The following is a 50,283-nucleotide window of genomic DNA, read 5'->3' on the forward strand; positions in this document are numbered from 1 at the left end:
CTTTCCCGTCAAGATACTCTTGAACGATTTTTACCTTGAGTTCAAAACTATATTTAGCCATAAAAATACCGACCTCCAGAAGTTAGATTTTTGGTCTAACTTTTGGGGGTCGGTACACTAATTTGCGAGAGTGGATTTTTTATTACATCCAGCGATCTTTTCTGTGAACGCGGACTGGTTGAGGTTTAGGTTTGATCGCAAATAGGATCATACCAATAAAGAAAACTGCAATTGACAAAGGAATTTCTAATGATGCAAGCGGCAACGCAAAAATTATTCCAACGATCAGTAAACAACTACCCATAATCTTGATATATCTTTGATCCATAGCAAACCTCTCCTTTTTAAATTAAAGAACTAATTTTCACATAGTATACACTACCCGAGTTTCTAAAGCTCTGATATTGCTCAACTACAGCGCCTGCAAAATTCAGCCCTCTTATATTTCAAGTATATCCAATTGATTTTTAGCCGACACCTTCTTTTGATCTATAAACGAAACAATCAAGTGCTTGGCTTCTTTCTCCAAGGAAAACGTAAGCGAATCATTTTTACGACTCACCTGATGAATCGTCATATCCTTCAATGCCGACTTCAATTCTTCCAAAGGAAAATCCAAGAAGGCCTTTTTAGGAATAAACAGTTGTAAAACAGCCGTATAATCCTTATAGCGCATATCCTGAATCTCAAACTCGATCGAATCCCGAATATAATATTCAAAAGCGGCCAAGCCCTTATCCAAAGTCAGTTCTGGATACAAAATATGGTAATTCATCATCCGTTCACTCCCATCATCGATCCAGGGAAAATAAGCTAATGCATTCAATCCGCCCTTCATCCGATTGACCCGATATTGATTCGTTAAAAAATTATAGGTACGAGTCACAAAGTAAGAAGCTTCACTCTTTTCAGTTGGTTGAAATTGTTCATTTTGATATTGAACTGTTTGAATCACTGTATCCTCAAAAGCAAATTCAATATACGGCTGCTTCAGCAATCCCACACCATTCGTATAAGATAACTGAGATATTCCTAATTGATCACGAAACAGCTGTTGAAATCGCAGATTCGCCTCTTCCTTCCACTGAAAAGGGTCCTTATATAACTCAAAAAAAACACCCGCACCCAGCTCAGCAACCTCTTCTACTTGTTGAACCTCTAGCAACAACTGCTTAGCAAAAAGCTTTTTGTAAGGAGCTCCCAAGAATAACCACCAGCAAGCAGTCAAACAAACTCCTTTATAAAAAACATCATAGCCAGGAAAAGCATTGCAATCGACAACGACATCACCATTAAGCCCTTTCATTTTCGGTAAAGCATTGGTTTCCTCTGCTGTTTCGAAGATTCTTCGCTTAGCTGATTCGCTGGTATTATGATACAAATATTCCTCGTAAGAACGAATGTACGCAAAAAAACCATGTTCAATCAACCGAGCCTTCAAATAATCCAAATAGACGTTTTCCCAATAATAGAAATTTTTCTCTTTTAGAATAGCTTTTTCGAACAGCGTTTCTCCTAATATATGAATCGTCATTTCCTCTTCTTGATTCTTCAACTGAAGCCAACAATCTTCCTTCGTACCAAACTCATCAATCACCTGTTGTAAGTGACCAGGATCAAAAGACTGCTCTTTCCCATTAATCAACATTTCCTCTGGTTCCAGCAATAGACGACTCATGACTAACCAATCTCTGGTCTTCATTTGGATATCGGCTTGCTTTAAATCGTAAAGCTGGCTGACACTGTAAATCTTCTGATTATTTCCCATTGCCTTCCCCTTTCTCATTGCTCTATTATAATTATATCTTAAAGATTTAAAAAACCCTATGAAATTGACTACTAAGTTTGAAAAAATTGTATACTATAATAAATTGTGTTAAAACTAAAAATGGAGGTGTTCAAATGGGCTTGAAATTTGAAAAAACCGATGATTTAGATAAATTATTCGAATCATTCGTCGTAGATCCAGACAAAAAGGTACAAAAAGACGAAGACATCCAGAAGTTCTTAAAACCAAAAACTGAACAAAATGATAAAAAAAAGGATCGGGCTTAAGCCTGATCCTTTTCGATTGCCGCTTCAATTGCCTGCCATGCTTCTTCTTTTCCTTTTTTTGTCTGAGAAGAGAAAAGAATGAAGGTGTCATTCGGATCGAAATCCAATTTCTTTTTGATAGCACTCGTATGCTTATTCCATTTTCCGCGAGGAATCTTATCTGCCTTAGTGGCAACAACAATCACAGGAATACCATAATACTTTAAAAATTCATACATTTGAATATCTTCTTTACTTGGATCATGACGTGCATCGACTAACGATACGACCGCACGCAATTGTTTGCGAGACGTAATGTAGGTTTCGATCATCTCTCCCCATTTCGCCCGTTCTGTTTTAGAAACCTTCGCATATCCATAGCCTGGCACATCAACAAAATGCAAGGCTTTTTCGATCAAATAGAAATTCAAGGTTTGTGTCTTGCCGGGTTTCCCTGAGGTTCGAGCTAAATTTTTCCGGTCAATCAATGTATTGATAAAAGAAGACTTACCAACATTCGAACGTCCAGCTAGAGCAATCTCAGGCAAATCCGTTTCAGGATATTGTTTCGGTGAGACCGCACTAATTACGATCTCTGCATTATGCACTTTCATTCTTTCACGCCTTTCAAAAAGGGTTCACAAATTACTTTGTGAACCCTCACTTGCTAACCTGCTTTTTTCTTATTGTTATGGTACTCAATGATTGGTTTTCCAGATCCTTCAACAGAATCTTTTGTCACGATTACCTTTTCGATTGATTCGTCAGAAGGAATGTCGAACATGACATCCATCATAACATCTTCAATAATTGAACGTAATCCGCGAGCCCCTGTATTGCGAGCAATCGCTTTGTCGGCAATCGCATTCAAGGCATCGGCATCAAATGCTAAATCAGTATCATCATAAGAAAGTAATTTTTGATATTGCTTCACTAACGCATTTTTTGGTTCAGTCAAAATCCGTACCAAATCTTCCGTAGTCAACTTCTCTAATGCAGTCGTTACTGGTAAACGCCCAATAAATTCAGGAATCAAACCAAATTTCAATAAATCCTCTGGGATGATCTGCTGCATAATACTTACATCTTCATCGATTTTTTTATTGTTTTTACCAAAACCAATCGTTTTTTCGCCTAAACGATTTTTAACGATTGTTTCAATTCCATCGAATGCTCCACCGACAATAAATAGAATATTCGTTGTGTCGATCTGGATGAATTCTTGATGCGGATGCTTGCGTCCTCCTTGAGGTGGAACACTAGCAACCGTTCCTTCAAGAATTTTAAGCAATGCTTGCTGGACACCTTCACCTGAAACATCACGGGTGATCGAAACATTTTCACTCTTACGGGTGATTTTGTCTATTTCATCGATATAGATAATGCCTTTTTCCGCGCGTTCAACATTGTAATCGGCAGATTGTAAAAGCTTCAATAGAATATTTTCAACATCTTCCCCGACATAACCGGCCTCAGTTAGACTCGTCGCATCAGCGATGGCAAACGGCACATTCAGTGTTCTTGCCAATGTTTGAGCTAAGAATGTTTTACCGGAACCTGTTGGTCCAATCAAACAAATATTGCTTTTTTGCAACTCAACATCGTCAAGCCCATCATTTTCAGTATTCACTCGTTTATAGTGATTATACACTGCAACCGATAACGCTCTTTTCGCCCGATCTTGTCCAATAACATATTGATCTAAAACATCCAATAGTTCTTTGGGTTTTGGCACATCAATAAATTCACGAATAGCTTCTTCATGGAATTCTTCATCTATAATCTCTTTACAAAGGTCGATACACTCATTACAAATGTAAACTCCTGGACCCGCAACAACTTTTTTTACTTCTTCTTGGGTCTTTCCGCAAAATGAACAGCGGACTGTTTCACCTGCGCCTGTGCTTTCATACATGGCTGTCACCTCTTGCTTCTTTCTCTACAAGTGTTTCCACGATTGCAGTCTTTATCTATAATAACATAAAGCATAAAAAAGACAAAGAAACCGAGGCCAAATAAAAAGGAAATCTAAAGAAAAAAGTTCTCGAAAAATCGAGAACTTTTTGTCTATTTAGCATACCAAGCTAGGCCTTCGTATTTCCAGCCATGCTTCACTAAATTATTTTTTTCATTGGTATTTAATGTATAGTGATGGGAACCTGCTTTTGCATTCGGATTATATAATCGATGCAAAGCATTTGAACCGCCAGAATACCAAGAAATTCCTTCGTAACGCCAGCCCTTTTTGATCAGATTATCCTTCTCATAAGCGTGCAGCGTGTAATGATGATCTCCGGCATTTGGATTATATAGCCGATAAACTGGATTACCTGATGTCGGTCCATTCCAGCCGATTCCTTCATATCTCCAACCCTTAGAAACTAAATTATTTTTTTCAGCAACATTTTGTGTATAGAAATGTTCCCCGCTATTTGGATTGTACAATCGATACATTTGAATACTATTTGCTGGAGGTGTTGTTGCTGGATTACTAAAAGTAGACGTATAATCCGCATTGATATCAAAGTTTCCACTAATTCCAGGAAATGAGAATTGCGAAGACCATTGCCAAGCACCATATTGAGTATAGAAATTCGTCGTTGAAAGATTATATGGATATGCAGCCACCCAGATATTTTTATTACCGATAGTTGCAGCATTTATCCGACCAGTAGTCAGCCAGTTCAATCCAATATAATGGCGTACATTTCCGTAACCCAAGGCCTTCAAGCGGTTTTCAAAAGCTCTGGAGTTATTCGTATGGTTCCCTTTACCAAGAATTTGAGGTTCCTCGATATCGTTTACCATAACTGCACCGCTGCTCAAACCGAATTTCTTAGCCGCCGCAGCAAAATAATTTGCTTCTGCAACAGCCTGAGCATCACTTGTAAACCAGCTATAGTGGTATGCAGAAACCTTCATCCCTGCTGCCATGGCATTGTTGATCTGTGATTGAGCATAAGGATTTATATAGCTCGTTGCTTCTGTTAACTTGACAACTACACCTGTAACGCCGTAACTTTTCATTTTTTGGAAGTTCGCAACAGAGATATTTCCGTTATGAGAAGAAATATCAATAAAACTCTTGCTTGGTGTATTAGCATTCGTCGCAGATACGGAAGGTAATGATGCGAACAATTGAATCGTTGGATACAGATCTGAACGTCCTCTAGGTAAAGACATCGTGCCTTCAGCCGTTTCGATCTGTGTCTCTGGTACAATTGCTTCGTCTGCATCCGTACTCTCTGTTGTTTGTTCAACTGCGCTACTTTCAGTTGATTCTATTGCTGGTTGTGAAGCGACTTCAGTTGAATCAACTGTCGAAGAACTTTCAACCGTTTGTTCATTAGTTACTACTTGACTCTCTTCAGCAAAAGCTGGTGATACAAAGCTCAAGCATAAAACTGATAAAAAACATAAACCTAAAATTTTTTTCTTCATTTTCTCCTCCTTAGTGAATTTAAGCACAAATTACTTTTTATAATTTAAAACGAGAAATAACCTCATTTCATTAATAATTCAATATTACCAAATTTAAGAGCTATTTTGAAGGTATTCGTTATAAACATCTATAAAAAAAGTGAAAACTAATTTTTTAAACTTTTTTAATCGTGGTCATTTCTAAATCACTCAAAGGTTAAAAGTAAAAAAATGTGGCGTAAAATTACGCCACATCCCTAAATAAAGCAATTTGTTCATTTAATTTTTAGTAATAGAATTATTTTTCTACAGCTGTTCCAGTTACTAGTTCAACTGCTTTTTTCATTTTGATGTCATGTTCTAACATATCTTCTGTTAGTACGCGACGGATTTGGTCTTCTGGCATTTGATACATTTCAGCCAAATCTTTGATTTCTTTAGCGATATCTTCTTCAGAAGCTTCAATTTTTTCTGCTTCAACGATAGCTTCCATCACTAAGTTTGTTTTAACTCGGCCTTCTGCTTCACCTTCAAATTGTGTATGAAGATCTTCTTCAGTAGAGCCAGTTAATTGATAGTACATTTCTGGAGAGATTCCTTGACGTTGCATGTTGTTTAAGAACTCATCCATTGAACGATGAACTTCATCGTGTACCATTACGTGTGGAAGTTCAACGATTTCAGCATTTTCAACGGCTTGCTTGATTGCAGCTTCGTCTTTTGCTTCTTTCGCAGCTTCTTCTTTTTGTTTAGTTAGTTCATCACGATATTTTGCTTTTAATTCATCTAAAGATTCTACTTCTTCATCAACGTCTTTAGCAAAATCATCATCTAATTCAGGCAATTCTTTCGCTTTCACTTCATGAATTGTTACTTTGAAGATTGCTTCTTTACCAGCTAAATCTTCAGCTTGATAATCTTCTGGGAAAGTAACCGTTACATCTAAGTTTTCTCCTGCTTTGTGACCAACTAATTGTTCTTCAAAGCCAGGGATGAATGAACCAGAACCTAATTCAAGAGAATAGTTTTCGCCTTTTCCGCCTTCAAACGCTTCATCTCCAACGAAACCTTCAAAATCGATTACTGTAGTATCTCCATTTTCAGCAGCTTCATCTTCTTTGATTACTAATTCTGCTTGAGATTCTTGTTCTGATTTCAAACGTGCATTTACATCTTCGTCTGAAACTTCAACATCTTGTTTTGGAACTTCTAATTCTTTGTAATCCCCTAATTTAACTTCAGGTTTCACAGTAACTTCGGCTTTGATAACCCAAGCTTCGCCTTTTTCCATGCTGTCTACGTCAATTTTTGGTTGAGAGACTGGATCAATGCCTGCTTCTTTTACAGCAGCTTCATAAGCTGTTGGTAATACATCATTCAATGCATCTTCGTACAAAGCTTCTTCACCGTACATCCGGTTAAATACTTGGCGAGATACTTTTCCCTTACGGAAGCCAGGTACATTAAGATTTTTTTTCACTTTGTTGAATGCATTTGTTAATCCTTTTTGGATCTCAGTTTGTTCAATTGAGAATGTTAACACACCATCATTGGTGCCTGTTTTTTCAAAATTTGCAGTCACGTTTGTTCCCTCCGAATACTAATATACTTGCATTTTGCATACCATTAAATATTACACTACTGATTGTGAATTGTAAATATAAAGCTTTTACTCTCGGCATTTTTTAATGATAATCGAACAGCAGTTGTTTTATTTTTCCACGGATTGCTTCAATGCCTCCATCAAGCGGTTCGCTCCACTCCGAATACTCGGACAAATAACTAGCAACCCAAGCCTCAGGGTTCATGAAAGAACTCTGCAGTGGATACAAAAATGCCATTTCTATCTTCATCTGTTCCAGTAAGCTTGATAATAAAACTGGATTATCATCGCCCAAATATTCATCTAATCGAGCTTCGATACTATTTTGTAAGGAATCATCAAATCCAGAATCCGCTGGAGACAGCTCTGCGATTTCATCTTGAATAGTTAAATAGCGAACCTTTTCGGTAACTCCTACACGCGCCAAGCTTTCAAATAAATAGCTGCGAACTAATGGCGCTATCTGAGGGTCCAGCATAAATTTTTCAGCTAACGCTTGTAACTGTTCTTCCGGCAGCCGTTTAATTTTTCGAACCATCACTAGCTGCTCCATCGCTTTCATTGAGGGCAGCTGCTTTAATTCGGCCTCAATCTGTTTGATTACCGCCTGCTGTTGCCGTTGATAAAAGGCCTCTTGATCGTCGATACGCATTGACCAAAAATTTTTTTGCTCTTCTGTTAAGTATTTAACCTTTTGTGCCCGCCACAGAAATTCACGAGCGGCGAAAAACTTCTGAGAATACAGTTGAATCTGCAGAAATAAATCGATTGTTTCCGGCGTTTCAAGGTAGCTCTCTGATTCTTCTTCCGCGTATTCTAAAGCAGCAGAAAACTCCCCTTGCTCTAGAGCTAAACTGGTAATTAAACGGTTTAGTTTAGGCGAAGGATTTTCCTGATAAGCTTGTTTATAATTCTCTAATGCCTGCGAATAATTTCCTGCAGAAAAAGCTTCTTCCGCAAGTGTTAAATAATAGTGATCATTGTTTGGAAATTCAATTGGATTCATTCTTGCATAAAACCCTCTCTAGCTGCTAATAAGTTTAACGTCACAACACTTGTTTCTGAAAAATAATCTCCGATGTGTTGTTTATTTGGTGTAAAAATAGTTACAAGATAGCCTAACATAAAAAGCGATCCTCGTAGAATAAAACGACAAGCACCTTCACGAATCAAAACCGTTTGCCAGCTTAATTCTTCTTCAGTAAAACAAACGACCCTGATTCCAAAAACCATCTTGCCAATTGTTTGACCGTGGTTCATTTTTGTCAGCAAAATAAAATATGCTAAATAAATCAAAAGTGTTAAAAATCCATAAAGACTGAATAATTCTGAACTCTTTTCTACATTCAATAAATTTGCTGGTAATCCTAGAACGATTCTCGTAATTGCCGAGATACAGAACAAATCTAACAGGTAAGCAAAAAGACGAATCCAGAAGCCTGCATAGAAAAAATCTGGATAATGATGAAATTGACGCTGCCGTTGTTTCTTCTCTAGTAATTGAGTTACAGGTCCTACTGCAGGTCTTTGACTACTTTCAACTGACATGGCTACTCACCTCCGTAGAGATACATTGCTTTAGGAGCTTGAGGAGTACCGACACTCTCAACGATATTTCTAATCAATTCTTCTTGGGATGGCTTGATCCCTTGAAGTTCAGCCAAACTGTTCCCCAACCATGTATTCATAAAATTAGTAGAACCGTTTGTATAAGATACAACTTTTGCTCCGCTCAAATTCTGATCTTTTTTCAAAGCCTGCAACGCTTGGTCAGGATAGCCGATATCATCTATTAAGCCGTTGTCAAGAGCCTGCGCTCCATCGTAAATTCTCCCATCAGCTAATTTACGCACTTGTGCTTCATCCATATCCCGTCCTTCAGCTACAGTCTTAACGAAGCGTCCGTACATGCTATCTACAAAAGCTTGCAGGACTTCTTTGTCTTCTTTCGTTTGAGGTCGAGAGGATGAACCGATATCCTTTAAAGCCCCGCTTTTAATTGTTGCATCAGTGATACCTAGTTTCTCCATCAAGCCAGAATAATTCATACTAGACATTATTACGCCAATAGATCCCGTCATAGTATCCTCTGTAGCAAAAATCCGGTCCGAGTTCGCAGCAATATAGTACCCGCCGCTAGCCGCTTGGCTTTCCATCGAAGCGTAGATTGGAATGTTCTTGTCTTTTTGAATCTCCTTTAAAGCTCTCGTAATTTCTGCCGTCTCATATACCGAACCGCCAGGCGAGTTGATTTCCAACAAAACACCTTTGACAGTTGAATCTTGTTTGATTTTATCTAACTGTTTCATAAACGAGCTATGATTATACCCGCCGGTAGAAAACAAACCGCTGGTACCATCATTGATGATCGTCCCCTCTACTACTAACTTAGCAATTTTTTCTGTACTCGATCCATCTTCTTCTACTTGTTCTTTAGGTTCATCATTTCCATATAGTATTTCATTGACTTGGCTAAGTTCCTTTTTACTATCGTTGCTACGACTGATCGTGGATGAGATCACTGAAAAGATTAACAGCACTACTGCAATACCTACTGCCACCCAACGTCTTTTATTCATTTTTTTCCTCCTAATATAAGTTACGTATAATCAAGACTTTTTCTACTGGTCCCTCAGCCTTCATTTTTTCCGCTTTTTCCGTTAAAGAGTAGCCGCCGAAAAATTCATGAGTCAAAGGATCCTCAATTTCAAAAGTTTGCGCGTCCTCAATACTCAAAGCATCAGGGATGATTTCTTGGATACTATCCCAGCCAGTATCTAGGAAAATTTTTGTTTCATCACTGATTTCAGGATTGTCAGCAAGCTGCTCTAAAAATTTGCGTAATTCACCAATTGTTAAATTTTCTGGTCGATTCATATTGTTTTCCCCTCTCGTTTGATTTTTGTGAAAAATGATTTTCACAAAAAAATCGTCTATCGTAAGTAAGCAAGTTTTCCAAACTTCAAAATGCACTCATGGAAACCGCTCCTTAAATGATACTTCTCTATTTTACCTTATTCTTCTAACAGATGAAACGAAGAAGCAACTTTGTTTTTCAGATCCTCATTTTCACAAATTTCATATATACCAATTATCTAAAAATAAAAAAAAGTTTGACTATGCGGAAAGTATGTATTATATTAGTCATTGTTTCCGATGTTAAAACAAAAAAATCTTAGATGTACCAATAAGATAGCGCCAGACCTTTTTTAAGGTGACGAGGAAGAAGCTAATCGAAATTTTCGGCGGGTGGCTTCAGGGTTGCTGTGCTCTACAGACTATTACAAAAACTTTATAAAAGAACAAAAAAGTAGTCAGACAGCTCGGAAACATATAATGACAGGAAAGTAGGAAGACATTATGTGTGGAATCGTAGGAATTGTAGGAAATGAGCAAGCAACAAGTATTTTGGTGAATGGATTAGAAAAATTGGAGTATCGTGGTTATGACTCTGCTGGTATTTTCGTAGCAGATCAAAATGAGGACTTTTTGATCAAATCTCAAGGACGCATCAAAGAATTAGCAGAAAAAATTGGTTCTGATGTTCATGGTTCAATCGGGATTGGTCATACGCGTTGGGCAACTCACGGCGAACCAAGTGAAGAAAATGCTCATCCCCATACTTCACAAAGCAAACGATTTGTTTTGGTCCATAACGGTGTGATCGAAAATTACGATGAATTGAAGGAAAAGTATTTAGCAGATGATACGTTTTATGGCGAAACAGATACTGAAATTGCTGTTCATTTAGTTGAATACTTTGCAGAACAAGGCCTTTCAACAAAAGACGCCTTTCGTAAAGCGTTAAAAGAGATTCGCGGTTCTTATGCTTTTGGTTTAATCGACAAGAACGACCGTGAAACAATCTATGTTGGAAAAAACAAGAGTCCCTTATTAATCGGATTAGGCGACGGATTTAATGTCGTCTGCAGCGATGCCATGGCAATGTTGGAACAAACCAATCAATTTGTCGAAATCAATGACGGCGAAATGGTTATCGTGACAAAAGAACGGATTGAAATCGAAGACGAAGCCGGCAATGAAATTCAACGTGCCCCATATGAAGCTAAAATCGATCTTTCTGATATGGAAAAAGGAACCTATCCTTACTACATGCTGAAAGAAATCGATGAACAGCCTGCTACGATGCGTCGGATCATCAGTGAATATACCGATGAAACAGGAACCGTCGTAATCGAAGACGAATTATTGCAAAGTTTATTAGACAGCGACCGGATTTATATCGTTGCCTGCGGTACAAGTAATAATGCTGGTTGGGCAAGCAAACAGATTATTGAAGGCCTAGCGAATATTCCAGTTGAGATTCATTTATCTAGTGAGTTTGGTTATAATATGCCTTTGCTTTCAGAAAAGCCATTCTTTATCTATTTGACTCAAAGCGGAGAAACTGCAGATAGTCGTCAGGTGTTAGTTAAGACCAATAAATTAGGTCACCCTTCTCTTACTGTAACAAATGTTGCTGGTTCGACTTTATCTCGTGAGGCAAGCTATACTATGCTCTTGCATGCTGGTCCAGAGATCGCTGTAGCTTCTACCAAGGCCTACACAGCTCAAATCGCGGCTTTAACTGTTTTAGCTAAAGCTGTCGGCGAAGCGAAAGGTGTAGCAGCAGCAAAAGAATTCGATTTGACAAAAGAATTAGGGATCGCTGCTAATGCAATGGATGTAATGATCGCAGAAAAAGCCATGATTGAAGAAATTGCTGAAGAGTATCTAGCTACGACTCGCAATGCTTTTTATATCGGTCGTTCTGAAGATTATTATGTTTCTATGGAAGTTGCTTTAAAACTAAAAGAAATTTCTTATATCCAAGCTGAAGGCTTTGCTGCCGGCGAATTAAAACATGGAACGATCGCTTTAGTTGAAGAAGGTACGCCAGTTATCGGCATCATTACTGAAGCCGTAACTGCTCCTCATACTCGCGGCAACCTGCGGGAAGTAGAAAGCCGCGGGGCTCACACATTAGTGATTGTCTCTGAGGAGTTAAGTAAAGATGGAGATCAGATCATCTTGCCAATCGTTCATCAATTCTTGCGTCCGCTTGTCTCTGTAATTCCAGGTCAGCTGATCGCATATTATGCTACATTGTTACGTGGTTACGACGTTGACAAACCTCGTAACTTAGCAAAATCAGTGACAGTTGAATAATCAAAAAAGGTTGAGAAATTCTCAACCTTTTTTTACGCAGAAAAACGCCCGATCATTTAAGATCGGGCGTCTCTTATTAATCTAAGCCAATTTCCTCACGAACAACTGCTGCGATTTTGTCTACATAGTAATCAACTTTTTCATCCGTTGGTGCTTCGGCCATAACACGCAATAACGGCTCTGTTCCTGAAGGGCGAACCAAGATGCGACCATCACCATTCATCTCTGTTTCTGCTTCTTCAATGGCCTGTTTGATTGCCGGTACGTCCATCGCACCATATTTATCGCTAACACGAATGTTCACTAATTTTTGCGGATAAATTGTCACTTCGCCAGCTAGCTCAGAAAGCTTTTTACCTGTTTGTTTCATGATGTTCAATAACTGTACTCCGGTTAACATTCCGTCACCAGTTGTATTGTAATCCAAGAACAATACATGGCCAGACTGTTCACCACCAAGGTTATAGTCATTTTTACGCATTTCTTCAACCACATAACGGTCTCCAACTTGGGTAATCACATCTTCCAAACCGATTTCCTCAATCGCTTTATGGAAACCTAAATTGCTCATTACTGTAGTCACTACAGTATTTTTTTTCAAGCGTTTGCGTTCTGCCAAATATTTTGCACAGATAAACATGATACGATCACCATCGATAATATTTCCCAGCTCATCGACTGCAATCACCCGATCGCCATCGCCATCAAAAGCTAAACCAGCATCCGCACCTTTTTCAACGACCATTTTAGCTAATTCTTCCGGATGCGTTGAACCAACCCCAGCATTGATGTTCAAACCGTTTGGTGAAGTTCCCATCGTGTAAAAGTCTGTTTCTAAATCTGCAAATAAACGGTTGACGCTAGTAGATGTTGCTCCATTAGCTGCATCAACACAGACAGTTAGACCTGATAGATCTCCTGAAATTGTTTGTACAAGAAATTGTGAATATTTCAAAAGGCCTTCATGGAATTCATCTAGAGTTCCTAAACCTTCCGCTGACGGACGAGGCAGCGTGTCTTCTTCTGCATCAATCAATGCTTCGATCTCAGCTTCTTGCTCATCCACTAATTTGAAACCATCTCCACCGAAAAATTTGATTCCATTATCTTCTGCAGGGTTATGAGAGGCAGAGATCATTACACCAGCAGATGCTTTTTGTAATCTTGTTAAATAAGCTACTCCAGGTGTTGAGATTACGCCAAGCTGAAAAACTTCGATTCCTACAGATAACAATCCAGAGATCAAAGCTGTTTCTAATAATTCTCCTGATATTCGAGTATCGCGTCCAACTAATACTCGCGGACGATCTTCAGTTTCATGATGCTGGCTTAAAACATAACCGCCGCAACGACCTAATTTAAACGCTAGTTCAGGTGTTAACTCCTTATTCGCGATTCCGCGTACTCCGTCTGTTCCAAAATATTTCCCCATTAAATTATATTTCCCTTCTTCATCTAGTTAGTAGATTGATTTGTCGGCTCTTCTTCGCTGTTGGCTACTTTAGTAGAACTTGTTTCAGAAGTTTTCGAGGCTCCGCCCGAACTTTCTGCAGCTTCAGTTGTCGACGAACTAGAATGATTTGTACTGCTAGTTTCTGATTCCTGGGACTTCTTAAATACCGGTGTCACTTGTGCGCTCACCGTTTTAGGATTCACTTGATAATCTCCTGATACTGGTACGTCAATGAATTTTTTAACCGTCCCTTGAATTTGACTTACATCGACTGGAATGCCGATACTGTCTATTTGATCAATTACTGACTGCACGCCGGTAATTGTTGCCTTCGTTCGATTCAAATCAATTTTGACACTTTCCACTGTTGAAGGCAGGTCACCTTCTTGAATCGGGTAAAGTGAAACTTCCTTACTGGGTGTCTGAATCTCAAAGTTTACCGTCACATTTTGTGGGTCAGATTGAATCGGCAACGCTTCTCCGCTAGCATTCAATGCTTGAACAGGTGCTTGAATACTCTCTTGATCCGTTGTCAATTTACTGCTGTCCACTGAAGCAACGACGCGATCAATCTCTTTCATCGTATTTTCGCCGGTAGTGATTTCGACTTTTTCTGGCTGAGTAGACATCTCGCCGATTTTCAATCCATTACTGCTAGTTGTACTGCTTAAAATCGGTGATACATCAAATTTCTTTTTAACTTTCTTTTCGATTGTCACGGAAATCCGCTCAGGTTCAATCGTTGCAAAAAGTGAACTTGATAAGTTCTTGGTTTTCAAACGAACTTCGTGTGTCCCAGAGGATAAATTCGTCAAATCTGCAACAACACTAAAATCCCGAGTATCCGGATCAATCTCCTTATTCAATTGAATCCGATTGGCTCCGCTTAACTTGACCGAAACATTTGATGAAAAACCATGAACAAAATATTGATCCGAATCATAAAGAACATTGATTGGTACGTTTTGAATGGATTCCTCATAACTGGTTTCGGAAGAAATCAAACGGCTAAAATTTTGACTATTAACATTAAAAAATAAAATCAAACTAAATACTAACGAAATCAGCATATAAGGTGCATTGCTTTTTTTGAATTTGATTCTCATTTTTGTCCTCCTTTAGTCAAACCTTCCAAAAAGGTTTGCAGAAGACTCTTTTTGCCAGCATTTTTTTCATCCGGCAGTAATTCTCTGCGCATCACAGCCAAATATTCTTCTTGTGACAGGTCATGCAGAAAATCGTTGTTTAAGGTAATACTGACTCCGCCTGTTTCCTCAGAAACAATGAAGGTTAAGGCATCGCTGACTTCACTAATTCCTACTGCTGCACGATGCCGCGTACCAAATTCCTTTGGTATCAGCATACTATCAGAAAGCGGCAAGTAAGCTGAAGCAACTGCGAGTTTTCCATTTTTGACAATAACAGCACCATCATGTAACGGTGTATTAGGTATAAAAATGTTTATTAACAACTCTCCGGTAATATCCGCATCCAAATCAATCCCAGTTTCGATATACTCCTCTAATCCTGTAAAACGTTGAATCGTTACTAGTGCACCGATTTTTCTTTTTGACATATACTGAATCGCTTTGTCAAAAGCTAGGATCATCCGCTCATCATCACGTTCTTCTTTCTTCGATGTTTTAAAGAAAGAACTGCGACCTAAATGCTCCAGACCGCGTCGAACTTCTGGTTGAAAAATAACGATCGCTGCAATCACACCGTAAGTGATAATTTGGTTCATTAACCACGATAACGTGTGCAGACCGATCAGCTCAGCCACAATTCGAATCCCAATAAAAACCGCCACACCTTTGATCAATTGAACGGCTTTTGTTCCGCGAACAAGTTCAAACAAACGATAAATCAAAAACCAGACAACAAATATATCTAAAAGGTTGACGATGATATCCCAGGTTGAAAGGTTCTCAGAAAAAAAGCTAAGCCAGTATTCCGGTTTGAATAATTCAATTAAACGATTAGGCATAGATAACCTCTCTTTCTATCCAAAATTCTCTACAATTATACCACAGTGGTACAGGTCTAGCATAAAATTTAAGAAGGAAAGGAGCCTTAATAAACTAAGACTCCTTGCTCTTAATACTAATTTCAATTTCTCGAGATAATAAACATAATGTTTTAGCTTTCTAGCATTTCCTGTTCTTACTAAAACTTGTTTGTAACAGGTGCGACCTGTTTAAAGTTATTTGTTGCGTTTTTCAGCACGAGCAGCTCTGCGGGCGGCACGTCTTGCTTCCGCTTCCGGGTCAGGTTTGCGTTCCCTTTTTGGTTTTGCTCCAGCAGTTGCTTCGGCTGATTCTGCTTTAGTCCCTTCAAGTTTGGCCCGAATTTTTTCTTCTTGACCTGCTAAGCGAGCATAGTTATAAAAACGTGTCTGCGCATCATTCACTGTTTTTTGGTATAGTCGCTGCGCATCATCTGGCTGGATTCTTTCAAGTGCCGAAAAACGTGTTTGTTGTTTCATAAATCCAATCATATCATCAAAGTTCGGCTTTTTGTAATCTAATGTCATTGGATTTTTACCTTTTTCACGTTGAAGCGGATTGTATCGATACAGTGACCAGTATCCTGAGTTTACAGCATCCTTTGCTTCTTGGAGTGTTTTACTCATACCGCCGCGTAAACCATGGTTAATGCATGGTGTATATGCGATAACTAGTGATGGACCAGGGAATTTTTCAGCTTCGTCTAACGCTTTGATTGTTTGCATCTGGTTGGCACCTGAAGCGATTTGTGCCACATAAACATTGCCGTAGGTCATCGCCATCATTCCCAGGTCTTTCTTAGATTGATATTTACCGCCTGCTGAGAATTTTGCAATCGCTGAAGCAGGAGTAGCTTTGGACGTTTGACCGCCAGTATTTGAGTATACTTCATTGTCCATAACTAAGATATTTACATCTGCACCGCTGGCTAAAATATGATCAATTCCGCCGAAGCCGATATCGTAAGCCCAGCCGTCACCGCCGAACATCCATTGACTTGTTTTAACAAAGAGATCACGATTATCATAAATTTCTGCCAAGCTTGGATCTGTTAATCCTTCTGCTTCAAGAGCCGCTGTTAATTTAGTCGCCCGTTGCTGTGTGCCATCTGATTCAAACATATGGTCCATCCAGTCTTCCATCAGCTCCCGCAAGTCATCAGAAACAGTTCCTAAAACATCATTGATTTTATCGGCTAACTCTTTGCGCCGTGTTTGATTGGCTAAGAACATCCCATAACCGTATTCTGCATTGTCTTCAAATAACGAATTCGACCAAGCAGGACCCTGCCCTTTATCATTCGTCGTATAAGGACTAACCGGTGCTGCTGCTCCCCATATGGAAGAACAGCCAGTCGCATTTGCAATCATCATACGGTCACCAAACATTTGAGTCATTAATTTCACATATGGTGTCTCGCCACAGCCAGCACAGGCTCCCGAAAATTCTAATAAAGGTTGATTGAATTGCGAGCCTAAAACTGAATTTATTTTTGCTGGATTTGCTTTTTGCTTCAAGGTCATTGAGAATGCCCAATTAATCGCCTGTTCTTTTTCTTCTTCATAAGGCTTCATAACTAAAGCCTTACCTTTAGCAGGGCAAGCCTCAACGCACAAACCACAGCCAGTACAATCTTCAACTGAAACTTGAATGCGATATTTCAAGCCATCAGCTCCGCGCATTTCGCGAACAATATATCCTTCTGGTGCTTCTTCCAGTTCTTCTTCATCTGCCAAGAACGGACGAATCGCCGCATGAGGACAAACAAATGAACATTCATTACACATCGTACATCGATCACTGATCCAATGAGGGACTTCTAATGCGATACCACGTTTTTCAAACTTCGCCGTGCCTGTCGGAATCGTTCCGTCGGTCATTCCATTTGCCACAAGATCGTTAACAGTCAAATCATTCCCACGTTGTGAATTGATTGGTTCAACAATCTGCTCCACGTATTGAGAAACTGGGGACTTACGAACCAGTAATGGAACTTCGACGGTTCGCCAAGCTTCTGGAACCTGAACTTGATGTAATAATTCAACCGTCTGATCAATCGCAGCGATATTTTTCTCAACAATTTCCAAGGATTTACGCCGATAACTTCTATCGGCTTCTTCCTTCAATATCTCTAATACTTCATCAAACGGAATAATACCTGTCAGGCTAAAGAACGCCGTTTGCATAACTGTATTGATCCGCGAACCTAGTCCCACTTCCATCGCTAATTTTACAGCATTGATTGTATAAAATTTTATATCGTTTTCAGCAATGTAGCGCTTCATTTTGGCAGGTAATAATTTATCGATCTGCGCATCATTCCACATCGTATTCATTAAAAAGATTCCGCCTGGTTTCAAACCCTTCAATAAATCATAGGTATGAATATAGGCTGGCGTGTGGCAGGCGATAAAATCGGCACTTTCAACAAGATAAGTCGAACGAATCGGCGTATCACCAAAACGCAGGTGAGAAACCGTTAATCCGCCAGATTTTTTAGAGTCATAGCTAAAGTAGCCTTGAGCAAATTTATCGGTATGATCACCAATGATCTTGATTGCTGATTTATTTGCACCGACTGTTCCGTCAGAACCAAAACCCCAGAATTTTGCTTGAAAGGTATTGGGGTTGGTCAGGTCAAGTGTCCCCTTTGTTTCCAGCGACAGATTGGTTACATCGTCAGTAATCCCGATCGTAAAGCGCTTCTTAGCTAGCTTTTTATCTTTTATAAGTTCATCGTATACAGCAATAATTTGATCAGGAGTTACATCTTTTGAGCCCAAACCAAAACGGCCACCGATGATTTTAGGGCGAACATCTGCTTCGTACATCACGCCTTGGATATCTAGTAAAAGCGGTTCGCCATCTGCCCCCGGTTCCTTCGAACGATCTAAGACAGCGATTGACTTGACTGTATTAGGCAGTTTTTCTAGAAAGGTTTCAGTTGGAAATGGACGATATAAATGAATGTTTAAAAAGCCGACTTTGCGACCATTTGCATTTAAATAATCGACTGTTTGTTCGATCGTTTGCGCAACAGACCCCATTGCTACAATGACCTCTTCAGCATCATCCGCACCATAATAAGTAACTAAATCGTAATTAGTTCCACGCAGTTTGTTGATCTCGAACATATATTTTTGCACGATTGCCGGCAGTTCATCGTAATAGCAATTAACTGTTTCTCGTTGTTGGAAATGGACATCCGGATTTTGATTCGTCCCGCTGATTGTTGGATGATTTGGATTCATACTGCGTTTGCGAAACTCTCTTAACTTTTCTTGATCAATCAATGGAGCTAATTCTTCGTAATCTAATACTTCCACTTTTTGAATTTCATGACTCGTACGGAAACCATCGAAAAAGTTCATGAAAGGAAGACTGCCCTCGATAGCCGCTAAATGCGCTACCGCCGATAAATCCATTACTTCCTGAACACTGCTTTCTTGCAGCATCGCAAATCCTGTTTGACGAGCAGCCATTACGTCACCATGATCACCAAAAATATTTAAGGCATTTGTTGTAACCGCTCGACTGGCAACATGAAATACGCCTGGCAACAACTCTCCTGCGATTTTATACATGTTCGGAATCATCAATAATAAGCCTTGCGAAGCGGTATAGGTGGTCGTTAACGCGCCCGTTTTCAATGCGCCATGAACCACACCAGCGGCTCCAGCCTCCGATTGCATTTCTGTGATTGAGACAGGTTGTCCAAATATATTTTTCTTCCCTTGCGAAGCCCATTGATCCACAAGTTCAGCCATAGTTGAGCTAGGAGTGATTGGATAAATTGCAGCTAACTCTGTGAATCCATATGAAATATAGGCTGCTGCTGTATTTCCGTCCATCGTTTTTGTCTTACGCATGTTTTCCTCCTTAATATTTAGTAGCTTTTTCCTATAGAAAAAAATTACTATTCTAACGTGTAATACCATTTATTTTTATGTGATCCTTTTCAGAATAAAAAACTTAAGATATTTATAACAACGGACTTATTATAAACGAACCTCCCTTAATTTCAAACACGAGTTTCAGTATTTTTAACTTATTTAAATGAAAAGAGTTTGTTTTCTTAAAATTTTTTTGTACACTAGTAAGAGAAAGGACGTGTTTTCTCATGGATATTTCTGTTATAAAAGCAAGTTTGGTCAATGACTTTAATGGCATCAAAATCGGTTCAGATACAGCACCAAAGCGGCTGATTGAGTTTATCAATCTTCGGTGTCCTTACTGCAAGCAATGGTTTGAAGAATCTTATGACACTTTAGATCAGGCAGTCGCAGAAGGAAAAATCCAGCGCATTATCAAATTATTAGATAAAGATAAGATTAGTTTGCAACGCGGTAACGTCATGCACGAGTACATTGATGCTGATCCTAAAAAAGCCCTGATTCAAATTCAGCAGGCTTTCGAAACACAAGAAATTTGGCAAGGTTTTGAACTAGAAGCGGTCGCTAACTACGCAGAAAAAACATTGCATTTCTCCCAACAAGCAAATCAAACCCTACAGGGAGAAATTCGCAACGAAGCTGAACAGGCCAATATCAAGTTCGTTCCAACCGTTATATTAGGCGACCATATTTTTGATGAGTCAATTGATGAAGCTACATTAAAAACTTATATCTCAGAATAAATAAAAAACCGTTTGAGACTCAAACGGTTTTTTTGCGCAAATTATCTGCAAAATCATTGATTTTTCGTATTCGATGGTTGATCCCCGATTTAGAAATCGCTCCAGATGGGATCATCTCTCCCAATTCTTTTAAGCTGATTTCCGGATTTTGAATCCGCAATTCTGCAATTTCTTGCAACTTCTCAGGCAATGATTGTAATCCGACAGTTGCTTCAATAAAATGAATATTCTCAATCTGTTTAGAAGCTGCATCAATCGTTTTATTCATATTGGCTGTCTCGCAATTGACTAGTCGATTAACCGAATTACGCATGTCTCGGACAATTCGAACGTCTTCAAACTTCAACATTGAATTCGTTGCGCCGATCAATGTCAAAAAGTCAGCAATTTTTTCCGCACCTTTTAAATAGGTGATGTACCCGTTGCGTCGTTCCAGCGTTCGCGCATTGAGATCGAACAGATTCAGCAAATCGCAGATATCTTGATTATGTTCCTCGTAAATCGAAGAAATCTCTAAGTGATAACGACTTGTTTCAGGATTATTAACCGAGCCAGAAGCTAAAAAAGCCCCCCGCAAATATGCCCGTGTTTTTTCATCAGATTGCTTGACTTCATTCGATATGTGGGATTGAAACATCATTCCATCCATAATATCCAAATCTAATAATATCTTCTGTGTTTCTTGTTTCAATCGAACAATGTAAACATTATTTTTCTTTAATTTCATTTTTCGGCGTACCAATAACTCGCTGCGCACTCCATAATGTTCCTTCAACAAAGTAAAAATCCGACGAGCAATCGCTGCATTTTCAGTTTGGACATTTAAAACAAATTGATGATTACTCAAGCTTAGTGAACCATTCATACGTATCAATGCGGCCAGCTCAGCTTGTGCGAGATTCTTTTGGACTGCCAGACCCGTTAGCTCTTTTTTTACTTCTGCTGCAAAAGACATGACGAGCCCTCCTTTTTCATAATAAAGACTTAATTTTTCTAGAGAAAAATTAGGTCTATTTTCAAGTCGTATACCATTCCACTAGTTATCTCGCATGACTATCTATCAGTTCTGCGTGAAAATATTATTCGTTGTTTGAATAAAAAAGTGAAACTGGCATCCTTTTTCATAATAAAGAACTAATTTTCTTTGACAAAAATTAGTTCTAATTAAGACTACATAACTATATTTTTCTTCCGTCAATCAGATAAACTGAAGATTTTTTAAATTTTTGCGCCGAATACGATTCGGAACAACTCATCTACAACCTTATCGCCATCATGAAAAACACCGCCATCACGCAATTTCAAAAAATCAGTTGAAACAACACGACAGCCCTCATCTCTCAGACCATTAAAATCATGGGTAACCTGTACCAAGTACTCGTCATAGATTTCAGGATCCATATAACCTTCAGGAACTTTTTCTGTATTGACCAAAACGGTGTCGATAAATTTGCTTTCAAGGTGCTTGTGCAGAACTCGAATATGATCTGCATCGCTAAAATGCTCTGTCTCACCTTTTTGAGTCATAATATTGCAAATGTAGACCACTTCTGCCTTAGTCGTACGGACTGCATCACCTAATTCCTCAATCACTAAATTAGGCAGGATACTAGTAAACAATGACCCCGGACCTAGTACGACCATATCTGCTTCGTGGATGGCATTAACAACTTTACGCGCTGCATGAACAGCTTGTTCACCATTTTTCTCTGTAACATAAACTTTTTCAATTGTTTTGCGATCAATAGCAATTTTTGACTCGCCTACCGCACTAGTTCCATCATCGAAATCTGCATGCAAAACTAACGGCGTTTCCGAAGAAGGATAAATGTGTCCATCGACATGCATCATCATCGAAAGCAATTGAATGGCCTCGTAGGTACTGTTGCGCATTTCTGATAAAGCCGCAATCAGGAGATTTCCAATCGTATGATTCGCTAAAAATTTGTCATCCTCATGAAAACGATATTGAAATAAATCTTCATATAGTTTTGGCATGTCTGATAAAGCAGCCAATACATTTCTCAAGTCTCCTGGCGGTGCCATATCGATCGAATCACGCAACTCACCGCTACTGCCGCCATCATCTGCGACAGTCACGACTGCTGTAATATCTGCGCTTTGGTTCCGCAGGCTTTTCAAAATAACCGGCAGTCCAGTTCCCCCGCCAATCACCACGATTTTAGGTTTGCGGATACGGTATGTTTTCATTTTCATGAACGATTCACCGTCTCTTTCCGCTTATCTTTATCACGATGGGTGATGTTCACTTTATAATCAGCTTCTTTAATAGCTTTACCCACACGCTCAGTCAGGGCAACTGAACGGTGCTGTCCACCAGTACAACCAATAGCGATGGTTAATGAACTTTTCCCTTCTTTGATATAACCTGGCAAGATATCCATTATTAGCCGTACAAAATTTGTATAAAAACTTTCCGTTTCAGGAAATGACATCACATAATCATAAACAGGCTTATCTAGCCCTGTTTGCGGACGCAGCTCTGGAATATAATGCGGGTTTGGTAAGAAGCGTACATCCATGACGATATCAGCATCAATCGGCAGCCCATATTTAAATCCAAAGGAAACAACTTCCACGTGGAAACCTACATCATCTTTTTGCTTAAATGATTGATTGATTTTTTCCCGCAGCTGACGCGGTGTCAAATCGGTTGTATCAATCATTAACGTTGCGCGATTTTTTAGATCCTCCAAAATCGCACGTTCTTTTCGTATTCCCTCTGTAATCATACCGTCCATTGCAAGCGGATGAGAACGACGCGTCTCTTTATAACGAGAAACCAGCTCTTCATCAGAACAATCTAAAAACAGGATACTTGTATCGATAAATCCGGTATTTTCGATCTCTATCAACATTTTTTGAATGTCTTCGAAAAATGAACGGGACCGTAGATCAACAACTAAGGCAATTTTTGTTACCTTTCCAGACTCACGAATTAATTCCCAAAATTTTGGAATTAAACCTGGGGGCATATTATCTACACAAAAATACCCCATATCTTCAAAACTTTGAATCGCAACGGTTTTCCCCGCGCCACTCATGCCAGTAATGACAACTAAATGTAAACTCTCTGTCATTTTGTGTCACTCCTCTCTCAATTAAAAAATCATTTTGAAAATGATCTCTATTTTAATACTAATCTACTATTTAAAAGCAGTCTTTTCCAAATATCCTATAATCAGAAAGTAAATTTCTTAAACCAAATAAAAAGATGCCAAAGAAACTGAACGTTAGCCTCCTTCGCTATCTTTTAAAATTATAACATTCCAGGCGTGTCTTTGCTACTTATTTGTAATTCTTTAATCTTTCCTAATACAACGAACGGATTCAAAAGACTTATTGGTTAAAAGATATTTACAAAAAAACAGATCCTCCTACTTGGAAGATCTGTTTTTCAATGCTAATTCAATGGTGCGATCAGCTAAAATCGATTGTGCATCAATTACTGGATAGGGTACTTCTTCCGTCAATTCTTGAACTAAAGATAGTTCTGTACAACCTAAAATAGCATTTTGACACCCATATTTTTCAAAGACGTCTGAAAGAATTTCTAAATATAACTCACTATTGATGTAGTCGTTTTCCTTCACATCATGATAAATCAGATAATTGATTTTTTCTTGAAGTTCTTGTTCAGGAGCCATAACTTCAAATCCTTTTGCCTCTAGTTCGCTTTGATACACTTTAGCAGTCATCGTTCCCGCAGTAGCCAACACGGCAATTTTCTCTCCCGGTTGATGGTGCTTCGTCGCCTCATTAACCGCTTCACGCGGCATGTGCAATAATGGAATTTTCGTTGCACCTTGAAGCTGTTCAAAAAAGTAATGAGCAGTATTGCAAGTCAGCACTATAAAATCAGGCTGTAATAAATTTTGTTTCTCAATATCATCTAATAGAAACGGCAATGGACTAGGAGCCTCATTATCCAAGATGTAAGCCGTCCGGTCAGGGACAGTCGCATGATTGAACATCACATAATTCAAGTACTCTTGATCATTATGAGCTTGGGTTCGTTGGTTCAGTATTCGAATAAAACTTTCTGTTGCCATTGTTCCCATACCGCCAAGAATACTAAAAAAATTTTCCATATTTATCCTTCTTTCTCTTTAAAGAATAAATCAAATCGTCCTTTATATTTGCTGAACATGTATTTCATTAATACCCAACGCATCAGAGACATATCTTTCTTATAAAAGACTGTAGTGCCCCATTGTTTATTTTTAATCATCTCTAGCGCTTTCTCTTTGTCGGCATTGTTGCGAGCGAATTTTTCAAAAACACCCTTCGGCACGCCCATCCACAACATTGAAGTTGCAGCTTCTGCCTTTCCATAGATCGTTTCGCTAAAAGGCTTTTCAAACACACGATCTTCCGTCACGTACTGCGCTAAATTAAAGCCATTGAGAGTAACGAAGAAACTGCTGCGTCCTTGGCGTAAATTGATTTCAAATAGTTTGTATTCTCCATCGCGCGGGTCATACTTCATGTCAAAATTCGCAAAGCCAGTGTAATTGATCTTTTCTAGAAACCCTTTAATCGTTTGATAAATTTTTTCATTATATTCAGGTATAATCGCTACATAGTTTCCAATTGCTTCTGGAGAAGGATCTTCTAATAGCGGATGACCCAAACACATCATACGCACTTGATGATTTTGATCAACATAGGCATTTAAAACACGCATATTACTGTCATCACCAGGAATAAAATCTTGCGCAATCATTTCACTAGTATAGCCAGCTTCGTAAATACGTTCGATAATTGTGTCGAACTCATCACGTGTATCCAAAATAAAGGCCTTCTTGCGCCCTTCAAAATCAATAGACAGCCATTCTACACTATTTGCAGGTTTTAAAGCCACTGGGAAATCAAACGGTAAGTCTTGCTTTAATTTTCCAGCCTCCAACATATCTTCTGTAATGATAAAAGTGTTTGGATAAGGCAAATCGTATTTTTCGCAAATTTCATAGAAGCTGACTTTACTGATTAAGCTTTGTAATAAATCAAAATCAATATAAGGGCAAATAAACCATTCAGAAAGCTCTTCTTTGTGTTGCGAAACTAACTCAGCATATCCATCACCGCATGCGATCAGTAGATATTTCGTATCAGGATTATTGTAAGTGTTTTTCCCTAAATCGCGCATTTGTTCAATAAATACAGGGTCCTTATCGAATCCCGGAACAACATGTACATTCACAATCTTACTATATTTTGTTGGTGCCAATTGCAACCCAGCATAAGCCTCTGAAACGATTCCATAGGCTTCGTGAAAAGAACGGGACATACCATAGACATTAATATCGCTCCCTAATAAAATCGGGACAAATTTTTGTTTTTCATTCATATTTTCTTACACCTTCTCATTCTAAATCCTTGATAATCATACCATAAAGAAAAATGCAAGCAAAGGAGAATCCTTCACTTGCATCGAGCTTTATCAGTTATTTATTTTTTTAGGACACGCTTCAAATAATGACCAGTATAACTCTCGGGAACTTCAGCGATTTCCTCTGGTGTACCTGTAGCCAAAATTGTACCGCCCCCGTCGCCGCCTTCTGGTCCAAGGTCAATCACATAGTCGGCTGATTTGATCACATCTAAATTATGTTCAATGACCAAAACAGTATTTCCAGCATCAACAAAGCGTTCAAGCACCTTCAATAAGCGAGCGATATCGTCCGTGTGCAATCCCGTTGTCGGCTCATCTAGAATATAGAAATTTTTGCCGTTAGAGTTCTTATGAAGCTCACTGGCAAGTTTCATACGCTGCGCTTCCCCGCCAGAAAGTGTTGTTGCTGGTTGCCCCATTGTGACATATCCCAAGCCAACATCTACGATCGTTTGCAGTTTGCGATGAATTTTAGGAATATGTTTAAAGAACTCAACAGCATCTTCAACAGTCATTTCTAAAATATCAGCAATATTCTTTCCTTTATAATGAACCTCTAACGTTTCTGAGTTATACCGCTTCCCATGACACACTTCACACGGTACATAAACATCCGGTAAGAAATGCATCTCGATCTTGATAATTCCGTCACCACGACAAGCCTCACAGCGTCCACCTTTAACATTGAAACTAAAGCGGCCTTTTTTATATCCGCGAATTTTGGCTTCATTCGTTTGTGCAAATAAATCTCGAATATCATCAAAAACACTTGTATAAGTAGCAGGGTTGCTTCGTGGTGTGCGACCAATTGGGCTTTGATCAATATCAACTAATTTTTCAATATTATTATACCCAGTAATTTTCTTGAACTTCCCAGGTTTATTTGAGTTCCGATTCAATTTCTGAGCTAAAGCCTTTTTCAAAATCTGATTTACTAATGTTGATTTTCCTGATCCGGAAACACCCGTTACTGCGACAAATTTTCCTAATGGGAACTCTGCTTCAATATTTTTCAAATTATTCTCAGCAGCACCAGTAACCTTGATTTTCTTACCGCTTCCTTTACGACGTTCTTTGGGTATGGCAATTTCTCGTTTTCCTGATAGATACTGACCAGTCAAAGATTTCGGATTCTTCTCAACCTGCTTCGGCGTTCCCGCAGCAACGATCTCTCCACCTTGATCACCGGCACCCGGGCCAACATCAATCAAATAATCAGCTGCACGCATCGTATCTTCATCATGCTCTACAACGATCAGGGTATTTCCCAAATCACGCATTTTCTTCAAGGATTCAATCAAACGATCATTGTCCCGTTGATGCAACCCAATCGAAGGTTCATCCAAAATATAAAGAACTCCAGATAAGTTTGAACCAATTTGAGTCGCTAAACGAATCCGTTGTGCTTCGCCACCAGATAAAGTTCCTGATGCTCGACTTAAAGTTAGATAATCCAACCCAACGTTTCGCAAGAAGCTCAAACGATCCTTGATTTCCTTTAGAATTGGTTTAGCAATGACTTTTTCCTGCTCACTTAAAGCAACTGTTTCAAAAAAATCCAATGCACTATTAATCGAATCTTCACTCACTTGCCCAATATTCACGTCATTAATCTGAACGGATAATGCTTGCGGGTTCAAACGATAACCATGACAAGTTTGACAAGTTAATTCGGTCATATACAAACGCATTTGATCACGTGTGAAATCACTATTTGTTTCCGCATAACGACGGTTGATGTTGTTAATAATACCTTCGAAAGGAACTTCTACATCACGAACTCCACCGAAATCATTTTCATAGTGGAAGTGGAAATTTTCACCGTTCGATCCATTCAAAATAATATCTTGATGCTCTTTCGGCAGCTCTTCGAAAGGTGTATCCATGTCAATCCCGAAACTTAAGCAGGCCTGTTCCAACATTTGCGGATAATATTGCGAGCTGATTGGATTCCAAGGAATCAATGCACCTTCGCGTAATGTTTTCCCTTGATCGGGTATCACTAAATCCATATCGACTTCTAACTTAATCCCTAAACCATCACAATCTGGACATGCGCCAAAAGGAGCATTGAATGAAAATAATCGTGGTTCAAGTTCACCTACTGTAAAACCGCAATACGGACATGCATAGTGTTCGCTGAAAAGCATTTCTTTTTCACCAATCACATCAACAATCGCGTAACCCTCTGCTAAACGCAGAGCCGCTTCAAAAGAATCAAATAAACGTGAACGAATTCCTTCCTTAACAACAATCCGATCGACGATGATCTCAATGTCATGCTTTTTATTTTTGGTTAATTCGGGGGCTTCTGTCACATCATATAATTCTCCATCAACACGCATGCGGACATAGCCTTCCCGTTGAATCATTTCAAAAACTTTTTTATGCTGTCCTTTTTTCTTAGTAATTACTGGTGCTAAGATTTGGATTTTTGTTCGTTCCGGCAGTTCCAAAACCTTATCGACCATTTGCTCAACAGACTGAGAAGTAATCTCAATATGATCGTTGGGACAAATCGGATGCCCCACTCGTGCATAAAGCAACCGCAAATAATCATTAATCTCAGTTACCGTTCCTACTGTCGACCGAGGATTTTTGCTGGTCGTTTTTTGATCAATTGAAATTGCCGGACTCAAACCATCGATGCTATCTACATCTGGTTTGTCCATCTGACCGAGAAATTGGCGTGCATACGCCGATAAACTTTCCACATAACGGCGTTGACCTTCCGCATAAAGCGTATCGAAGGCCAACGAGCTTTTCCCAGAACCAGACAAACCAGTAACAACCACCATTTTGTCACGAGGAATCGTCACATCAACATTTTTCAAATTATGAGCTCGCGCTCCATGAATTACTATCTTATCATTCGCCATTTATATCTCCTTGTTCATTAACTATATTCATTTTTTAGTGGAACTGATACCTTTAGCTCAGTCTATTCCGCTGCTTTTAATTCTAAAATCGTATCACGTAAAGTTGCCGCAGTCTCAAAGTCAAGCGTTTTTGCAGCTTCGCGCATCTCATCTTCAAGCTTGGCAATAAGTTCCTTACGTTCTGATTTCGATAATTCTTCATAAGATGTTGCATCAAATGATTCAATATCTTCTGCTACCTTACTGATTGAGATCAAGTCACGAATTTCTTTGATGATCGTCTTAGGTTCAATCCCGTGATCTTCATTATATTGCTGCTGAATATTACGCCGGCGTGTGGTTTCATCCATTGCTCGCTGCATAGAGTCGGTAATTTTATCAGCATACATAATTACTCTACCTTCTGAATTACGGGCAGCACGACCAATTGTTTGAACAAGAGATCGTTCACTTCGTAAGAATCCTTCTTTGTCCGCATCCAAAATAGCTACTAATGAGACTTCCGGCACGTCAAGTCCTTCTCGCAACAGATTGATCCCGACAAGTACATCAAATTTTCCTAAACGCAAATCACGAATGATTTCTGTCCGCTCCAGCGTTTTGATATCACTGTGCAGATATTTGACTTTGATTCCTAATTCTTTGAAGTAGTCCGTTAAGTCTTCTGACATTTTTTTCGTTAAGGTCGTGACAAAGACTCTTTCATTTCGCTCAGAGCGTTCATTGATTTCTCCAACTAAATCATCGATTTGTCCCATGATCGGACGCACTTCAATGACCGGATCTAATAAGCCAGTCGGACGAATAATCTGTTCTACTACTGTATCTGTCTCTTCGTGCTCATAAGGACCAGGCGTCGCTGAAACATATACGATCTGATTCACGCGTTCTTCAAATTCCTCTAATCGTAAAGGTCGATTGTCTAACGCTGAAGGCAAACGGAAACCATAATCGACCAACATTTGTTTACGTGCTCGGTCACCATTATACATGCCGCGTACCTGAGGCATCGTTACGTGAGACTCATCAACGACGAGTAAAAAGTCATCAGGAAAGAAATCAATCAGCGTATAAGGCGGTTCGCCTTCTTTACGACCATCCATATGTCGTGAGTAGTTTTCAATACCTGATGTATAGCCCATTTCTCTCAACATCTCAATGTCATAGTTTGTGCGTTGTTCTAATCGCTGAGCTTCTAATAATTTGTTGTCATTACGCAGCACTTCTAAACGATCTTCAAGTTCTGTTTTGATATTACTGATCGCAACTTCCATGTGGTCTTCATTCGTTAAGAAGTGAGTGGCTGGGAAGATAGCTACGTGTTCAGTCTCGCCAGTGATTTCACCAGTCAATGCATCTACTTCACGAATTCGTTCGATCTCATCTCCGAAAAACTCCACACGTAAAGCACGTTCATCTCGTGATGCAGGGAATATTTCCACAACATCACCACGAACGCGAAAGCGGCCACGTTGAAAGTCAATATCGTTTCGTTCAAACTGAATATCGATCAAATTTCGCAACAGCTTATTCCGATCCATTTCCATTCCGACACGTAAAGACAGCACTTGCTCCATATACTCTTTTGGTGATCCCAAACCAAAAATACAAGAAACTGAAGCCACCACGATCACATCATTACGTTCTAGTAACGAGCTGGTCGCCGAGTGACGTAGTTTATCAATCTCGTCATTGATACTGGAATCCTTTTCGATATACGTATCACTAGAAGGCACATATGCCTCGGGTTGATAATAATCATAGTAGCTGACAAAATACTCCACCGCGTTGTTAGGAAAGAATTCCTTAAACTCGCCATATAATTGGCCCGCTAATGTTTTATTGTGGGCAATGATCAGAGTCGGCTTATTGACTTTCTTGATAACATTGGAGATCGTATACGTTTTACCAGTACCGGTGGCTCCTAAAAGTATTTGTGCTTTTTTTCCATCAACGATCCCTTCGGCAAGTTGTTTAATGGCCTCGGGCTGATCGCCTGCAGGCTGATATTTTGAATGAAGGTCGAACGTGTTGTCCGTTACTCTTTCAATCATACAAAAATCCCCCTTTTTATATTAAATGTACAAAGATTTTCCATTTCAAAATTATAGCATACCGAACATATTTTCGCCATTTTTTATTCCTGCCGTAAGAACTTCTTAAAAACAACTATGTCACATTTCCTTACATGCCATGTTATAAAAATTTTGCTTTTTTTCTCTCCCACAATGAAGCCTCTTGTATTTTATCCTTAAACTAACATATAATAAACAAACGATAAGTAATTAGGAGGATTATTATGAGAAAAAACAAATTAATTCCATTCGTTGTTTTCTTGGTGGCAAGTATATTCACACTGGGCTTTGCCAGCAAGTCCGACGCCGCGGAAAAAACATATAAAATCGGAACGGACCTGACTTTTGCTCCTTTCGAATTTCAAAACTCTGATGGCGAATACATAGGAATTGACGTGGATTTACTTAACCAGATTGCAAAGGATCAAAACTTCAAAGTGGATTTACGCCCGCTAGGATTTGACAGCTCGATCCAAGGTGTACAATCAGATCAGCTAGACGGTATGATCGCTGGGATGAGCATCACAGACGAACGGAAAAAAACCTTTGACTTTTCTGAACCTTACTTTGACAGTGGAATTCAAATGGCTGTTAAAAATGATAATAAAGACATTAAGGATTACAAAGATCTAAAAGGCAAAACGGTTGCTGCGAAAATCGGTACGGAAAGTGCAACCTTCTTAGATAAGAACAAAGACAAATATGGTTACGAAATCAAACAATACGAAGCTGCAGATGCGATGTATAATGCCCTGACAAATGGGAATGTCGAAGCGATTTTTGATGACTACCCTGTTCTTGGTTATGCTGTAACAAATGGTCAACCCTTCAAATTGGTCGGCGATCCAGAAAAAGGCAGCTCTTACGGTTTCGCTGTTAAAAAAGGTGAAAACAAGGAATTACTTGAGAAATTCAATCAAGGTTTGAAAGATTTAAAGAAAAACGGGAGCTACGATAAAATCGTCAGCGAGTACATTTCTACTGGTTCTGGCGATCAAGCCGCTTCTGGTGAAATGAAGAAAATCGAACCTAAAAAAGATGTATATGTTGTTGCCAGTGATTCTGCTTTTGCCCCCTTTGAATATAAAGACAGCGATGGTGAATATAAAGGGATCGACGTTGATTTGCTGAAACGGGCGGCTGAGCTGCAAGGTTTTAAATTAGATATGAAGTTCATCGGCTTCTCCTCTGCGATGCAGGCTTTAGAATCTGGTCAAGCTGATGGTATGATCGCTGGGATGACGATTACTGATGAACGAAAAGCCAACTATGACTTCTCTGATCCGTATTTCCAAAGCGGGATTCAACTCGCTGTTGCCAAAGATAATAAAGACATCAAATCGTATGAAGATTTAAAAGGGAAAACAGTTGGTGCCAAAGTTGGTACTGAAAGTGCAGATTTCTTAGAATCACATAAAAAGGAATATGGTTATACGATTAAGAGCTTTGATGCAGCCGATCAATTATATGATGCACTAAAGGTCGATTCAATCGATGCAATGATGGATGACTACCCTGTTATCGGTTACGCAGTGAATCAAGGTCAGGCTCTAAAAACTCCGATCAAGCGTGAAGTCGGCGGAGAATATGGTTTCGCAGTGAAGAAAGGCCAAAACGCTGAGCTTCGTGAAATGTTTACTGAAGCCTTGAAAGAAATGAAACGTACTGGTGAATACGATGAAATCGTCAATAAATACATCGGCTCTGAAAAAGAAGATAAAAAGGATGCTGTTGATGAATCAACGATCACTGGTTTGTTGAAAAACAACTACAAATCTTTGTTAGACGGTTTATGGAAAACGATCGTCTTAGCATTAGTATCATTTGCGCTTGCTTTAGTCCTAGGCGTTATCTTTGGATTGTTCCGGGTATCTCCAGTTCGCGGGCTGCGTACTTTAGCTGGTATCTACATCGACATCATCCGAGGGATACCAATGATGGTATTAGCCTTCTTCATTTTCTTCGGATTGCCAGGCATTACAGGTATCAAGATTCCTGACTTTGCGGCCGGGATCATTACCTTGACTTTAAATGCGAGTGCCTATATTGCTGAAATCGTACGTGGCGGTATCAATGCCGTTCCAATTGGACAAATGGAGGCTTCGCGAAGTTTAGGACTGTCTTATAATCGAACGATGCAGAAAATTATTTTACCGCAAGCTGTGAAAATCATGATTCCTTCTTTCATCAATCAATTCGTTATCAGTTTGAAAGATACGACGATCATCTCAGCCATCGGTGTTGTAGAATTACTGCAAACAGGTAAAATTATTGTGGCTCGGACAACGCAAAGTTCTTACGTATACTTGATCATCGCAATCATGTACTTGATCTTGATCACGATCTTGACTAAGTTAGCGAACCGTTTAGATAAGAAGGTGAAATAGATGGAAAATAGAATGGATAAGAAAATTGTCGTAAATCATTTAGTGAAAAAATTCGGTGACAACACCGTTTTAAATGACTTGAATATCACCATCAGCGAAGGTGAAGTTGTTTGTATCATCGGACCATCTGGTTCAGGTAAAAGTACCTTTTTACGCTGTATGAATCATTTAGAAGAACCCACTTCAGGTGAAATTATTATTGATGGACAGGATTTGACTGACAAGCACACCGATATCAACTTAGTGCGTCAACATATCGGAATGGTGTTCCAGCATTTCAACTTGTTCCCTCACCTGACCGTTTTAGAAAATATCACCTTAGCTCCGCTTGATTTGAAGGGTGAAACGAAAGAATCGGCTAATAAACGTGCCGTAGAATTATTAACACAAGTAGGCTTAGCTGAAAAACGTGATGATTATCCTGATAGTCTTTCAGGTGGTCAAAAGCAGCGTGTGGCAATCGCTCGTGCTTTAGCAATGAACCCTGATGTTATGCTGTTTGATGAACCTACCTCTGCGCTCGATCCAGAAATGGTTGGAGATGTATTGAAGGTTATGAAGGATCTAGCTTTGCAGGGAATGACCATGGTCATCGTGACTCACGAAATGGGCTTTGCCAAAGAAGTGGCTGACCGCGTGATCTTTACTGATGGTGGTAAAATCCTTGAAGACGGCACACCAGAACAAGTCTTCAATAATCCGCACAATCCAAGAACACAAGACTTCTTAAATAAAGTATTGAATATTTAATTTTAAAAACACGAAACCCGTGAAATCAGTTTAGATTTCACGGGTTTTTCTGAATGTTAGCAATGTCTTAAAAACTTCTTCTTCCGTCGCAGGCGACTGGCTGCGGATAATTCCATCCTCTGGTGAAAATGCCAATTCAGCGACTTTTTTTAATTCTTCAGCAGAAGGAAAAATCGATAGGGCTTCATAAGTAATCGGCAGATTTAATCGTTCGAATAACGTTTGGTATTTCCTCAACTCTTCTTCGCTACCTTCAATTTGTAATTGCTGCAAAGTAGTCAGCGCTATGATTTGTCCATGACTTCCCTTAATTTCTCTTCCCCATAGACTAACCATCGCATTATGCAAGGCATGGGCGATACTCAATCCACCCGATTCAAAACCAATTCCGCTTAATAACGTGTTTGCTTCGACAACGGCTTCAAAGGCCAGTGTGATTTCATGCTTTTTGTTGGCTTCAACTGCTGCTTCTGCGTGCTCAAATAAAACTTCGCGACATTTCTCTGCGATAGCTTCAGCTGCCAATGTTGGTGCCGCTCCTAAAGTATTTACACCGGAATTCTCACGTACTGTCCTAGCTTCTATGGAAGTTGATAATCCGTCAGCAATTCCCGCAGTTAAAAAGTGAACGGGACTCTCGATCAAAATAGCTGTATCGACTAAAACCAAATCGGGACTTTGCGCATAGTAATCATACTTTGCAAAATAGCCGTCTTGATATTTCACAGAAATCCGCGAAGTAGGCGCATCGGTTGACGCAGATGTCGGAACAACGATGCAGCGGCTGCTCGTTTCAAAGGCCAAAGCCTTGCCTAGATCAATTGCTCGTCCGCCGCCTAAAGCAATCACATAATCAAAATCAGCAGTAGTTCGCTCCTCTTCCACTAACCACTTCGTAATTTGCCCGCCTTGAACGGTCAGTTCTTCCAGCAGCCGCTCACCGACCATTTGATAAACAAATTGATCTGTCACCAGCAAACCTTTTTGACCAAAAGCTAAAATATCATTCAAATGATTCCACAAAACATTTTTTCCTTGCCGATATGTCATCGGACTGACAAAAACTTTTTCCATACCTGCTCCTTTTGACCATTTTAATTCATCATAACAATCAAAGAAAACAGTTGCAAGGTGACCTGAAGCATGAAAAAAGCACACAGCGTCAAATGCTGTGTGCTTAATAAAGCTGATTTATGCTTCGATTTCAGTTACGATACCTGAACCAACGGTGCGTCCGCCTTCACGAATAGAGAAAGTTGTACCTTTTTCTACAGCGATTGGGTGGATCAATTCAACGTCGATCGTTACGTTATCGCCAGGCATTACCATTTCAGTACCTTCTGGCAATACGATGTTACCAGTAACGTCTGTTGTACGGAAGTAGAATTGAGGACGATAGTTGTTGAAGAATGGCGTATGACGGCCACCTTCTTCTTTCGTCAATACATATACTTCTGCACTAAATTTCGTATGTGGTGTAATTGAACCTGGTTTAGCTAATACTTGGCCACGCTCGATTTCATCCCGTGTGATACCACGTAATAGAACCCCAACGTTATCGCCGGCTTCACCATAATCTAATGTTTTACGGAACATTTCAAGTCCCGTTACAACAGCTTTTTGAACTTCAGGTTTGATCCCGATAATTTCAACTTCGTCACCGACTTTGACTTCACCACGGTCGATACGACCAGATGCTACAGTCCCGCGTCCTGTGATTGAGAAGACATCTTCGACTGGCAACAAGAATGGTTTGTCAGTGTCACGTTCTGGCGTTGGGATATATTCGTCAACCGTATCCATCAAGTCCATGATTACTTGTTCTTGTTCAGGGTCGCCTTCTAAAGCTTTCAAAGCAGAACCTTTAAGAACTGGAATATCGTCGCCTGGGAAACCATATTCAGAAAGTAATTCGCGTACTTCCATCTCAACTAGATCGATCAATTCTTCATCATCAACTAAGTCGACTTTGTTCAAGAAGACGATCAAGTATTTAACGCCTACTTGACGTGATAACAAAATGTGTTCACGTGTTTGAGGCATTGGGCCGTCAGTAGCAGATACTACTAAGATCGCTCCGTCCATTTGAGCAGCACCGGTGATCATGTTTTTAACATAGTCCGCGTGTCCTGGAGCATCGATATGGGCATAGTGGCGTTTTTCAGTTTCGTATTCAACGTGTGCAGTATTGATAGTGATTCCGCGTTCACGTTCTTCTGGTGCAGCATCGATACTAGCGTAGTCTTGAGGGTTTGCTAGACCTTTCTTGCCTAGTACTGTTGTAATTGCTGCCGTTAAGGTTGTTTTACCGTGGTCGACGTGACCGATGGTACCAATATTAACGTGTGGTTTACTTCTATCATAATGTTCTTTTGCCATAATAAACAAACCTCCTAAAAAGTGTAAAAATTCTTACGGATATAGTGTAAAACATTTTGGGTTAAATGAAAAAGATTTACACTTCTTTACTTTTTGTAAGTAACTATCCGAGATCATCATACATCAGAATTGGTCAAACTCCTAATAATTTGTCTCCGTCTTACTGGACGCTGAAAAACATTTGCGAGATAATAGGAAAAATAATGAATTAATTGAGGAGTTGACAGGATGACTTCATTTGAAGAACGATTAGCGCTCTTTCCGCTGGAGCTGCGCAAGGCTTGGAGTGTCGGCTTTGTTTTTATGTATAATGGAAAGACCTTTCATCATTTTCCGGCACGCCAATGGACAGATACGCAAATCAAAGCCTATTTTCAAGAAAATTATGACAGCCCTTCTGTCATAACCGAGCATCCAGATTTGCAGCTGAAGGAATTACAGGTTGAAAAATATCCTGAATGGGTTGTTGTTATTCCCTATTAACCAAAAAAAAAGAGCTTAACGAAAAATCGTTAAGCTCTTTTGGTTTAAACCAATAAATTGTACAGCGTTTTGTTTTGACTCAATTCAATATACGTTGAATCGAACTCCTTCAAGCGCTTCAATAAATCTGGTAAAGTTTCAGGTTTCTTCAGCAAAACACCGATCACAACTGGTCCGGTTCCTCGATTACTCTTCTTGGTATATTCAAAACGAGTAATATCGTCCCCTTCACCTAGAACCTCTGATACAAATTCTTTCAGAGCGCCTGGGCGTTGCGGGAAGTTCACGACAAAGTAATGTTTCACGCCTTCGTAGATCAAAGAACGTTCCTCGATTTCGGCCATTCGATTGATGTCGTTATTTCCGCCGCTGATGATGCAAATGACTGTTTTGCCTTTGATTTTGTCTTTCATCAAATCTAACGCAGCCACACTTAACGCACCAGCAGGTTCGACCACGATTGCCTGCTTACCATACAAATCTAAGATCGTCGAGCAAATCAAGCCTTCATCGACTGACATCAATTCGTCGACATACTTTTTACTATGAGAGTAAGTGATTTCACCGACACGCTGAACTGCTGCACCATCGACAAATTTATCGATCTCAGTTAATTTGACCGGCTGTTCCTCTTCAAAGGCTGCTTGCATTGAAGCGGCACCCTTCGGCTCGACCCCAATCACTTTAGTCGTTGGCGAAGTATTCTTTACGTAGGATGAAACTCCGCTGATTAATCCGCCGCCGCCGATTGCTGAAATCACATAGTCAGGTTTGTAGCCCTCGCTTTCTGCATCGGTCATCATTTCTAAAGCCAAAGTGCCTTGTCCTGCAATGATATTTTTATCATTAAAAGGATCGATAAAGGTCATGCCGTTTTCTTCGCAGTATTTCTTTGCGGCAGCGGCAGAAGCATCAAAGGTATCGCCGACTAAATGAATATCCGCAAATTCACCACCAAAGAATTTAACTTGAGAAACTTTTTGCTGCGGTGTCGTCGTTGGCATGAAGATCGCTGCCTGTGTTTTCAATTCATGACAGGTATAAGCGACTCCTTGTGCGTGGTTCCCCGCACTTGCACAAACGACACCGTTTTTCAATTCTGCCTCTGGAAGCTTCTTAATTGCATAATATGCTCCGCGTAATTTAAATGAACGAACTTTTTGCAGGTCTTCCCGTTTTAATAAAATGGTCGCCTGATACTTTTCAGATAAATAACGATCATATTGCAACGGCGTATGGTTTACAGAGTTTTTCAGTAACTGATATGCACTGCGGACCTCGGTATCTTTGATCAATTCCATCGCTGCACCCCTCTAATCTTTACGACTTACAAATGGCATCATTTTTCTTAATTCGCCGCCCACTTCTTCAATTTGATGACCGGCACTTTCAGCGCGCATCTTCTTGAATTCAGGGAAGCCGTTTTTGTTATCATCGATAAATCCTTTGGCAAATTTGCCGTTTTGGATATCCGTCAAGACTTCCTTCATGCCTGCTTTAGCCATTTCAGTGATCACGCGAGGACCAGAAACGTAGTCGCCGTATTCTGCAGTGTTTGAGATCGAGTTGCGCATTTTCCCAAAACCACCTTCATAAATCAAATCAACGATCAACTTCATTTCGTGACAAACTTCAAAGTAAGCCAATTCAGGCTGGTAGCCAGCTTCAACTAATGTTTCAAAGCCTGCTTCGATCATGCTCGTCAAACCGCCGCAAAGCACTGCTTGTTCGCCGAATAAATCTGTTTCTGTTTCTTCTTTAAAGGTTGTTTCCAAGACACCTACTCGAGTAGCGCCGATTCCTTTAGCGTAAGACAACGCCAAATCTTGAGCAGTTCCTGTTGCGTCTTGATGAACAGCAAATAAAGCAGGTACCGCAAATCCTTCAGTAAAGGTACGACGAACTAAATGGCCCGGACCTTTAGGAGCAACTAAGAATACATCCACGTTTTTAGGCGGATTGATAACATCGAAATGAATATTGAAGCCATGGGCAAAGACTAACGCATCGCCTTCATTTAAGTTTGGTGCGATTTCATTTTCATATAATGCACCTTGAATTTCGTCTGGAGCTAAAATCATGACTACTTCGGCTTTTTTCGTTGCTTCTGCTACAGGCAACACATCAAACCCATCTTCGCGAGCAGCCTCAGCGGATTTTCCTTCTCGAATACCGATCACAACTTGGTGACCTGTATCTCTAAGATTTTGTGCATGAGCATGGCCTTGTGATCCATATCCCACCACTGCAATTGTTTTTCCTTCTAAAGCATCCTTCGCTACTGCTTCATCATAATAAACTTTAACCATAATTTTTCCTCCAATTTTTTTGACTATATTAATAGCAAAATCATCAAATAATTTTGCGCTTAACCTCTGCTAAATCCGGTTACACCGGTTCGTGCTAATTGTTTGATACCATAAGGCCGCAACACATCGATACACGCGTTGACCTTTTCTGTTGAGCCGGCCACTTGAACCACGATCGTTTTTAAACCTACATCCACGACATCGGCGCGGAACGGATCGATCATCGCTTGAATCTCCGAACGAATAGCCGCCGGTGCACTAACTTTGATCAATGCAAGCTCTCTTTCCAAATGAGGCTCGTCAGTTACATCAGATACTTTAACGACATCGATTTGTTTATTTAATTGCTTTGTAACCTGTTCAACGTCAGCTAAAGTTTCAGCCTGAATAATGATCGTCATCCGGGATTCGCCGTCTCTTTCTGTCCGACCGACCGAAACACTATCCATGTTTACTTGCCGGCGATTCAAGACACTCGTGATTCGACTCAGCACCCCTGCCTGGTCATGGACCATTGCTGTAATCATCCGTCTCATTTAATCAACCCCCAACATCTGATCATTTGGCATTCCTGCCGGGATCATTGGTAATACATGCTCTTTATTGCAGATCATGACTTCAATCAGCATTGGCCCTGGTGTGGCGAAGGCTTCCTGCAAATCCTTTTCTAAAGTTGCCGGATCGGTGATTTTTTTATTGCCGATTCCGTAAGCTTCAGCCATCTTCATAAAGTCCGGCTGCTCATGGAACACAGATTGGGAACGCCGTTCGTTAAAGAATTTCTCCTGCCACTGACGAACCATGCCTAGCGATTGATTGTTCAGCAAAACAAACTTGATATCTAAATTATGCTGATTCAGAATTGCAAGTTCTTGATTCGTCATTTGGAAGCCGCCATCTCCGACGAATACCACAACTGACTCCTCTCTTTTGCCAAACTTCACACCAACGCCAGCAGGTATTCCATACCCCATCGTTCCTAGACCGCCACTAGTGATCAGTTGTTTAGGAAACTGGAAGGGATAATATTGCGCAACCCACATTTGGTGTTGACCCACGTCTGTTACAACGTAAGATTTGCCTTTTGTAATTCGGCCGACGATTTCAACTACTTCTTGCGGCTTGATGATTTCTGGATGCCGTTCATATTTCAACGGATATTTTTGTTGACGCTCTTCGCAAAGCTTACGCCACTCTTCACAATCAGGGGCTTCGATCTCAATCGACAGCATTTGCTGCAAAGCGATCTTAGCATCACCAACAATCGGTACATCGGTTTTAATAATTTTGCCGATTTCTACTGGATCAACGTCAATGTGCGCGACCTTCGCGTGTGGTGCAAAAGCTTCAGGTGAACAGGCCAAACGATCATCAAAACGGCTGCCAATATTGATCAATAAATCAGCCTCCATCATTGCCATGTTTGCTGCAAAGGTGCCGTGCATACCGCCCATTCCCAAAAAGTTCGGATGGTCATGAGGCAACAGGCCTAACCCTAGCAATGTACTAACCGTCGGTATTTGATATTTTTCAACGAATTGACGTAATTCATTGACGCCATTTGCAGCCACGAGCCCGCCGCCGACTAGAAGAAGAGGCTTCTTAGCTTTTTTCAGTAAGCCCATCAACCGTTCGATCTGCAACACAGATGGTGTTGTCGTTGGCTGGTAACTTTCCAAATGGACAGGCTTATCAATTCTAGGATTTGCTTTCAAAACGGTGATATCTTTTGGCAGATCAATCAAGACTGGTCCTTTTCTGCCGGTTGTCGCAATGTGAAAGGCTTCATTAATGATCCTAGGAAGCTCTTCAATGTCGCGAACCTGATAATTATTTTTAGTAATCGGTACGGTTATCCCCAACATATCTGCTTCTTGAAACGCATCTTTGCCAATTCCTGGTGTTGTTACCTGACCAGTGATGACAACTAGCGGAACGGAATCGATCATCGCATCTGCAATGCCCGTCACTACGTTAGTTGCGCCTGGTCCGCTGGTTACGATTACGACTCCCGGCTTGCCTGTAGCTTTTGCGTAGCCTTCTGCCGCATGAACCGCCCCTTGCTCATGACGCGTGAGAATATTTGGAATAGATTCATCATAAAGTGAGTCATATAATGGTAAGACGGAACCGCCGGGATACCCAAAAATCAATTCGACTCCTTGATTTTCCAAACATTTGATTAACAAATCTGCGCCGCTATACAGGTGTTCAGTCTCCATTTTTTGCTTCATTTCTTCCACCCCCATTCCCCCTATTCTTCAGGTAGTTTCATGACACCGCCGGTATGTGCCGAGGTGACCATCGCTGAGTAACGTGCCAACCAGCCCTTTTTGACTTTCGGCTGGAATTTCACTAGACTTTCTTGTCGTTTCGCTAATTCTTCGTCTGACATATCGACATTCAAGGTTCGATTTGTCAGATCAATCGTGATCTCGTCACCATCTTGAACCAATGCGATAGGTCCGCCTGCGGCTGCTTCTGGTGAGACATGTCCAACTGCAATTCCGCGAGTGGCTCCAGAGAAGCGGCCATCAGTAATCAATGCAACATCTTTGCCTAAGCCGCGACCCACGATACTGGAAGTTGGTGCCAACATCTCTGGCATCCCCGGTCCGCCCTTAGGTCCTTCGTAACGTATCACGACGACGTGACCTTTAGTAACTGTATGATTGTCGATTGCCTCTACTGCCTCATCATGAGAAGCAAAGCAAATCGCTTTTCCTTTAAAGACTTTGATACTCGGATCAACACCGCCGACTTTGATAACACTGCCTTCTGGTGCAATGTTGCCATAAAGAATCGAAAGACCGCCGACTGGACTGTATGGTGCTGATTTCGGATGGATTACTTCTTCATTCATGATTTTTGCTGCGGCGACATTTTCACGCAAAGTCTTGCCAGTAACAGTGATCCGATCAGAATGGATCGCACCATCAATCGAAACTAATTCATTGATGATCGCTGGTACACCACCTGCTTCATGGACATCGTGCATAGAATAGCTAGATGAAGGAGCGATTTTAGAAAGATAAGGAACTCTTTTTGCGATTTCATTGATATCTGATTGATCATAATCAATCTCTGCTTCATTAGCGATCGCCAACGTGTGAAGTACGGTATTTGTTGATCCGCCCATCGCCATGTCTAGCGCAAATGCGTCATCGATCGCTTCTTTGGTCACGATATCCCGCGGTTTGATTTGCTTTTTCACCAGATCCATCAAATGCTTCGCTGATTCGCGAACAAGGTCACGCCGTTCATCCGAGACTGCTAAGATCGTTCCATTTCCAGGTAACGCTAGTCCTAAGATTTCTAACAGACAGTTCATGGAGTTTGCCGTAAACATCCCGGCACAGGAGCCGCAGGTTGGACAAGCATTTTGTTCCATAAATAGAAAATCTTCTTTGTTCATTTGACCTTCTTTGAAGGCACCAACCGCTTCAAACATCGAAGAAAGGGTTGTTTGGTGACCATGAGGATCGATTCCGGCCTTCATCGGACCGCCTGAACAAAAGATCGAAGGAACGTTCGTCCTTACTGCCGCCATGATCATCCCCGGTGTAATCTTGTCACAGTTAGGAATGTAGAAAACACCATCAAACCAGTGAGCATTGATCACAGTTTCTGCCGCATCAGCGATTAACTCGCGACTAGGTAAAGAATAGCGCATTCCGATGTGCCCCATCGCTATGCCATCATCCACACCAATTGTGTTGAATTCAAAAGGAATTCCTCCGGCTTCGCGGATCGCTTCTTTTGCCACATCTGCTAATTCTCGTAGGTGGACATGTCCTGGTACGATATCGATGTAAGAGTTACAAATAGCTATAAATGGTTTATCCATATCATGGATATTTTTTACTTGGCCAGTCGCATATAATAAACTTCTGGCGGGTGCTGCATCGATTCCTTTTTTAATCTGATCACTTCTCATAGTCACATCTCCCTACCTGTAATAAAGGCTTACGCGAACTCGCTCAGCTGATTGCCGAGAAAGCTAGTTCGAAAAGCCAGACATCGAAAAAAAGAGCATCCCATCAATAAATGGGATGCTCTTGCAAGAATCCCATTTCTAACGCAAATAGGACTCAAACTAACGGTTTGTTGCTTCTCCGCGTTCTAAGTCCTGGACTCAATAATTAATAAGACGATGCCATCAAAATTATTGTATTTACTCTTGCGCATAAAAATCGGCTCCTCGTTTTTTCTAATAATATCTTAATCATTTTTTTATACTATACATTTCATAAGATTAAAAGTCAATGAATTTTCAGAATATTTTCTAATTAAGCTATTTTTTGGTTTTTCAGCTAGGATGGGCTCGTATAATAATTAGTTGATTAATCAGCTCAACAATACAAAACTACTAACATTTAAATTTAATACGTTTCTAATCAAAAGAAAAAGCCCGACAATTATTGTCGAGCTTATCCAGCGAACTGACTATTATAAAGGTTGGCGTAAAAATCACCTTTTTTCATCAAACTGCGATGGCTGCCCTGTTCAATAATCGAACCATCCTTCATTACCAAAATTAAATCAGCATTTTTAATCGTAGATAAACGGTGAGCGATCACGAAACTAGTCCGTTCCGCGGTTAACTGATCCATCGCCTGTTGAATCATCCCCTCCGTACGAGTATCCACACTAGAGGTCGCTTCATCTAGAATCAACAATTGCGGATCTGCTAAGATCGCCCGTGCAATCGTCAGCAATTGTTGTTGACCTTGCGAAATCTGGCTGCCATCTGACGAAATGATCGTGTCATAACCATTTGGCAAAGTTCGGATAAAGTGGTGGCACTGAGCATCCTTTGCCGCCTGAACAATTTCCTGTCTGGTGGCATCTGGTTTCCCATAGGCAATATTATCCGCTACAGTTCCTTCAAACAACCACGTATCTTGCAGAACCATTCCGAACTTTTGGCGAATCGCCGCCCGAGAAAAATGACTGATATTTTTTCCATCAACTTCGATTTGTCCGCCGGTCAATTCGTAAAAGCGCATCAATAAGTTGATCATCGTCGTTTTCCCTGCACCGGTCGGACCAACGATTGCGACCATTTGTTTAGGCTTTACTTTGAAATTGACATCTTCCATTAATAGACGATTTGGCGTATAGCCGAAAGCAACGTGTTTAAAAGTTACTTCTCCGCGAATATTTTCCGGCACAGCAACACTCATAACTTCTTCCGTTTCTTCCGCCTGATCCAAAATTTCAAAAATCCGTTCTAAAGCCGCAAAGGCACTTTGCAAACTATTGATCACGTAAGAAACTTGAGTGATCGGTTCTGAAACCTGATTTACGTATTGCAGATAGGCTTGAACTAGGCCGATCGATAATTGGCCATTGATCACCATAATCCCGCCGACGACCGCACTAGTCACAAAGCCCAGTTGATTAATCAAACGAATCAGCGGATTGATGCCAAAGCTGACAAATTGTGCTTTTTTGAAGGCTTGAAATTGCGCTTCATTCAATTTGTCCAGCTCATCAGCGGTTTCTTTTTGCCGATTATAGGATTTGATCAGCAAATTCCCCGAATAGTTTTCTTCCGCTTTGGTCCCTACAGCACCTAAGGCCGCCTGGTTTTCAGAGAAATATTCCTGATTCTTGTGGGCCAAATAATTCGTTAAAAGAAGACTAATCACTAAAATGACGACGATTCCCAGTGTTAATAATGGGCTCAAATAGATCATCAAGCCCAGACCGATGACGATCGACAAGATTGCTGAGATCATCTGCATTAGTCCGACCTGTAAAACCTCCGAAACTTTATCTAAGTCCAGCGTTGCCCTCGTCAAAATATCGCCGGTTTTGTATTGATCAAAGAACTTCATTGGCAGGCGATTTAATTTATCAGTCAATGTTTTTCTCAAACGCAGGGTCAACGTCTCGGCGACACTCGCCATCGTATATTCCTGCAAGAGTGAAAACAAGGAAACGCCGCCCCATGCTAAGAAAAGCAGAAGCACAGGACGCAGCAATGCTGAAAATAGATTTTCCACAGTCACTTGTCTTGTTCGTACCAAGGCAAAGATCGCATCCAAGCCCCAGCCTAAAATCAACGGTGTGACTGCCATCAGCGTAGCAAAACAAACGGCCGAAGCAATAATAATGATAAAGCGTCTTTTCTGCTCCAGCAGCAGTTTAAATAAACGAATCCCGGTCTTTTTAAATTCTTTTGGTTTTTCTGTAATGATTTCCTTTTCATCAACTTGCTTGATACTCATGCTTCTTCCCCTCCATTCCTTGAGATTTAGCAAATTCTTGGTACACTTTACACGTTCTAAGCAACTCCGCGTGGGTTCCTCTGCCCACAATCTTTCCTTCTTCTAAAACGATGATCTGGTCAGCATCTTTGATCGTAGAGAGCCTTTGCGCAACGATCACGATCGCCGCATCTGTTAAATAGCTCTTCAACGCTTTTCGCAGCTTAGCATCCGTTTGGTAATCCAACGCTGAAAAACTGTCATCGAAGAAATACAGATCAGCCGGTTTAATCAGTGCTCGCGCAATACTTAAACGCTGCTTCTGACCGCCAGAAAAATTATTGCCTTTTTGTGCAACAGACGCATCGTACTGACCATCCAAGTTGCTAATAAAATCTTCGGCCTGAGCCGCTTTAGCAGCCTGCTGCATTTCTTCTTCTGTTGCCTGAGGATTTCCGAAAAGAAAATTATCTCTGACCGTTCCGCTAAATAGGAACGCCCTTTGCGGAACATAGCTGATTCGCTCTCGCAAGGTTTCCTGCGTAACTTTTTGAATGGGTTCGCCTAAGAAGCGAATCTCACCCTTAGTCGTATCTTTTAGGCGTAATAGTGCTTTTGCGATCGTACTCTTACCTGATCCGGTGCCGCCGACAATCGCCGTCACACCCTTAGGAATCTCGAAGTTAATATCTGATAGCACGGCTTCCTCCGCCCCGCTATAGGCAAAATCAACATGATCAAAAACCGCAATTGGGGCATCCTCTTTTAATTCAAAGGACTCTTTCTGACCGTCAACGATTTCCTCTTCCTTCGATAATACTTCGCCGATTCGTTCTAATGATGCCAAAGCCTTGGGAATCATGACGATTACCATTGCTGCCATCGTTAAGAACCATAGACTCAAAACAGTATATTCGCTGATCGCCGTCAAACTCCCGATTGGTACATTTCCTTGAACCACCAAGAATCCTCCGAAAGCCAACACGGCAGTCATCCCAAGACCCATGACTAAATTAACCGTCGGATTCAGCACAGCGAATAATTTATTTACGCGAATCATCACTTCTGAGTAGTTGCTGAACGTTTTATCTGTTCGTTTCTTTTCAAAGCTGGTTTTATTAAACGCCCGAATGACCCGAACTCCTGTATAAAATTCTCTTAGAATCTGCATCATTTTATCCATCCGCTGCTGCATCACATCAGCTAACGGAATCGCCTTCTTGATCACTAACAGTGATACAACTGAAAATAGGACGATCGAAGTGATCGGGATCCAAATAAAGCGCCAAGAAATCGCTCCAGTTAAAACGATCGAAGCTAAGCAGATTAACGGTGCAGGGATGATCATTTGAAAGACCATCATCATGATTTGTTGAATATTTGTAATATCGCTGGTGGTTCGAGCCAGTAACGTCGGTGTACCGAACTCGTCCATATCAGCCATCGATAATTGCTGTGTTTTATCGACTAATTGCTTGCGCAAGAAATAGCCGAAACGTCCAGCTAAAATCGCTGAATAATAACTGGCAATGATTGAGACGATTCCCGTCAATACCGCTATCGCCAGCATGAAAGCACCATTTCGCCAAATTGCTCCTTGATCCTGAGTTAAAATACCTTCATCAATAATTTCAGCAACATAGTAAGGAATCATCAACGTTCCAACAGCTTGCACGATCATTAAGATGAAGGTGCCTAAGAACATCCTATGATATTCTTTGAAAAAGATTTTGAATAGTTTCATCTTTTTTACCTCCTTCTCCTATGGTAGAATAAACTGTAACGTAACGTTACAGTCAAGCAAGAAAACGAGGTTTTTTATGAAGACATACTTAACGATCAGCGAGATGGCAAAATATGCTGGTATCAGCCGGCGAACGTTGATTTACTACGATCAGATCGATTTATTCAAGCCAGCAAAAATTGGGGAAAACGGCTATCGCTATTATGGGATCGATCAATATTTTGAATTGGATGTCATTTTACTGTTAAAAAATCTTGACGTTTCTTTAGAAGACATTCACCTCTTTTTGAAAAATCGAAACGTGGATTATGTATTAGAGGGCTTTATCCGGCAAAAGCAGAAGGTGGATGAACAAATAAACAAGCTGAAAACAATCCGTGGTTCCTTAGATAGCTATATTGAGCGCTATACCACGTTGAAAAATTTTGATCTAGAATCCATCACTCTTTCCTATCGTGAGGCAGAATCTTTTGTCATTTCTGAAACAATCGATAATTATGACGATATTGATTCCGTTCAAATTTACGGACGGTTTTATTCCTCAGTCGATAGCAGTGACCTGTTCAGCGGCTATCCAATCGGCTTTTTAGTAGATGGCTCTGCCTTTTATCAAGAAAATTTCCATGCCGCTCCTTATCGTGCCCTAGTAAAAATACCCGAAGAGCGATTACACATCTACGATAAGCAGCGTGTGGTCCAACGACCAGCTGGCGATTACGTCTCCGGCTTTATAAAAGACGAGATCCATCACATCAATACCTTTAACAACCGTTTCAGAAATTATCTGAAGGATAAAAATTTGGAATTGAATGGGGATATTTGGGAATTACTGTGGCAGGATGAAACAACATCTGAACATCCCGAAGATCAGGTCTTTGAAGTCTTGATACCCGTGCGACAAAAAGACTAAGCAATCTTGACATCCCAACAATAATGATGATAGGATTATAAATAATTTAATGAAGGGAGAGAGCATTATGATTAAGACTAGAAAAATAAACTTGATACAATTGATTGATCTGTTTGATTCGTTTTATTCGATCAAAGAGTCTTATTCAGCAGACTCTCCATGTTCGTAAATAAAGCCTATTTGTCAAACTGCCAATCATAACGATTGGCAGTTTTTTTGTGAGTAATGTTTCTCGCAGTTCATTAAATTCGGAAAATTCGGACTGTGATCAAGGCATTTTATCCTACTTTAATGAACAGACTGTTTAGCATCGATGTAGCGATACCTGACAATCAACACAAACTAACCAACGGAGGTGTTTCCTATGAGTGGAAATAAAAAGAAATCAGAGAACAACAAAAATTAATTAGAGGAATTATTTGATTCCTCTGCGAGAGGATTAAATATGTTAACCATAAAAGGAAAATACAATACAGCAACTGTATACACAGATGTCTTGACTGACAGTACTGCCGGTCAAATCATGACGCTTTGCAATCAAAAATTCACCAAAGACGCGAAAATTCGAATCATGCCTGATACCCACAGCGGTTCCAGCTGTGTCATTGGTACGACAATGACAGTAAAAGATCAAGTCGTCCCTAATCTTGTCGGTGTGGACATTGGCTGCGGATTATATGTAGCCAAAATAAAAAAAGGCGTCAAATTGAATTTTGATAAGCTGGATCGAATCATTCGCAATCGGATTCCAAGTGGACACCATTCCCACAGCAAGCCTCAATATACGTTTCCCTTAGAAAATATTCAGGCCCCAATTCACCGAGGATGGGCATTGCGAAGCTTAGGGACATTAGGCGGTGGAAATCATTTCATTGAGGTCAATGAAGGCTCTGACGGTTTTTATTTGGTTATTCATAGCGGCAGCCGCGTGTTAGGTAATGAGATCGCAGAATATCACCAAGAAATCGCCTATCAAAAATTAACCCAACAACGGCAAGAATTGAAACAACAAATAAAATCAGCGACGGATCCCATTGAAAAGGAAAAGCTACTTCAACGACAGGAAGAAATGAACATTCCTTATGACTTGTCCTATGTTTCAAAACAAGATTTAGATAATTACCTGTCAGATATGAAAATCGCCCAGCAATATGCCGCCTTCAACCGACAAAGCATGGCACTGACAATTCTAAAAGCAATGAAATGGGAGAAGCACGTCATTGACAGCTTTGACAGCCCTCATAACTATATCGATCTGAAACACATGATTTTGCGTAAAGGTGCGGCTTCCGCCAGAAAAAACGAGAAAATGATCGTTCCTTTAAATATGAAGGACGGTTCCATCATTGGTGTTGGAAAAGGCAATCCAGACTGGAATTACTCTGGCCCGCACGGAGCTGGTCGTATGATGAGCCGCTCGCAAGCTAGAGCCTCCATCAGCCTAGATAACTATCAACACATGATGCGGCATGTGTGGACCACTTCTGTTTCCAAAAAAACACTGGATGAAGCACCTAAAGCATATAAATCGAAGAAGCAATTACTAACAAATTTACATGAGACAATGGACGTAAAAGAAATCATTCGACCATTGTATAATTTTAAAAGCTAACCTATAAGAGATGTCAATAGAAAATCGTTTTTGATTTTCTATTGACATCTCTTTTTATGCAAAAAAAGACCCAGCATCTTCTGCTGAGTCTTCATTAGGGCGAACGATGGGAATCGAACCCACGAGTGCCGGAGCCACAATCCGGTGCGTTAACCACTTCGCCACGATCGCCATGTTACTATTTAATTTCAAACAAAAAACTAAGATGAAATAACATCTTAGCTCTTTATACCGGCGGCCGGGGTCGAACCGGCACGCCCGTGAGGGCACTGGATTTTGAGTCCAGCGCGTCTGCCAATTCCGCCACGCCGGCATGTCAATAACTATTCTAGTACTAAGGCGGTAACCGGATTTGAACCGGTGATGAAGGTTTTGCAGACCTCTGCCTTACCACTTGGCTATACCGCCATTATACTATTGTTTTCTTCCTAGAACAAGTTTTTCAAGAAATTTTCTTGATACTTTTCTAAGAAAACTGGGGTAGCTGGATTCGAACCAACGCATGAGGGAGTCAAAGTCCCTTGCCTTACCGCTTGGCTATACCCCAATAATACAAGGGCGAACGATGGGAATCGAACCCACGAGTGCCGGAGCCACAATCCGGTGCGTTAACCACTTCGCCACGATCGCCATATTAATAAAAAGAACAGGGGCAGCAGGAATTGAACCCACACTAACGGTTTTGGAGACCGCTGTTCTACCTTTAAACTATGCCCCTGAAACAAATGGAGGAGAGTGGATTCGAACCACTGAACCCTAAGGAACGGATTTACAGTCCGTCGCGTTTAGCCACTTCGCTACTC

Annotated in this window: 38 protein-coding genes and 7 tRNA genes; 8 read left to right on the forward strand and 37 right to left on the reverse strand. The window is 40.4% G+C overall.

Annotation, left to right across the window (positions count from 1 at the left end; all coding sequences use genetic code 11):
* Positions 1–142: 142 nt before the first annotated feature.
* On the reverse strand, positions 143–328 hold the full coding sequence (locus FFR60_RS20595) for a hypothetical protein (protein WP_137665628.1): 186 nt from the start codon (positions 326–328) through the stop codon (positions 143–145).
* Between the two features lie 111 nt (positions 329–439).
* Entirely contained in the window at positions 440–1,768 is a 1,329-nt protein-coding gene (locus FFR60_RS20600; RefSeq protein WP_137665629.1) for a hypothetical protein, read from the reverse strand.
* Between the two features lie 134 nt (positions 1,769–1,902).
* Here FFR60_RS20600 and FFR60_RS20605 point away from each other — a divergent pair, with 134 nt between their 5' ends.
* Positions 1,903–2,055 (forward strand): SPJ_0845 family protein, encoded by a 153-nt coding sequence (locus FFR60_RS20605; protein ID WP_171004992.1) that lies wholly within the window; start codon positions 1,903–1,905, stop codon positions 2,053–2,055.
* Here FFR60_RS20605 and yihA read toward each other — a convergent pair.
* The 8 genes from yihA to FFR60_RS20645 form a co-directional block, all read right to left on the reverse strand.
* Complete coding sequence (gene yihA, locus FFR60_RS20610) at positions 2,052–2,648, reverse strand: ribosome biogenesis GTP-binding protein YihA/YsxC (RefSeq protein ID WP_137665630.1); 597 nt, start codon at positions 2,646–2,648, stop codon at positions 2,052–2,054. The genes FFR60_RS20605 and yihA overlap by 4 nt on opposite strands.
* A gap of 53 nt (positions 2,649–2,701) precedes the next feature.
* Entirely contained in the window at positions 2,702–3,949 is a 1,248-nt protein-coding gene (clpX, locus tag FFR60_RS20615) for an ATP-dependent Clp protease ATP-binding subunit ClpX (RefSeq protein WP_137665631.1), read from the reverse strand.
* 152 nt (positions 3,950–4,101) lie between these two features.
* A complete protein-coding gene (locus tag FFR60_RS20620) occupies positions 4,102–5,475 on the reverse strand; it encodes a GH25 family lysozyme (RefSeq protein ID WP_137665632.1) in 1,374 nt (457 codons plus the stop codon).
* A 277-nt stretch (positions 5,476–5,752) separates the two neighbouring features.
* The gene (gene tig / locus FFR60_RS20625; RefSeq protein ID WP_088932720.1) at positions 5,753–7,036 is read right to left on the reverse strand and encodes a trigger factor; all 1,284 of its coding nucleotides are present in this window, start codon (positions 7,034–7,036) and stop codon (positions 5,753–5,755) included.
* A gap of 103 nt (positions 7,037–7,139) precedes the next feature.
* Entirely contained in the window at positions 7,140–8,063 is a 924-nt protein-coding gene (locus FFR60_RS20630; protein ID WP_137665633.1) for a hypothetical protein, read from the reverse strand.
* Complete coding sequence (locus FFR60_RS20635; protein WP_137665634.1) at positions 8,060–8,605, reverse strand: RDD family protein; 546 nt, start codon at positions 8,603–8,605, stop codon at positions 8,060–8,062. Before FFR60_RS20635 ends, FFR60_RS20630 begins: the two co-directional genes overlap by 4 nt.
* A 2-nt stretch (positions 8,606–8,607) precedes the next feature.
* Positions 8,608–9,636: a signal peptide peptidase SppA gene (gene sppA / locus FFR60_RS20640; RefSeq protein WP_137665635.1), complete on the reverse strand. Its 1,029-nt coding sequence runs from the start codon at positions 9,634–9,636 to the stop codon at positions 8,608–8,610.
* Positions 9,637–9,646: 10 nt separating this feature from the next.
* Entirely contained in the window at positions 9,647–9,934 is a 288-nt protein-coding gene (locus tag FFR60_RS20645) for a hypothetical protein (RefSeq protein ID WP_137665636.1), read from the reverse strand.
* Positions 9,935–10,417: 483 nt separating this feature from the next.
* Here FFR60_RS20645 and glmS point away from each other — a divergent pair, with 483 nt between their 5' ends.
* Positions 10,418–12,226, forward strand: coding sequence for a glutamine--fructose-6-phosphate transaminase (isomerizing) (gene glmS / locus FFR60_RS20650; protein ID WP_137665637.1), 1,809 nt, complete (start codon positions 10,418–10,420; stop codon positions 12,224–12,226).
* Positions 12,227–12,302: 76 nt separating this feature from the next.
* On the opposite strand, the gene glmM is transcribed toward glmS, so the two are convergent.
* The 4 genes from glmM to nifJ all read right to left on the reverse strand — a co-directional run bounded on the left by glmM (position 12,303) and on the right by nifJ (position 19,554).
* Positions 12,303–13,658: a phosphoglucosamine mutase gene (gene glmM / locus FFR60_RS20655; protein WP_137665638.1), complete on the reverse strand. Its 1,356-nt coding sequence runs from the start codon at positions 13,656–13,658 to the stop codon at positions 12,303–12,305.
* Positions 13,659–13,681: 23 nt separating this feature from the next.
* On the reverse strand, positions 13,682–14,785 hold the full coding sequence (locus FFR60_RS20660; protein WP_137665639.1) for a CdaR family protein: 1,104 nt from the start codon (positions 14,783–14,785) through the stop codon (positions 13,682–13,684).
* Positions 14,782–15,666, reverse strand: coding sequence for a diadenylate cyclase CdaA (cdaA, locus tag FFR60_RS20665; RefSeq protein WP_088932727.1), 885 nt, complete (start codon positions 15,664–15,666; stop codon positions 14,782–14,784). The genes FFR60_RS20660 and cdaA overlap by 4 nt, the downstream gene beginning before the upstream one ends.
* 216 nt (positions 15,667–15,882) lie before the next feature.
* On the reverse strand, positions 15,883–19,554 hold the full coding sequence (nifJ, locus tag FFR60_RS20670) for a pyruvate:ferredoxin (flavodoxin) oxidoreductase (protein WP_137665640.1): 3,672 nt from the start codon (positions 19,552–19,554) through the stop codon (positions 15,883–15,885).
* A gap of 251 nt (positions 19,555–19,805) precedes the next feature.
* Between nifJ and FFR60_RS20675 the strand changes: the two genes are divergently transcribed.
* Complete coding sequence (locus tag FFR60_RS20675; protein ID WP_137665641.1) at positions 19,806–20,321, forward strand: thioredoxin domain-containing protein; 516 nt, start codon at positions 19,806–19,808, stop codon at positions 20,319–20,321.
* 19 nt (positions 20,322–20,340) lie between these two features.
* On the opposite strand, the gene whiA is transcribed toward FFR60_RS20675, so the two are convergent.
* The 7 genes from whiA to uvrB form a co-directional block, all read right to left on the reverse strand.
* Positions 20,341–21,276 carry a DNA-binding protein WhiA gene (gene whiA, locus FFR60_RS20680; RefSeq protein WP_137665642.1) on the reverse strand — a complete coding sequence of 312 codons (936 nt, stop codon included), beginning with the start codon at positions 21,274–21,276 and terminating at the stop codon, positions 20,341–20,343.
* 263 nt (positions 21,277–21,539) lie between these two features.
* Positions 21,540–22,538 (reverse strand): gluconeogenesis factor YvcK family protein, encoded by a 999-nt coding sequence (locus tag FFR60_RS20685; RefSeq protein ID WP_088932731.1) that lies wholly within the window; start codon positions 22,536–22,538, stop codon positions 21,540–21,542.
* Positions 22,535–23,422, reverse strand: coding sequence for an RNase adapter RapZ (gene rapZ / locus FFR60_RS20690; RefSeq protein WP_088932732.1), 888 nt, complete (start codon positions 23,420–23,422; stop codon positions 22,535–22,537). The genes FFR60_RS20685 and rapZ overlap by 4 nt, the downstream gene beginning before the upstream one ends.
* Positions 23,423–23,719: 297 nt before the next feature.
* The gene (locus FFR60_RS20695; protein WP_137665643.1) at positions 23,720–24,433 is read right to left on the reverse strand and encodes an amino acid racemase; all 714 of its coding nucleotides are present in this window, start codon (positions 24,431–24,433) and stop codon (positions 23,720–23,722) included.
* Between the two features lie 2 nt (positions 24,434–24,435).
* On the reverse strand, positions 24,436–25,692 hold the full coding sequence (locus tag FFR60_RS20700) for a carboxylate--amine ligase (protein ID WP_088932733.1): 1,257 nt from the start codon (positions 25,690–25,692) through the stop codon (positions 24,436–24,438).
* 101 nt (positions 25,693–25,793) lie between these two features.
* Entirely contained in the window at positions 25,794–28,616 is a 2,823-nt protein-coding gene (gene uvrA, locus FFR60_RS20705) for an excinuclease ABC subunit UvrA (RefSeq protein ID WP_137665644.1), read from the reverse strand.
* A gap of 62 nt (positions 28,617–28,678) precedes the next feature.
* Positions 28,679–30,670 carry an excinuclease ABC subunit UvrB gene (gene uvrB / locus FFR60_RS20710; RefSeq protein ID WP_088932735.1) on the reverse strand — a complete coding sequence of 664 codons (1,992 nt, stop codon included), beginning with the start codon at positions 30,668–30,670 and terminating at the stop codon, positions 28,679–28,681.
* Positions 30,671–30,915: 245 nt separating this feature from the next.
* Here uvrB and FFR60_RS20715 point away from each other — a divergent pair, with 245 nt between their 5' ends.
* Both FFR60_RS20715 and FFR60_RS20720 read left to right on the forward strand, forming a co-directional pair.
* Positions 30,916–33,078: an amino acid ABC transporter substrate-binding protein/permease gene (locus FFR60_RS20715; protein WP_137665645.1), complete on the forward strand. Its 2,163-nt coding sequence runs from the start codon at positions 30,916–30,918 to the stop codon at positions 33,076–33,078.
* Between the two features lie 12 nt (positions 33,079–33,090).
* Positions 33,091–33,828 (forward strand): amino acid ABC transporter ATP-binding protein, encoded by a 738-nt coding sequence (locus FFR60_RS20720; RefSeq protein ID WP_137665655.1) that lies wholly within the window; start codon positions 33,091–33,093, stop codon positions 33,826–33,828.
* Between the two features lie 30 nt (positions 33,829–33,858).
* Here the strand turns inward: FFR60_RS20720 and FFR60_RS20725 are convergent, their stop codons facing one another.
* Positions 33,859–34,902 (reverse strand): glycerol dehydrogenase, encoded by a 1,044-nt coding sequence (locus FFR60_RS20725; protein WP_137665646.1) that lies wholly within the window; start codon positions 34,900–34,902, stop codon positions 33,859–33,861.
* Positions 34,903–35,019: 117 nt separating this feature from the next.
* Positions 35,020–36,207 carry an elongation factor Tu gene (tuf, locus tag FFR60_RS20730; RefSeq protein ID WP_010745022.1) on the reverse strand — a complete coding sequence of 396 codons (1,188 nt, stop codon included), beginning with the start codon at positions 36,205–36,207 and terminating at the stop codon, positions 35,020–35,022.
* A gap of 228 nt (positions 36,208–36,435) precedes the next feature.
* Here tuf and FFR60_RS20735 point away from each other — a divergent pair, with 228 nt between their 5' ends.
* A complete protein-coding gene (locus tag FFR60_RS20735; RefSeq protein ID WP_137665647.1) occupies positions 36,436–36,690 on the forward strand; it encodes a hypothetical protein in 255 nt (84 codons plus the stop codon).
* 44 nt (positions 36,691–36,734) lie between these two features.
* Here the strand turns inward: FFR60_RS20735 and ilvA are convergent, their stop codons facing one another.
* From ilvA to FFR60_RS20770, 7 genes are all read right to left on the reverse strand, one after another.
* Positions 36,735–37,991, reverse strand: a complete 1,257-nt coding sequence (gene ilvA, locus FFR60_RS20740) for a threonine ammonia-lyase IlvA (protein ID WP_088932737.1) — start codon at positions 37,989–37,991, stop codon at positions 36,735–36,737.
* Between the two features lie 12 nt (positions 37,992–38,003).
* Positions 38,004–38,999 carry a ketol-acid reductoisomerase gene (gene ilvC, locus FFR60_RS20745; RefSeq protein ID WP_137665648.1) on the reverse strand — a complete coding sequence of 332 codons (996 nt, stop codon included), beginning with the start codon at positions 38,997–38,999 and terminating at the stop codon, positions 38,004–38,006.
* A 59-nt stretch (positions 39,000–39,058) separates the two neighbouring features.
* A complete protein-coding gene (ilvN, locus tag FFR60_RS20750; protein WP_088932739.1) occupies positions 39,059–39,535 on the reverse strand; it encodes an acetolactate synthase small subunit in 477 nt (158 codons plus the stop codon).
* Positions 39,536–41,221, reverse strand: coding sequence for a biosynthetic-type acetolactate synthase large subunit (gene ilvB, locus FFR60_RS20755; RefSeq protein WP_171004994.1), 1,686 nt, complete (start codon positions 41,219–41,221; stop codon positions 39,536–39,538). It abuts the gene before it with no gap.
* Positions 41,222–41,253: 32 nt separating this feature from the next.
* Complete coding sequence (ilvD, locus tag FFR60_RS20760; RefSeq protein WP_137665650.1) at positions 41,254–42,936, reverse strand: dihydroxy-acid dehydratase; 1,683 nt, start codon at positions 42,934–42,936, stop codon at positions 41,254–41,256.
* Positions 42,937–43,429: 493 nt separating this feature from the next.
* Positions 43,430–45,235, reverse strand: a complete 1,806-nt coding sequence (locus FFR60_RS20765; RefSeq protein WP_137665651.1) for an ABC transporter ATP-binding protein — start codon at positions 45,233–45,235, stop codon at positions 43,430–43,432.
* The gene (locus tag FFR60_RS20770) at positions 45,216–46,958 is read right to left on the reverse strand and encodes an ABC transporter ATP-binding protein (RefSeq protein WP_137665652.1); all 1,743 of its coding nucleotides are present in this window, start codon (positions 46,956–46,958) and stop codon (positions 45,216–45,218) included. The genes FFR60_RS20765 and FFR60_RS20770 overlap by 20 nt, the downstream gene beginning before the upstream one ends.
* Positions 46,959–47,034: 76 nt before the next feature.
* Here FFR60_RS20770 and FFR60_RS20775 point away from each other — a divergent pair, with 76 nt between their 5' ends.
* Both FFR60_RS20775 and FFR60_RS20780 read left to right on the forward strand, forming a co-directional pair.
* Positions 47,035–47,868, forward strand: coding sequence for a MerR family DNA-binding transcriptional regulator (locus FFR60_RS20775; protein ID WP_137665653.1), 834 nt, complete (start codon positions 47,035–47,037; stop codon positions 47,866–47,868).
* A gap of 445 nt (positions 47,869–48,313) precedes the next feature.
* On the forward strand, positions 48,314–49,480 hold the full coding sequence (locus tag FFR60_RS20780) for an RtcB family protein (RefSeq protein ID WP_137665654.1): 1,167 nt from the start codon (positions 48,314–48,316) through the stop codon (positions 49,478–49,480).
* A gap of 98 nt (positions 49,481–49,578) precedes the next feature.
* Here FFR60_RS20780 and FFR60_RS20785 read toward each other — a convergent pair.
* From FFR60_RS20785 to FFR60_RS20815, 7 genes are all read right to left on the reverse strand, one after another.
* Positions 49,579–49,651 (reverse strand) — tRNA-His (locus FFR60_RS20785).
* 58 nt (positions 49,652–49,709) lie between these two features.
* Positions 49,710–49,793: transfer RNA gene (locus tag FFR60_RS20790), tRNA-Leu, on the reverse strand.
* 24 nt (positions 49,794–49,817) lie between these two features.
* Positions 49,818–49,888 (reverse strand) — tRNA-Cys (locus tag FFR60_RS20795).
* A gap of 67 nt (positions 49,889–49,955) precedes the next feature.
* Positions 49,956–50,027, reverse strand: a tRNA-Gln gene (locus FFR60_RS20800).
* A gap of 10 nt (positions 50,028–50,037) precedes the next feature.
* A tRNA-His gene (locus FFR60_RS20805) sits at positions 50,038–50,110 on the reverse strand.
* A 17-nt stretch (positions 50,111–50,127) separates the two neighbouring features.
* A tRNA-Trp gene (locus FFR60_RS20810) sits at positions 50,128–50,198 on the reverse strand.
* An 8-nt stretch (positions 50,199–50,206) separates the two neighbouring features.
* Positions 50,207–50,283, reverse strand: a tRNA-Tyr gene (locus FFR60_RS20815).

It is taken from the genome of Enterococcus hulanensis (genome assembly GCF_005405485.1).
GTDB classification, from domain to species: Bacteria; Bacillota; Bacilli; order Lactobacillales; family Enterococcaceae; genus Enterococcus_A; species Enterococcus_A hulanensis.

Coding starts and splice junctions, on each gene's coding strand:
- FFR60_RS20595 (WP_137665628.1), bottom strand. CDS start 328: ATGGATCAAAGATATATCAAGATTATGGGTAGTTGTTTACTGATCGTT.
- FFR60_RS20600 (WP_137665629.1), bottom strand. CDS start 1,768: ATGGGAAATAATCAGAAGATTTACAGTGTCAGCCAGCTTTACGATTTA.
- FFR60_RS20605 (WP_171004992.1), top strand. CDS start 1,903: ATGGGCTTGAAATTTGAAAAAACCGATGATTTAGATAAATTATTCGAA.
- yihA (WP_137665630.1), bottom strand. CDS start 2,648: ATGAAAGTGCATAATGCAGAGATCGTAATTAGTGCGGTCTCACCGAAA.
- clpX (WP_137665631.1), bottom strand. CDS start 3,949: ATGTATGAAAGCACAGGCGCAGGTGAAACAGTCCGCTGTTCATTTTGC.
- FFR60_RS20620 (WP_137665632.1), bottom strand. CDS start 5,475: ATGAAGAAAAAAATTTTAGGTTTATGTTTTTTATCAGTTTTATGCTTG.
- FFR60_RS20630 (WP_137665633.1), bottom strand. CDS start 8,063: ATGAATCCAATTGAATTTCCAAACAATGATCACTATTATTTAACACTT.
- FFR60_RS20635 (WP_137665634.1), bottom strand. CDS start 8,605: ATGTCAGTTGAAAGTAGTCAAAGACCTGCAGTAGGACCTGTAACTCAA.
- sppA (WP_137665635.1), bottom strand. CDS start 9,636: ATGAATAAAAGACGTTGGGTGGCAGTAGGTATTGCAGTAGTGCTGTTA.
- FFR60_RS20645 (WP_137665636.1), bottom strand. CDS start 9,934: ATGAATCGACCAGAAAATTTAACAATTGGTGAATTACGCAAATTTTTA.
- glmS (WP_137665637.1), top strand. CDS start 10,418: ATGTGTGGAATCGTAGGAATTGTAGGAAATGAGCAAGCAACAAGTATT.
- glmM (WP_137665638.1), bottom strand. CDS start 13,658: ATGGGGAAATATTTTGGAACAGACGGAGTACGCGGAATCGCGAATAAG.
- FFR60_RS20660 (WP_137665639.1), bottom strand. CDS start 14,785: ATGAGAATCAAATTCAAAAAAAGCAATGCACCTTATATGCTGATTTCG.
- cdaA (WP_088932727.1), bottom strand. CDS start 15,666: ATGCCTAATCGTTTAATTGAATTATTCAAACCGGAATACTGGCTTAGC.
- nifJ (WP_137665640.1), bottom strand. CDS start 19,554: ATGCGTAAGACAAAAACGATGGACGGAAATACAGCAGCAGCCTATATT.
- FFR60_RS20675 (WP_137665641.1), top strand. CDS start 19,806: ATGGATATTTCTGTTATAAAAGCAAGTTTGGTCAATGACTTTAATGGC.
- whiA (WP_137665642.1), bottom strand. CDS start 21,276: ATGTCTTTTGCAGCAGAAGTAAAAAAAGAGCTAACGGGTCTGGCAGTC.
- FFR60_RS20685 (WP_088932731.1), bottom strand. CDS start 22,538: ATGAAAATGAAAACATACCGTATCCGCAAACCTAAAATCGTGGTGATT.
- rapZ (WP_088932732.1), bottom strand. CDS start 23,422: ATGACAGAGAGTTTACATTTAGTTGTCATTACTGGCATGAGTGGCGCG.
- FFR60_RS20695 (WP_137665643.1), bottom strand. CDS start 24,433: ATGGAAAATTTTTTTAGTATTCTTGGCGGTATGGGAACAATGGCAACA.
- FFR60_RS20700 (WP_088932733.1), bottom strand. CDS start 25,692: ATGAATGAAAAACAAAAATTTGTCCCGATTTTATTAGGGAGCGATATT.
- uvrA (WP_137665644.1), bottom strand. CDS start 28,616: ATGGCGAATGATAAGATAGTAATTCATGGAGCGCGAGCTCATAATTTG.
- uvrB (WP_088932735.1), bottom strand. CDS start 30,670: ATGATTGAAAGAGTAACGGACAACACGTTCGACCTTCATTCAAAATAT.
- FFR60_RS20715 (WP_137665645.1), top strand. CDS start 30,916: ATGAGAAAAAACAAATTAATTCCATTCGTTGTTTTCTTGGTGGCAAGT.
- FFR60_RS20720 (WP_137665655.1), top strand. CDS start 33,091: ATGGATAAGAAAATTGTCGTAAATCATTTAGTGAAAAAATTCGGTGAC.
- FFR60_RS20725 (WP_137665646.1), bottom strand. CDS start 34,902: ATGGAAAAAGTTTTTGTCAGTCCGATGACATATCGGCAAGGAAAAAAT.
- tuf (WP_010745022.1), bottom strand. CDS start 36,207: ATGGCAAAAGAACATTATGATAGAAGTAAACCACACGTTAATATTGGT.
- FFR60_RS20735 (WP_137665647.1), top strand. CDS start 36,436: ATGACTTCATTTGAAGAACGATTAGCGCTCTTTCCGCTGGAGCTGCGC.
- ilvA (WP_088932737.1), bottom strand. CDS start 37,991: ATGGAATTGATCAAAGATACCGAGGTCCGCAGTGCATATCAGTTACTG.
- ilvC (WP_137665648.1), bottom strand. CDS start 38,999: ATGGTTAAAGTTTATTATGATGAAGCAGTAGCGAAGGATGCTTTAGAA.
- ilvN (WP_088932739.1), bottom strand. CDS start 39,535: ATGAGACGGATGATTACAGCAATGGTCCATGACCAGGCAGGGGTGCTG.
- ilvB (WP_171004994.1), bottom strand. CDS start 41,221: ATGGAGACTGAACACCTGTATAGCGGCGCAGATTTGTTAATCAAATGT.
- ilvD (WP_137665650.1), bottom strand. CDS start 42,936: ATGAGAAGTGATCAGATTAAAAAAGGAATCGATGCAGCACCCGCCAGA.
- FFR60_RS20765 (WP_137665651.1), bottom strand. CDS start 45,235: ATGAGTATCAAGCAAGTTGATGAAAAGGAAATCATTACAGAAAAACCA.
- FFR60_RS20770 (WP_137665652.1), bottom strand. CDS start 46,958: ATGAAACTATTCAAAATCTTTTTCAAAGAATATCATAGGATGTTCTTA.
- FFR60_RS20775 (WP_137665653.1), top strand. CDS start 47,035: ATGAAGACATACTTAACGATCAGCGAGATGGCAAAATATGCTGGTATC.
- FFR60_RS20780 (WP_137665654.1), top strand. CDS start 48,314: ATGTTAACCATAAAAGGAAAATACAATACAGCAACTGTATACACAGAT.